Annotated in this window: 89 protein-coding genes (2 of these 89 cut by a window edge); 16 read left to right on the top strand and 73 right to left on the bottom strand. The window is 37.4% G+C overall.

All coding sequences use genetic code 11. The features are described from left to right. Both ACW2QC_RS09495 and ACW2QC_RS09490 read left to right on the top strand, forming a co-directional pair. A protein-coding gene (locus ACW2QC_RS09495; RefSeq protein ID WP_457543727.1) for a DEAD/DEAH box helicase crosses the window boundary here: on the top strand, nt 1–1,046 show its 3' portion. The gene continues 610 nt to the left of window position 1, outside the view; only the last 1,046 of its 1,656 coding nucleotides appear in the window; the start codon falls outside the window, past its left edge; its stop codon occupies nt 1,044–1,046. Beyond that, entirely contained in the window at nt 1,036–1,827 is a 792-nt protein-coding gene (locus tag ACW2QC_RS09490; protein WP_457543726.1) for a YqhG family protein, read from the top strand. Before ACW2QC_RS09495 ends, ACW2QC_RS09490 begins: the two co-directional genes overlap by 11 nt. Before the next feature lie 30 nt (nt 1,828–1,857). Here ACW2QC_RS09490 and ACW2QC_RS09485 read toward each other — a convergent pair whose 3' ends face one another. Then, nucleotides 1,858–2,049, bottom strand: coding sequence for a YqzE family protein (locus tag ACW2QC_RS09485; RefSeq protein ID WP_457543725.1), 192 nt, complete (start codon nt 2,047–2,049; stop codon nt 1,858–1,860). A 194-nt stretch (nt 2,050–2,243) separates the two neighbouring features. Between ACW2QC_RS09485 and ACW2QC_RS09480 the strand changes: the two genes are divergently transcribed. After that, the gene (locus ACW2QC_RS09480; RefSeq protein WP_457543724.1) at nt 2,244–2,696 is read left to right on the top strand and encodes an ATPase, T2SS/T4P/T4SS family; all 453 of its coding nucleotides are present in this window, start codon (nt 2,244–2,246) and stop codon (nt 2,694–2,696) included. 448 nt (nt 2,697–3,144) lie between these two features. On the opposite strand, the gene ACW2QC_RS09475 is transcribed toward ACW2QC_RS09480, so the two are convergent. From ACW2QC_RS09475 to ACW2QC_RS09460, 4 genes are read right to left on the bottom strand one after another with little or no spacing between them, the layout of a single operon-like run. Next, entirely contained in the window at nt 3,145–3,771 is a 627-nt protein-coding gene (locus tag ACW2QC_RS09475) for a hypothetical protein (protein WP_457543723.1), read from the bottom strand. Next, complete coding sequence (locus ACW2QC_RS09470) at nt 3,764–4,942, bottom strand: FtsK/SpoIIIE domain-containing protein (protein ID WP_457543722.1); 1,179 nt, start codon at nt 4,940–4,942, stop codon at nt 3,764–3,766. Before ACW2QC_RS09470 ends, ACW2QC_RS09475 begins: the two co-directional genes overlap by 8 nt. Nucleotides 4,943–4,953: 11 nt before the next feature. Next, nucleotides 4,954–5,139: a hypothetical protein gene (locus ACW2QC_RS09465; RefSeq protein WP_457543721.1), complete on the bottom strand. Its 186-nt coding sequence runs from the start codon at nt 5,137–5,139 to the stop codon at nt 4,954–4,956. Between the two features lie 30 nt (nt 5,140–5,169). After that, a complete protein-coding gene (locus tag ACW2QC_RS09460) occupies nt 5,170–5,433 on the bottom strand; it encodes a hypothetical protein (protein ID WP_457543720.1) in 264 nt (87 codons plus the stop codon). A gap of 497 nt (nt 5,434–5,930) precedes the next feature. On the opposite strand from ACW2QC_RS09460, the gene ACW2QC_RS09455 reads away from it, so the two are divergent. Next, nucleotides 5,931–6,077: a hypothetical protein gene (locus ACW2QC_RS09455; RefSeq protein ID WP_457543719.1), complete on the top strand. Its 147-nt coding sequence runs from the start codon at nt 5,931–5,933 to the stop codon at nt 6,075–6,077. A gap of 19 nt (nt 6,078–6,096) precedes the next feature. Here ACW2QC_RS09455 and ACW2QC_RS09450 read toward each other — a convergent pair whose 3' ends face one another. The 66 genes from ACW2QC_RS09450 to ACW2QC_RS09125 form a co-directional block, all read right to left on the bottom strand. Then, entirely contained in the window at nt 6,097–7,152 is a 1,056-nt protein-coding gene (locus ACW2QC_RS09450) for a GH25 family lysozyme (RefSeq protein ID WP_457543718.1), read from the bottom strand. Further along, nucleotides 7,153–7,350 (bottom strand): holin, encoded by a 198-nt coding sequence (locus ACW2QC_RS09445; protein WP_457543717.1) that lies wholly within the window; start codon nt 7,348–7,350, stop codon nt 7,153–7,155. Between the two features lie 12 nt (nt 7,351–7,362). Then, the gene (locus tag ACW2QC_RS09440) at nt 7,363–7,647 is read right to left on the bottom strand and encodes a hypothetical protein (protein WP_457543716.1); all 285 of its coding nucleotides are present in this window, start codon (nt 7,645–7,647) and stop codon (nt 7,363–7,365) included. Nucleotides 7,648–7,665: 18 nt separating this feature from the next. Further along, a complete protein-coding gene (locus ACW2QC_RS09435) occupies nt 7,666–7,854 on the bottom strand; it encodes a hypothetical protein (protein ID WP_457543715.1) in 189 nt (62 codons plus the stop codon). Further along, nucleotides 7,854–8,060: a hypothetical protein gene (locus tag ACW2QC_RS09430; RefSeq protein ID WP_457543714.1), complete on the bottom strand. Its 207-nt coding sequence runs from the start codon at nt 8,058–8,060 to the stop codon at nt 7,854–7,856. The genes ACW2QC_RS09435 and ACW2QC_RS09430 overlap by 1 nt, the downstream gene beginning before the upstream one ends. Before the next feature lie 10 nt (nt 8,061–8,070). Continuing rightward, nucleotides 8,071–10,524, bottom strand: coding sequence for a phage tail spike protein (locus tag ACW2QC_RS09425; protein WP_457543713.1), 2,454 nt, complete (start codon nt 10,522–10,524; stop codon nt 8,071–8,073). 80 nt (nt 10,525–10,604) lie between these two features. Further along, on the bottom strand, nt 10,605–10,808 hold the full coding sequence (locus tag ACW2QC_RS09420) for a hypothetical protein (RefSeq protein WP_457543712.1): 204 nt from the start codon (nt 10,806–10,808) through the stop codon (nt 10,605–10,607). Beyond that, the gene (locus tag ACW2QC_RS09415) at nt 10,805–11,242 is read right to left on the bottom strand and encodes a hypothetical protein (RefSeq protein WP_457543711.1); all 438 of its coding nucleotides are present in this window, start codon (nt 11,240–11,242) and stop codon (nt 10,805–10,807) included. Before ACW2QC_RS09415 ends, ACW2QC_RS09420 begins: the two co-directional genes overlap by 4 nt. A gap of 64 nt (nt 11,243–11,306) precedes the next feature. Beyond that, nucleotides 11,307–12,563, bottom strand: a complete 1,257-nt coding sequence (locus ACW2QC_RS09410) for a hypothetical protein (RefSeq protein ID WP_457543710.1) — start codon at nt 12,561–12,563, stop codon at nt 11,307–11,309. Continuing rightward, the gene (locus ACW2QC_RS09405) at nt 12,560–13,138 is read right to left on the bottom strand and encodes a hypothetical protein (RefSeq protein ID WP_457543709.1); all 579 of its coding nucleotides are present in this window, start codon (nt 13,136–13,138) and stop codon (nt 12,560–12,562) included. Before ACW2QC_RS09405 ends, ACW2QC_RS09410 begins: the two co-directional genes overlap by 4 nt. A gap of 11 nt (nt 13,139–13,149) precedes the next feature. Then, nucleotides 13,150–13,509: a phage tail fiber protein gene (locus tag ACW2QC_RS09400; protein WP_457543708.1), complete on the bottom strand. Its 360-nt coding sequence runs from the start codon at nt 13,507–13,509 to the stop codon at nt 13,150–13,152. A 13-nt stretch (nt 13,510–13,522) separates the two neighbouring features. Next, on the bottom strand, nt 13,523–14,992 hold the full coding sequence (locus ACW2QC_RS09395) for a distal tail protein Dit (RefSeq protein ID WP_457543773.1): 1,470 nt from the start codon (nt 14,990–14,992) through the stop codon (nt 13,523–13,525). A gap of 2 nt (nt 14,993–14,994) precedes the next feature. Further along, entirely contained in the window at nt 14,995–18,915 is a 3,921-nt protein-coding gene (locus tag ACW2QC_RS09390; protein ID WP_457543707.1) for a phage tail tape measure protein, read from the bottom strand. A gap of 233 nt (nt 18,916–19,148) precedes the next feature. Then, a complete protein-coding gene (gene gpG / locus ACW2QC_RS09385) occupies nt 19,149–19,481 on the bottom strand; it encodes a phage tail assembly chaperone G (RefSeq protein WP_457543706.1) in 333 nt (110 codons plus the stop codon). A 48-nt stretch (nt 19,482–19,529) separates the two neighbouring features. After that, nucleotides 19,530–20,129: a major tail protein gene (locus ACW2QC_RS09380; RefSeq protein WP_457543705.1), complete on the bottom strand. Its 600-nt coding sequence runs from the start codon at nt 20,127–20,129 to the stop codon at nt 19,530–19,532. Between the two features lie 45 nt (nt 20,130–20,174). Next, on the bottom strand, nt 20,175–20,591 hold the full coding sequence (locus ACW2QC_RS09375) for a hypothetical protein (RefSeq protein WP_457543704.1): 417 nt from the start codon (nt 20,589–20,591) through the stop codon (nt 20,175–20,177). Continuing rightward, nucleotides 20,588–20,983 (bottom strand): HK97-gp10 family putative phage morphogenesis protein, encoded by a 396-nt coding sequence (locus tag ACW2QC_RS09370; RefSeq protein WP_457543703.1) that lies wholly within the window; start codon nt 20,981–20,983, stop codon nt 20,588–20,590. Before ACW2QC_RS09370 ends, ACW2QC_RS09375 begins: the two co-directional genes overlap by 4 nt. Beyond that, nucleotides 20,980–21,318, bottom strand: a complete 339-nt coding sequence (locus tag ACW2QC_RS09365; RefSeq protein ID WP_457543702.1) for a phage head closure protein — start codon at nt 21,316–21,318, stop codon at nt 20,980–20,982. The genes ACW2QC_RS09370 and ACW2QC_RS09365 overlap by 4 nt, the downstream gene beginning before the upstream one ends. Next, nucleotides 21,315–21,620 carry a head-tail connector protein gene (locus tag ACW2QC_RS09360; protein WP_457543701.1) on the bottom strand — a complete coding sequence of 102 codons (306 nt, stop codon included), beginning with the start codon at nt 21,618–21,620 and terminating at the stop codon, nt 21,315–21,317. Before ACW2QC_RS09360 ends, ACW2QC_RS09365 begins: the two co-directional genes overlap by 4 nt. Before the next feature lie 11 nt (nt 21,621–21,631). Then, nucleotides 21,632–22,765 carry a phage major capsid protein gene (locus tag ACW2QC_RS09355; protein ID WP_457543700.1) on the bottom strand — a complete coding sequence of 378 codons (1,134 nt, stop codon included), beginning with the start codon at nt 22,763–22,765 and terminating at the stop codon, nt 21,632–21,634. A gap of 16 nt (nt 22,766–22,781) precedes the next feature. Next, entirely contained in the window at nt 22,782–23,372 is a 591-nt protein-coding gene (locus ACW2QC_RS09350; protein WP_457543699.1) for an HK97 family phage prohead protease, read from the bottom strand. Further along, on the bottom strand, nt 23,335–24,582 hold the full coding sequence (locus ACW2QC_RS09345) for a phage portal protein (RefSeq protein ID WP_457543698.1): 1,248 nt from the start codon (nt 24,580–24,582) through the stop codon (nt 23,335–23,337). Before ACW2QC_RS09345 ends, ACW2QC_RS09350 begins: the two co-directional genes overlap by 38 nt. Before the next feature lie 213 nt (nt 24,583–24,795). Continuing rightward, a complete protein-coding gene (locus tag ACW2QC_RS09340; RefSeq protein ID WP_457543697.1) occupies nt 24,796–26,520 on the bottom strand; it encodes a terminase large subunit in 1,725 nt (574 codons plus the stop codon). A 55-nt stretch (nt 26,521–26,575) separates the two neighbouring features. Then, nucleotides 26,576–26,719 carry a hypothetical protein gene (locus ACW2QC_RS09335; RefSeq protein ID WP_457543696.1) on the bottom strand — a complete coding sequence of 48 codons (144 nt, stop codon included), beginning with the start codon at nt 26,717–26,719 and terminating at the stop codon, nt 26,576–26,578. A 4-nt stretch (nt 26,720–26,723) separates the two neighbouring features. Continuing rightward, nucleotides 26,724–27,221 carry a phage terminase small subunit P27 family gene (locus ACW2QC_RS09330; RefSeq protein ID WP_457543695.1) on the bottom strand — a complete coding sequence of 166 codons (498 nt, stop codon included), beginning with the start codon at nt 27,219–27,221 and terminating at the stop codon, nt 26,724–26,726. A 120-nt stretch (nt 27,222–27,341) separates the two neighbouring features. Further along, on the bottom strand, nt 27,342–27,716 hold the full coding sequence (locus ACW2QC_RS09325) for an HNH endonuclease (RefSeq protein ID WP_457543694.1): 375 nt from the start codon (nt 27,714–27,716) through the stop codon (nt 27,342–27,344). Next, nucleotides 27,676–28,014 carry a hypothetical protein gene (locus ACW2QC_RS09320; protein WP_457543693.1) on the bottom strand — a complete coding sequence of 113 codons (339 nt, stop codon included), beginning with the start codon at nt 28,012–28,014 and terminating at the stop codon, nt 27,676–27,678. The genes ACW2QC_RS09325 and ACW2QC_RS09320 overlap by 41 nt, the downstream gene beginning before the upstream one ends. A gap of 171 nt (nt 28,015–28,185) precedes the next feature. Beyond that, nucleotides 28,186–28,380, bottom strand: a complete 195-nt coding sequence (locus ACW2QC_RS09315) for a hypothetical protein (protein ID WP_457543692.1) — start codon at nt 28,378–28,380, stop codon at nt 28,186–28,188. Beyond that, nucleotides 28,371–28,805 carry a transcriptional regulator gene (locus ACW2QC_RS09310; RefSeq protein ID WP_457543691.1) on the bottom strand — a complete coding sequence of 145 codons (435 nt, stop codon included), beginning with the start codon at nt 28,803–28,805 and terminating at the stop codon, nt 28,371–28,373. The genes ACW2QC_RS09315 and ACW2QC_RS09310 overlap by 10 nt, the downstream gene beginning before the upstream one ends. Before the next feature lie 10 nt (nt 28,806–28,815). Then, on the bottom strand, nt 28,816–28,983 hold the full coding sequence (locus tag ACW2QC_RS09305; protein WP_457543690.1) for a hypothetical protein: 168 nt from the start codon (nt 28,981–28,983) through the stop codon (nt 28,816–28,818). A gap of 221 nt (nt 28,984–29,204) precedes the next feature. Continuing rightward, nucleotides 29,205–29,399, bottom strand: a complete 195-nt coding sequence (locus ACW2QC_RS09300) for a hypothetical protein (protein WP_457543689.1) — start codon at nt 29,397–29,399, stop codon at nt 29,205–29,207. Nucleotides 29,400–29,516: 117 nt separating this feature from the next. Then, nucleotides 29,517–29,681, bottom strand: coding sequence for a hypothetical protein (locus tag ACW2QC_RS09295; RefSeq protein ID WP_457543688.1), 165 nt, complete (start codon nt 29,679–29,681; stop codon nt 29,517–29,519). Between the two features lie 60 nt (nt 29,682–29,741). Further along, entirely contained in the window at nt 29,742–29,948 is a 207-nt protein-coding gene (locus ACW2QC_RS09290) for a hypothetical protein (protein ID WP_457543687.1), read from the bottom strand. Then, complete coding sequence (locus ACW2QC_RS09285) at nt 29,938–30,210, bottom strand: hypothetical protein (protein WP_457543686.1); 273 nt, start codon at nt 30,208–30,210, stop codon at nt 29,938–29,940. The genes ACW2QC_RS09290 and ACW2QC_RS09285 overlap by 11 nt, the downstream gene beginning before the upstream one ends. Next, nucleotides 30,204–30,377, bottom strand: a complete 174-nt coding sequence (locus tag ACW2QC_RS09280) for a hypothetical protein (protein WP_457543685.1) — start codon at nt 30,375–30,377, stop codon at nt 30,204–30,206. Before ACW2QC_RS09280 ends, ACW2QC_RS09285 begins: the two co-directional genes overlap by 7 nt. Before the next feature lie 3 nt (nt 30,378–30,380). Next, entirely contained in the window at nt 30,381–30,584 is a 204-nt protein-coding gene (locus ACW2QC_RS09275; RefSeq protein WP_457543684.1) for a hypothetical protein, read from the bottom strand. Further along, entirely contained in the window at nt 30,581–30,949 is a 369-nt protein-coding gene (locus ACW2QC_RS09270; protein ID WP_457543683.1) for a hypothetical protein, read from the bottom strand. The genes ACW2QC_RS09275 and ACW2QC_RS09270 overlap by 4 nt, the downstream gene beginning before the upstream one ends. Then, complete coding sequence (locus ACW2QC_RS09265) at nt 30,946–31,149, bottom strand: hypothetical protein (RefSeq protein ID WP_457543682.1); 204 nt, start codon at nt 31,147–31,149, stop codon at nt 30,946–30,948. The genes ACW2QC_RS09270 and ACW2QC_RS09265 overlap by 4 nt, the downstream gene beginning before the upstream one ends. Then, nucleotides 31,149–31,700 (bottom strand): hypothetical protein, encoded by a 552-nt coding sequence (locus ACW2QC_RS09260; protein WP_457543681.1) that lies wholly within the window; start codon nt 31,698–31,700, stop codon nt 31,149–31,151. Before ACW2QC_RS09260 ends, ACW2QC_RS09265 begins: the two co-directional genes overlap by 1 nt. Continuing rightward, complete coding sequence (locus ACW2QC_RS09255) at nt 31,701–32,015, bottom strand: hypothetical protein (protein WP_457543680.1); 315 nt, start codon at nt 32,013–32,015, stop codon at nt 31,701–31,703. Between the two features lie 31 nt (nt 32,016–32,046). Beyond that, complete coding sequence (locus tag ACW2QC_RS09250; protein ID WP_457543679.1) at nt 32,047–32,220, bottom strand: hypothetical protein; 174 nt, start codon at nt 32,218–32,220, stop codon at nt 32,047–32,049. Next, nucleotides 32,217–32,447 (bottom strand): hypothetical protein, encoded by a 231-nt coding sequence (locus ACW2QC_RS09245; protein ID WP_457543678.1) that lies wholly within the window; start codon nt 32,445–32,447, stop codon nt 32,217–32,219. The genes ACW2QC_RS09250 and ACW2QC_RS09245 overlap by 4 nt, the downstream gene beginning before the upstream one ends. Beyond that, nucleotides 32,444–32,773, bottom strand: a complete 330-nt coding sequence (locus ACW2QC_RS09240) for a hypothetical protein (protein WP_457543677.1) — start codon at nt 32,771–32,773, stop codon at nt 32,444–32,446. Before ACW2QC_RS09240 ends, ACW2QC_RS09245 begins: the two co-directional genes overlap by 4 nt. Next, the gene (locus ACW2QC_RS09235) at nt 32,770–32,955 is read right to left on the bottom strand and encodes a hypothetical protein (protein WP_457543676.1); all 186 of its coding nucleotides are present in this window, start codon (nt 32,953–32,955) and stop codon (nt 32,770–32,772) included. The genes ACW2QC_RS09240 and ACW2QC_RS09235 overlap by 4 nt, the downstream gene beginning before the upstream one ends. Nucleotides 32,956–32,961: 6 nt before the next feature. Further along, entirely contained in the window at nt 32,962–33,237 is a 276-nt protein-coding gene (locus ACW2QC_RS09230) for a hypothetical protein (protein WP_457543675.1), read from the bottom strand. Nucleotides 33,238–33,253: 16 nt separating this feature from the next. Beyond that, nucleotides 33,254–33,379, bottom strand: a complete 126-nt coding sequence (locus ACW2QC_RS09225) for a hypothetical protein (RefSeq protein WP_457543674.1) — start codon at nt 33,377–33,379, stop codon at nt 33,254–33,256. Next, nucleotides 33,373–33,582, bottom strand: coding sequence for a hypothetical protein (locus ACW2QC_RS09220; protein ID WP_457543673.1), 210 nt, complete (start codon nt 33,580–33,582; stop codon nt 33,373–33,375). The genes ACW2QC_RS09225 and ACW2QC_RS09220 overlap by 7 nt, the downstream gene beginning before the upstream one ends. Then, nucleotides 33,572–33,922 (bottom strand): Holliday junction resolvase, encoded by a 351-nt coding sequence (locus ACW2QC_RS09215; RefSeq protein WP_457543672.1) that lies wholly within the window; start codon nt 33,920–33,922, stop codon nt 33,572–33,574. The genes ACW2QC_RS09220 and ACW2QC_RS09215 overlap by 11 nt, the downstream gene beginning before the upstream one ends. Next, entirely contained in the window at nt 33,919–34,182 is a 264-nt protein-coding gene (locus ACW2QC_RS09210; RefSeq protein ID WP_457543671.1) for a hypothetical protein, read from the bottom strand. The genes ACW2QC_RS09215 and ACW2QC_RS09210 overlap by 4 nt, the downstream gene beginning before the upstream one ends. After that, nucleotides 34,179–34,343: a hypothetical protein gene (locus tag ACW2QC_RS09205; RefSeq protein ID WP_457543670.1), complete on the bottom strand. Its 165-nt coding sequence runs from the start codon at nt 34,341–34,343 to the stop codon at nt 34,179–34,181. Before ACW2QC_RS09205 ends, ACW2QC_RS09210 begins: the two co-directional genes overlap by 4 nt. Beyond that, complete coding sequence (locus ACW2QC_RS09200; protein ID WP_457543669.1) at nt 34,344–35,171, bottom strand: AAA family ATPase; 828 nt, start codon at nt 35,169–35,171, stop codon at nt 34,344–34,346. 32 nt (nt 35,172–35,203) lie between these two features. After that, complete coding sequence (locus ACW2QC_RS09195; protein WP_457543668.1) at nt 35,204–35,551, bottom strand: hypothetical protein; 348 nt, start codon at nt 35,549–35,551, stop codon at nt 35,204–35,206. Nucleotides 35,552–35,562: 11 nt separating this feature from the next. Continuing rightward, the gene (locus ACW2QC_RS09190; RefSeq protein WP_457543667.1) at nt 35,563–36,213 is read right to left on the bottom strand and encodes a conserved phage C-terminal domain-containing protein; all 651 of its coding nucleotides are present in this window, start codon (nt 36,211–36,213) and stop codon (nt 35,563–35,565) included. A gap of 106 nt (nt 36,214–36,319) precedes the next feature. Further along, nucleotides 36,320–36,478 (bottom strand): hypothetical protein, encoded by a 159-nt coding sequence (locus tag ACW2QC_RS09185; RefSeq protein WP_457543666.1) that lies wholly within the window; start codon nt 36,476–36,478, stop codon nt 36,320–36,322. A gap of 2 nt (nt 36,479–36,480) precedes the next feature. Then, complete coding sequence (locus ACW2QC_RS09180; protein WP_457543665.1) at nt 36,481–36,897, bottom strand: hypothetical protein; 417 nt, start codon at nt 36,895–36,897, stop codon at nt 36,481–36,483. After that, the gene (locus ACW2QC_RS09175) at nt 36,887–37,219 is read right to left on the bottom strand and encodes an HNH endonuclease (RefSeq protein WP_457543664.1); all 333 of its coding nucleotides are present in this window, start codon (nt 37,217–37,219) and stop codon (nt 36,887–36,889) included. Before ACW2QC_RS09175 ends, ACW2QC_RS09180 begins: the two co-directional genes overlap by 11 nt. Then, nucleotides 37,216–37,821, bottom strand: coding sequence for an ERF family protein (locus ACW2QC_RS09170; protein WP_457543663.1), 606 nt, complete (start codon nt 37,819–37,821; stop codon nt 37,216–37,218). Before ACW2QC_RS09170 ends, ACW2QC_RS09175 begins: the two co-directional genes overlap by 4 nt. Further along, nucleotides 37,818–38,297, bottom strand: a complete 480-nt coding sequence (locus ACW2QC_RS09165; protein WP_457543662.1) for a siphovirus Gp157 family protein — start codon at nt 38,295–38,297, stop codon at nt 37,818–37,820. Before ACW2QC_RS09165 ends, ACW2QC_RS09170 begins: the two co-directional genes overlap by 4 nt. Beyond that, a complete protein-coding gene (locus tag ACW2QC_RS09160; RefSeq protein ID WP_457543661.1) occupies nt 38,294–38,536 on the bottom strand; it encodes a hypothetical protein in 243 nt (80 codons plus the stop codon). Before ACW2QC_RS09160 ends, ACW2QC_RS09165 begins: the two co-directional genes overlap by 4 nt. Beyond that, nucleotides 38,533–38,751 (bottom strand): hypothetical protein, encoded by a 219-nt coding sequence (locus tag ACW2QC_RS09155; protein WP_457543660.1) that lies wholly within the window; start codon nt 38,749–38,751, stop codon nt 38,533–38,535. The genes ACW2QC_RS09160 and ACW2QC_RS09155 overlap by 4 nt, the downstream gene beginning before the upstream one ends. Nucleotides 38,752–38,950: 199 nt before the next feature. Beyond that, nucleotides 38,951–39,328 carry a DUF3797 domain-containing protein gene (locus ACW2QC_RS09150; protein ID WP_457543659.1) on the bottom strand — a complete coding sequence of 126 codons (378 nt, stop codon included), beginning with the start codon at nt 39,326–39,328 and terminating at the stop codon, nt 38,951–38,953. A gap of 107 nt (nt 39,329–39,435) precedes the next feature. After that, the gene (locus ACW2QC_RS09145; RefSeq protein WP_457543658.1) at nt 39,436–39,684 is read right to left on the bottom strand and encodes a hypothetical protein; all 249 of its coding nucleotides are present in this window, start codon (nt 39,682–39,684) and stop codon (nt 39,436–39,438) included. Further along, the gene (locus ACW2QC_RS09140; protein ID WP_457543657.1) at nt 39,684–39,857 is read right to left on the bottom strand and encodes a hypothetical protein; all 174 of its coding nucleotides are present in this window, start codon (nt 39,855–39,857) and stop codon (nt 39,684–39,686) included. The genes ACW2QC_RS09145 and ACW2QC_RS09140 overlap by 1 nt, the downstream gene beginning before the upstream one ends. Nucleotides 39,858–39,957: 100 nt before the next feature. Beyond that, nucleotides 39,958–40,215 (bottom strand): hypothetical protein, encoded by a 258-nt coding sequence (locus ACW2QC_RS09135; RefSeq protein WP_457543656.1) that lies wholly within the window; start codon nt 40,213–40,215, stop codon nt 39,958–39,960. Next, complete coding sequence (locus ACW2QC_RS09130; RefSeq protein ID WP_457543655.1) at nt 40,216–40,971, bottom strand: BRO-N domain-containing protein; 756 nt, start codon at nt 40,969–40,971, stop codon at nt 40,216–40,218. 136 nt (nt 40,972–41,107) lie between these two features. Beyond that, the gene (locus ACW2QC_RS09125) at nt 41,108–41,323 is read right to left on the bottom strand and encodes a helix-turn-helix domain-containing protein (protein WP_457543654.1); all 216 of its coding nucleotides are present in this window, start codon (nt 41,321–41,323) and stop codon (nt 41,108–41,110) included. A 182-nt stretch (nt 41,324–41,505) separates the two neighbouring features. Between ACW2QC_RS09125 and ACW2QC_RS09120 the strand changes: the two genes are divergently transcribed. The 11 genes from ACW2QC_RS09120 (at nt 41,506) to ACW2QC_RS09070 (ending at nt 48,203) form a co-directional block, all read left to right on the top strand. Further along, nucleotides 41,506–42,138, top strand: coding sequence for a helix-turn-helix domain-containing protein (locus ACW2QC_RS09120; protein WP_457543653.1), 633 nt, complete (start codon nt 41,506–41,508; stop codon nt 42,136–42,138). Nucleotides 42,139–42,160: 22 nt separating this feature from the next. Beyond that, entirely contained in the window at nt 42,161–43,570 is a 1,410-nt protein-coding gene (locus ACW2QC_RS09115) for a recombinase family protein (RefSeq protein WP_457543652.1), read from the top strand. A gap of 6 nt (nt 43,571–43,576) precedes the next feature. After that, nucleotides 43,577–44,179, top strand: coding sequence for an ATPase, T2SS/T4P/T4SS family (locus tag ACW2QC_RS09110; RefSeq protein WP_457543772.1), 603 nt, complete (start codon nt 43,577–43,579; stop codon nt 44,177–44,179). Beyond that, the gene (gene comGB, locus ACW2QC_RS09105) at nt 44,142–45,197 is read left to right on the top strand and encodes a competence type IV pilus assembly protein ComGB (protein WP_457543651.1); all 1,056 of its coding nucleotides are present in this window, start codon (nt 44,142–44,144) and stop codon (nt 45,195–45,197) included. Before ACW2QC_RS09110 ends, comGB begins: the two co-directional genes overlap by 38 nt. A 15-nt stretch (nt 45,198–45,212) precedes the next feature. Next, complete coding sequence (gene comGC, locus ACW2QC_RS09100; RefSeq protein ID WP_457543650.1) at nt 45,213–45,521, top strand: competence type IV pilus major pilin ComGC; 309 nt, start codon at nt 45,213–45,215, stop codon at nt 45,519–45,521. A gap of 9 nt (nt 45,522–45,530) precedes the next feature. Next, on the top strand, nt 45,531–45,959 hold the full coding sequence (gene comGD / locus ACW2QC_RS09095; RefSeq protein WP_457543649.1) for a competence type IV pilus minor pilin ComGD: 429 nt from the start codon (nt 45,531–45,533) through the stop codon (nt 45,957–45,959). After that, nucleotides 45,949–46,290: a prepilin-type N-terminal cleavage/methylation domain-containing protein gene (locus tag ACW2QC_RS09090; RefSeq protein ID WP_457543648.1), complete on the top strand. Its 342-nt coding sequence runs from the start codon at nt 45,949–45,951 to the stop codon at nt 46,288–46,290. Before comGD ends, ACW2QC_RS09090 begins: the two co-directional genes overlap by 11 nt. Next, nucleotides 46,238–46,687: a competence type IV pilus minor pilin ComGF gene (locus tag ACW2QC_RS09085; RefSeq protein WP_457543647.1), complete on the top strand. Its 450-nt coding sequence runs from the start codon at nt 46,238–46,240 to the stop codon at nt 46,685–46,687. Before ACW2QC_RS09090 ends, ACW2QC_RS09085 begins: the two co-directional genes overlap by 53 nt. Beyond that, nucleotides 46,659–47,063, top strand: coding sequence for a hypothetical protein (locus ACW2QC_RS09080; RefSeq protein WP_457543646.1), 405 nt, complete (start codon nt 46,659–46,661; stop codon nt 47,061–47,063). The genes ACW2QC_RS09085 and ACW2QC_RS09080 overlap by 29 nt, the downstream gene beginning before the upstream one ends. Nucleotides 47,064–47,189: 126 nt before the next feature. Beyond that, entirely contained in the window at nt 47,190–47,888 is a 699-nt protein-coding gene (locus ACW2QC_RS09075) for a helix-turn-helix transcriptional regulator (RefSeq protein ID WP_457543645.1), read from the top strand. Between the two features lie 75 nt (nt 47,889–47,963). Then, the gene (locus tag ACW2QC_RS09070; protein ID WP_188724582.1) at nt 47,964–48,203 is read left to right on the top strand and encodes a DUF2626 domain-containing protein; all 240 of its coding nucleotides are present in this window, start codon (nt 47,964–47,966) and stop codon (nt 48,201–48,203) included. Between the two features lie 334 nt (nt 48,204–48,537). On the opposite strand, the gene ACW2QC_RS09065 is transcribed toward ACW2QC_RS09070, so the two are convergent. After that, nucleotides 48,538–49,164 carry an MBL fold metallo-hydrolase gene (locus ACW2QC_RS09065; RefSeq protein ID WP_457543644.1) on the bottom strand — a complete coding sequence of 209 codons (627 nt, stop codon included), beginning with the start codon at nt 49,162–49,164 and terminating at the stop codon, nt 48,538–48,540. Between the two features lie 185 nt (nt 49,165–49,349). Between ACW2QC_RS09065 and ACW2QC_RS09060 the strand changes: the two genes are divergently transcribed. Further along, nucleotides 49,350–49,520 (top strand): DUF2759 family protein, encoded by a 171-nt coding sequence (locus ACW2QC_RS09060; RefSeq protein ID WP_106497148.1) that lies wholly within the window; start codon nt 49,350–49,352, stop codon nt 49,518–49,520. Nucleotides 49,521–50,058: 538 nt separating this feature from the next. On the opposite strand, the gene ACW2QC_RS09055 is transcribed toward ACW2QC_RS09060, so the two are convergent. Then, nucleotides 50,059–51,467, bottom strand: the 3' portion of a protein-coding gene (locus ACW2QC_RS09055) for an LTA synthase family protein (protein WP_457543643.1). Its footprint extends 490 nt past the window's final position; the window shows 1,409 of its 1,899 coding nt (coding positions 491–1,899); the start codon falls outside the window, past its right edge; it ends in the stop codon at nt 50,059–50,061.

Below are 51,467 nucleotides of genomic sequence, written 5' to 3'. Positions count from 1 at the left end.
CAGCTACACCAGTGCAAAATCGTCTGATAGAAATTTTTAATTTGGTATCGATACTAAGGCCTGGTCACTTAGGAAATTATGAATCATTCCTGGAACAGTACGGGAAAGATCGAACAAAAATCAAGCAGGATGCATATTTAAAACAGTTAATTCAAAAGGTAATGGTGCGAAATACCCGTGAAGATACTGAATTAAGCAATGCGAAGCGACACATCGAAACCATCTGGGTCGATTTTAATCAGGACGAAAAGGAATTTTATCAAGAACTTGCTACTGTACCGTTTACTTCGTCCTTTTCTCGAATAACACTATTACGGGAAATATGTTCATCACGTGAAGCTTGTTACCTATCCCTTAAAAAAATGGGAAATGATAATGAAAATACAACAAACCTATTCGAGGAACTGGCGGGAAAAATCGAACAACTGCCTCATCACTCAAAAGCGGAAAAGGTAGTAGAATTAATTAAACAACATCCAGATGAAAAAGTGATTATTTTCACGGAGTATCGGGCTACACAGCTTTACTTACAATGGTATTTACAACAAAGCAATATAACGTCTGTCCCGTTTAGAGGTGGTTTTAAACCGAGTAAAAAGGATTGGATGCGTAAACTTTTCCAGGATCATGCACAAGTGTTAATCGCAACAGAAGCTGGTGGCGAAGGAATTAACCTACAATTCTGTAATTATATGATTAACTATGATCTTCCATGGAACCCTATGCGACTTGAGCAGAGAATTGGTCGTATTCATCGGTATGGACAAGAAAAGGATGTGCATATCTATAATTTCGCTATCCAGGAAACGATAGAAGAACATATTATGAATTTATTATATGAAAAAATAAATTTATTCGAATCAGTTATCGGTCAGTTAGATACCATTTTAGCTGAATTGAATATAACGGACATTGAATCAGAAATCCAAACAATCTTCTCTGAATCAGCATCAACAGGAGAAGCAAAAATAAAGCTAAATAATTTATCTTCCGTGATTCAATCAAAAAATGAAGTGACAAGCGAGGAACAACAATATGGCAATTAGAGATTTGAATCATTTTTTAACGCACTATTTTACTGCACATGATTGTCAGATTACCCATAATCAAAATGGTGTGGTAACCGTACAGTTAAATGAGAAAATGGATCGTGCCCTAATGAATAGACCTTTTTATTGGCATTATATTAAAAAAATGGGCCATGATGGTGATCCCATGCGTTTAACTCTCATCACCAACCCTGATAATCAAGGTGAAAAAGGTGAATGGATTCACTTTGGAAGTCCAAGATTGCAGCAAATTTTCACTCATTTGAGAAGCAATGAAAAGTACACTAAATTATTTCAACAAATAAATACAACAACCAAAACACCGCTACACCCTTGGCTCGTTATTAATATGAAGATTAGTTACATTGGTAAACAAAAAAAGGATGAAATCATCTCAATTGGTTTACATTTACTAAGCGGAATGATGAAGCCAAATATGATGGAGCATTTAGAGAAGTTGCCACTCCAGCAAACTATTTCTGACTATTGTTTTACATTGTCTCCTTTAATCAGAATAAAAAGTGGGTTCTTACGGATCGAATCGGTTATCGAGCAACATATTCAAAAACAATCAAACGAATGGGCCGATGAATCCTTGCAAACACTAACAGAGGAAATGAACATGTTAAAACATTTTTACCATGATACAGATGATGAAACACGCGCTAACCAAATGGACAAAGAATTAGAGGAAATTAACAATCGTTATCAACCGACAATTACCTATAATGTGATAAATGGCGGAATTTTTTACCTTACTGAAGGTGCAATTCAATAGAAAAGCAGGCCCCGATTCTGGTGAGCCTGCTTAATCTGCTTTTTTCATAAACATTTTAACCGCAAATGGCAATATACCAAACCAACGATTGGAATAAATTGCAGGTTCCTGTTTCACCTGCTTCCCCTTCCTTGCTTTACGTTGTTCTGGTGACGAATCCATAAACGTTACCACTTTTTGTGTCATGTATTTAACAAAATCATTACCGGAAATTGTAATCACCCCTTATCATGTAGCATTTCCAACGTGTTGAACCTTATACATTTAGGCTATTATCTACAACGATCTCAGCCCCGCAGCCTATATACACATAGACATCTAAAAAAATTTTATATTTTTTAAAATAAAAGAAGGAATTTGTTACGTTATGTCGAATAGGTACTATACAACAAATAAAAAATGGAGGCGATAGGTCATTGAACTCCGCTACAACACTTTCAACCAAGCTCTTAAGATCCGCGATTGAAATGCAAGCATCTGATATTCATTTCTATCCTTTCCCAGACCAAACAGACATTTATTTCCGTGTTCATGGGAAGCGAATTTTCAAGCAATCAGTATTAGCATCACAATATCAAGTGTTACTGACTTATTTCAAGTTCACATCAGGAATGGATATTGGGGAAATTAGAAAGCCCCAAAACGGAACCATAAACTTTGAAACAAAAACACAGCATTATTCACTTCGGTTATCAACCCTCCCTGTCAGTCATATGGAAAGTTTGGCAATTCGTTTACTTCCACAAGAAGAACATCTCACACTTGATCAACTTTTTTTATTTCCAAATCAGTTAAACAGATTAAAAAAATGGATATCGCACCGTTCGGGAATTATTCTGTTCACAGGTCCGACTGATAACGGTATGTAAACACAACTATGCACAACCCTATATTCATCCTGTTTTTATCGCCTTAGTGCAGGCTTTTTTATTTATGCCTTGCTATCCCCTCCACATCTTAATTACACTTTTAGGCACTTCGTCATGCCATTCATAATCGCAATCCGAACACGTAAACTCAAACAAATCTTCTACATCATAATCACAGTGTTCTGGTAGTTCAAATTCACCCGTCTGCATACATACGTAGGTAGAACCCGTTACAAAAACACGACTGATAACCTCGATCGAATTACACTCTGGGCATTTAATAAATTTACTCAATATGATCACTCCTATAATTTAATAATTTACTGGCTCATGCAATCCGTACACATACTTCCATAAAAATTTTCTTTTTCCTTTCCGCAAAACGGGCAAACTCTTCTAGCTCTTATCGTTTTTGGCTCCATACGCATCAACTTCATGTTGATTCCCCCTATCCAATTTTGAATTTAATGTCCTTCGACCTATCCAAAGTCTTTTTTCTCTTTCCGATGTTCCTCATAAACTCGTGGATAGACGTTACCTGGAACACCGTTAAAACATCTGAATCAATTTCATATTGCGTATCACTAATCATGATAATGAATGGGAACTTTTGATCTAGAAATTCACCCGAGTACATTAGCGCTTCATATCGTTTTATTTTTTGATCCATAACCTTCTGAGAATATAAATTACGCTGTATTTCAACGAAGAAAGGCGTTCTCTTAAAAACTGTAAATATATCCGGCTCTGCCAATCCCTTCTTGTATTTTGGTTCAACAATGAACTTTTGAGGTCTAGTGTATTGGTATAATTGTTTGTATGCTTCTACGATTTTTAAGAAATGCGGAATTTTAGTGGAGTTTCTTTTCATAGTGGATCCATAAGGAAAATAAACATACGGGCTAAATGATCTGCTAACTTCAATTTGTTTATCTCTGGCCAGTCGTTTTAATACGGTGTTTGCATTCGTGATCGGGTTCTTTAAATGGGAAAAATACAACTCTGTGACATCATCCCTGCTCATCACCCGAAAGCGTTCTAAGTCGCTTATTATTTGTAAATCACGCTTATTCATTTTTAAACAACTCCATCACTTTTGCGTATTCATTATCAGCTTCATTTATGGGGTCTTGTTTTACGAGGGCTTCTTTTTTATAAGATTCTAGCAGCTTCTTCGCTTTTTTATTTTCTAACAGCGGGCATTGTATTTCCTGCAAATTAGAATTTACTTTTAATATCATTCGACCGGATGTACTAAGTTTTTCTGCCCCGGGGGTACCGATTATTTTTGCGTTTGATTTATCAGCTGTCATAAATCCCATTCTGACAGTTAGATTCACCTTCAATTTTCCGTCTAATAGCTTGCTGTCAGGACGTTGCATAGATAACATGATAAATACTCCTAATGACCTTCCAATGCTTGATATTTCCTCTAATATATCCATTACATCAGTTTCCTTCTTTAACAACGCAACCTCATCAATGCAAACAATAATATAAGGTATTTTTCCCTCTAACTCGTCAATGCTATTGACCCCAGCTTCATCTAGTTTATTTCCCCTTTTAACCATCTCCCGCTTAACTTTCTTCAACTCCGGGCGTAATGTATCAGCAGAATGATAAACACCCTCCACATGCTCTATATGCTTGAATAAATGAAACTCCGAACGCTTTAAATCACCTAATACTAATCGCAATTCATTCGGTTGTTTTGCTTTAATTAGTGTTGTTAAAATGCCCCTTATTCCCGATGATTTACCACTTCCGGTTTCGCCAGATAAAAGGATATGTGGATATTTGATTAAATCAAAACTATAAATATTGCCTTCTAGATTCATTCCGCAAACAACAGGTAATTTTTGTTCCCCGATGGATTCCTTTATATTGTCATAGTCATAATTAAACTTTGTTGGTAAACCAGTAGGATAAATTTTCAACACTCCCCTTTTTTCGTCTACATTCAAATTAATATGCTTTCCAAAATGTTGTTTAAAGACGAATAGTTGCTTTTCAAATTGTTCGGGATTAATCCCTTTCGGAACACTGAAAACGATCGTCACACACTTGTCGTTAGCATCTATTCTTAAGGTTTTAGGAAATATTTCTTTCTTATCCTTTTTCTTGTATAATTCAGCGTTTTCGAATGCCTTCATCAAATTAGTTTTAATTTTCCTTTTGCTTAAATCAGGCATCATTCCAATTATCAACGAACCGCCAATCATAGAAAAACCTAATTCGGCTAACAAATTACCCCTCCTTAGAAAAACGGCACTTGTTTAATTGCGTATACAACTAGAACTAAACAGACTGAACCTAACACCCCTTTGACAAGTAATGAATTAATCATCCCCCTATTATCCAAAAAAGCAAAAACAACCATTACCACACCGAACACCGCCATAAACAAAACCGCATACCAACCTAAAGATACGTCAAAAATCATGTTATAACCTCCTGCTGTAAAATCGTGATGTTAAAACGGAAAAATGTTTATGAACTCATTCACAATACCATTAGCAGCAACGCTCATTCTGTGGGAGACAAATTGGAAAACATTATGCGTTAAATCTGATTGGAAAATAATATTACTACCTAAAACATCCCCACCTCCTTGTGAAACAAAGTGATCTGGAATATCGTAATTTTTCCAATCTAGATCATTCCACCACTCCCCGATTGTTTCGGGTTTTTCTTCTATCCACCAACTAGGCGCTTTGCCATTTATCATCAGCTTCAAAAAACACCCTCCCTTCTCTCACTCATTTCATTCGCTCCTTTGGGAACACTATTTTATTTCCTTCCCATTTGTTGCTTTATAGCTTAATTACTAATGTAGTGATACTTTATCTGCTACTTTTGTAATTGCTTTGGTTATTGTTTTTTTAGCTACTTTGGTAAATCTTATGTAGGTACTGACTTGTACTATTACAAATTTAATTGTGATTTACCCAAAAATATTGTGAAAGGTTTATAAGAGGGAATGTCGAATAAGTATATAGGTGATAAAAATGATAATTAGCTTAATTGGACCATACATAAAGGAATCTCAATACGATAGACCCTACATATGTGAGTATATGGAGATTTCAAATAACACCCTGTCTAATTGGTGTACTTGCAAAACATATCCATCAATCCCGCAATTGTTTAAATTAGCGGACTTATTCGGTGTGCATTATGGGGATTTTTATACAAAGAAATGAAAGAAATGAAAGAAATGAAAGGACTGATTGAATGGAAAATCTCTACAAGGAAGAACAAAAGCTACTCGATAAATTAGTCAATAGCAAATCAAGGGAACAACAGGAAGCGATCAAAAGAACGATCGGAAGGATTAATGAGGAAATGAGAAGTATTGAAGATATTAACCCCTCCACATAGTAGAGGGGCTTTTTGCATGTTATCTCCTACCTAATCTCCCTTTATTAACTTCTTTCCTAGCATCAATCTCATCTTTCCTCAAAAACGACAACATAAGCACGCCTAGCAATTCCGGTACTTTCACATCATGATTTTTTAATCGTTCTTTCCACTCGTCCGGTTTCTTGAGATAATCCTTAATACCATCAAACTGATCCACAATAGCGTCATACATCCAATCAGGCAGATATTCTGATTTATCATCGTAACGCATTAATAACGTTGCGAATTGCTCTTTAGATAAAAATAAGTGTGGATCGTTCCCTTTTGTGATGTCCTGCTCTTTCAACCAGTCGAAACCTTCAACGTGTGAATCCCAAGCATCATCATTCTTCGGGCGTTTGTCTAGTTTGCTTTTATCTAATTTATTGAACATTTTTTCTAAACGGTCAATATCCTTTTTAAGTCTTTCGTTTTCCTGCTTCAAATCTTTATACTGATCCATTGTCAACGCTCCCTTTTTCGTAAAATACGATAACTTTTTATCGCTAATAATGCGATTAAGATCAAGATTACCGCTATATCCGTTTAACTCGCCGTATTGCGTATACTGGTGAAGATCACACCTGTAAGCGGGCTCGTACCCTCCATAACGAGGAATCCAAACCGCATCAAATTCACTCGTATTAATATTAAAGTCTCGGTAATGATGATGCGCAATATAAACACCAATTCGATCATTGCCAACTAGCTGACGTAGTTTTCTAACATAATGCGAGATACCACTACGCATATTCGACATTGATTTTTCTTCTACGTCAAGAAACCAAAAAGTGGGCTTGTGCGCTTTTGTACGGTTGTAAAAGTCAGTCGCTTCTATTTCCATATCATTATTCGATACGCCACGAACCCAAGCGTAGGCAGCAGTAGGTACACCGCGTTTCTGGAATTCTCTATGATGTCTTTCGTATTCACGGTCGATCAACTTCGATCCATATTGTGTGCGAACGATTACAAGATCGACCTGTTTTGCTAATTTGTCATAGGCTGACTTGCTGAATCGTTGGTGGTGTGACACGTCAATGATTGCACCCATTTACTTCACCCTCTTTCTTTTATCCTTAAATCCTTTCGTTTTGCTTGGATTTGAAATAATTCCACCTGCAATTAATATCGTTAATACCGCATCTACATAAGGTTCTGACACGCTAGGCGCTACATTAAATGCATCATTCGCAAGCATGACCACTAATGATCCTAGCGCTACCCATAATCCGTAATTTTTCCACTTCATTTCATCCACTCCCTAAAATATTTTTTCGATCAGTAAATAAATAAAACTACCTCCACCTAATAAAGTGAAAAGTAGTTTCCATCCGTTGTTTAGATTAATTTTCTTTTTGCTGAAAAACTCGTCAACCATACGATTATTTATCGTGTTGAGTAGCTCCTTTTGTTCCTTATTGCTTTCTTTGACTGTGTTTTCCACGTTATCCATTTTTGAGGACAGACCGGACATTGTGACTTCTAAGGTCGTGATCCGTTGTTCGTGATTCTGCCATATCGACATATCTTCCATCTCCTTGTCCATTCTCGACCCCCTAACTGCTTATTTGTCTAACTTCTCTTTATCCTCATATGCCTGCTTTAATTCTTCATACTTTGCGTTTACTTCTTTTAACTTCTGATTTTCTGCTTGCAACGTTTCAATTTGCGACTGTAGTATAGCTTTTTCCTGCGCCATTCTAGCAATATCATCCGTTAGGCTTTTGACACTAATACTTACTTGTTGCTCCATTATTTCAATCCCTCCACAAGACGTTGTTTGGCGATAGCTACCAATTTATCGTTGGTTTCATTGCCTGCGTATTGTTCGGGTGACAGTTCAAATCCACCTGTTAGGTTTCGGAATGCATCACTAATGCAGTTGAATTGCACATCGACTGTGGTTAAATTCCATTCCCTGTCGTGTCTAAAATTTACATTTATTATTTTAATTTCCATTTGAAACCTCCTATTCTATAATTCCATTTGAGTAAAACGTCTTAAACACTCTTCCGTTATAAAGAAAATAAATTGTGCCATTAGGATCAAGGTAAATAGATGCGCCTTCTCCGTCTCGAGATTCTAATTTTAGGCGATACGAGTCATCGTTATCTTGAAATACCCGACTTTTGTACGCTGATGTGTAGTAAAATTCCAATGCTGGATTTTCGGGATGTTTGACCATTTCCACGCTATTTCCGCCATTCCCTTCAATTCGGAAACTATCTCCAGTACATTCAATTCCAAAATCCGTCGCTCGCAATGAAGCCCTGTCGCTAAATGTTATTTTCGATTTTGCGCCATCGTAAAAGTTTCCAAGGTTGATTGTTTTTGTTACTGTCAATTCGTCCCCGACAAAGACTGTATTTTGCGCATAAATCCTAGCACCAATTAATTCGCCTACAAACCTTCCATCCACGCTATCAAGGGTTCCTGTAATCGTTGCATCTTGTATGTTAGCATCAATAATATTCGCTTTATCAATCGTTGCCTGCATAATCGTTAAATTATTGGCTAACAGTGTGCCAGTTACGGTTGCATTGTAAGCCGTTATCGCGTTTTGAACGATTAAATCTTCTGCAATTATAAGACCTTCGATAGAGCCTTTATAGTCCTGTGGATTGGCAATCGTATCATCAATCAATGCCTGTGCATCTTGTAAATCAATCTGCCCTTGCTCGATATCTTTCATAGCTTGTTCTAACTCTGTTTTAGCTTGATCAATCCGTTCCTGCGCTTCCTGTATTGCTTCGTCGACTTTCTGTGCAATCTCGCCTTGTACTTCATCCTTATTAGGCTTGTTGTTCCAATTCCCTTGATTATCATTGACAGTCTCTTGTACATCTCTAACTGCTTCATTGGTGTCAAAATACCGCCTAAAGGAGCCTAACGTAACTTTTGATTGCGTAACGTCATTCAAATTCTGCCGATACTCAATAATCGTTTCTTCTGTTTCAATGGCTGGATAAACGTCACGCACGATGCTATCCACACTGTCGCCTAACCGTACTTTTTCGTGATCATAGCCTGTTAACTGTTCAAGTAAAATCACATCTTGTTCATACGTATAAACAGCATCATTGATCGTTTGCAGGTGATTCCATGTGTTGAGTAAGAGTTCAGCAGGATCTTCTTCTTGCCCATCGTAAGCGCCTTTTCTGTGTCGCCTACCTTGATCATAGCCCCATTTATTTAATGCTTCGGGATCGCCTACCCAAGTTTGCCCTAATGGCTTATCAACTGGATCACCCTTCGCTTTACTCCATTCAACGTCCGCAAACGTTAAACGAGGCCCGTCGTTTTCACCACTAGCACCATAACCGTATAACGCTGTCTTAATGCCTGTTGTGTCCGGTGTTCTTCTCGCTGATACAATGTCCTTTCCTGCTTCAAATCGCTTGCCCGTTCGTTCGCCGCGTTTAGGGAGTATATCAATATAGCGTTTGGTGATCGTGTTGTGATCCGCTTCTACTCTATACCTACGTTCACCGCCAAATATTTCTGTTAGTTTATGGACGGCGGCTTTAGCAGATAATCGTTTTAAATCAACGGGTTTATCGCCGAAATAACCAATTTCACCAACCGACCAACGTGTACCTTGTAATACTGCTGTTAATGCTGTTTCTAAGTCCACAGATGCTTGTGTGTAGCTTGGCACCCATTCGTCTATGAGTTCATAGTCCGCGCCTTCCGCAAATACTATTTTCGTTGACATGTCACCGTAACTATCTTCTGGTTGTCGTATGATAAACTCTACGAAATTACCGTCTTGATCCTGGATAACCGCACGACCATCTGGTTCGATTAGTGCGGTATCTGGCATGGCTGGCACTTCGAATTCAAGCGATACTTTGCCGTTTAGCTGTTCGGTATACCATCCGTTTGTGTATGGTATTGCTTGTTCATCGTTCTCTGTCTGATTACGTGGCAGCAATACCAATTGCAATTGCTCGTCTTTGTCATAAATCCAAATCGGCGTTTGTTCTAGTGATTTGTAATCAATAGGTGGCGCGTAACTGTAAACGTCTGCGCGTGCACTTGATCTCGATTGTGTACTAGATGTCGCACTACCATATAAGCGCATATGCGCCTTTGCGTTTGATTCTGATAGACTAACAGATTTCAACTTAACATGCTTTTGGATAAGATATGTTAGATTTGAAGATGACTGTGATTGTGACTTAATCATTTGGCGCATGATCCGTTTAACATTTACAGTTGATTGACTGTTAGATTCAGATGCAACAGATGTGTGATGTTCTAATTTAAATGTAATACTTGTTTGTGATGTTGTTCTTGATATGATTCCGTTTTGAACAGATGCGCTTGCGGTTGATGTAGATTGTGTGCGTGACGTTACGGATATATTTATTTCATTTATGCCGTTTGAGTTGTACTGGATGTTGTACTGTTTATTAAACAAGCGGGCACCTCCTTTCTAGACATAAAAAATACACCTTGTTAGGGTGTTTGGTTTACTGAATATAATGATCCTTATGCGCATTAAGCATTTGTCGGCGGTTCATAGTCACCTGCCAAAAATTCGACCCCGCTGTCTTTCAAATGCTCGTACACGCCCGGCTGTAACGTGCTTGGCACTTCCTCAAACGCTGTTTTCCCTAAAATCACTCGTTGTGCAAAAAACATTGCCATCATTTCATCATCTCCTAATTTTAATAGTATAAATGTTATAAAACGCTTGATCATTGATATACCTGCATTGCCATTTCTGCGATGACATCATCAATAAAGTCAGCGCGGTCTGACATTGCTTGCGACTGTACTTTGATTAGCTTGTTTTCAATTCGTAAAGATTCATTTTCCTTTTTCAATCTAATCACTTGAAACGGGTGATTTGTCGGCAATTCTATGTCGTCTGAAGCGCTTCCAGTCAATATATAATCAACATACATATCCATAAAATCTTCGGGCATGTCCTTGATTTGTTCAAATCTAGCAATCTGCTCATCGGATAATTCGACTTCTGTAAATCCTTCGACTGTCGTATGATCCCATTTTTCCGCAAAATCTATCCACCATTCTTTACCCTCGACCGCCCACTGCTCAATCGTTTCGCCATGTTGCGTATATTCCACGCGGATAGGATAGAGTCGCCACTTCCCACCTTTTCGTTGTAGCATATTATCACCTTCCTTTTATACTTGCCTGCGTTCGGGCTTTCGCCCTAAAAGCAGAGAGTAGAAATTAGAGAAGTTCAAGAACCGGTCGCCATCCATAAGCAATAGAATAAAAGTCGTGAGTCCCTGACTGAATGTGCTCTGCCCCTTTCGACACTATTCCACCGCCCCGGGCAACACGTCTAGTTGTTGTTGTATCGTTAACTTCTTGACACCAAGATGTATATCCGTTCCCGTAATCACTAGATGTTAGTAAATCCTCGTCTGTAAACCCAATACCCCAATCGTCAACATCACCAACATACTGCGGATAAGACCATTCACCACTTGAAGCACGCGCATGAATCGGAAGCATTAAATTATTCCATTCACTTCCAATAGCATCCTTATCAGCATCATTAAATGAATTTGCAGGGTTATTTTCAGCACCACGCATTAATCTGACTTTATACTGTCTACCACCAATCGTTATCGTTTTACCAAACACCGCATCAGCAGCATCTATCTGATCCCACGACAAACTATATCTAAATGTCTTTTTAGCAACGAATTGAATATTTCCCTCATAAGCAAATTTTAAGTACGGTTCATTTGTATGTTGAGCAGTTCCCGCTGATAGCCCGATAGCACTTGCTAGTTGCGTTCCGTTCATCAATTCACTTGCGGGAACTTCCCCAAAAAAGCCAGCCTGCATATCGCCTGCAATTAAATTCTTAGGACCTGGACTACCTGTTGTATCATCAATTTCACTCGCTGTCGTAAAGCTATTCCCACTACTAATATCACTTGCGTAATGCGTACTCGTTTCTTTATAACGAGCATAAGCGGTATATTGTGTTTCTTCGGTTAGTCCTGTAAATGTATGTGGGCTATCATACCAAGCACCATTATCAAGTCTTACTTCTGTGCCAGTTCCGCCATTAACGGTTGCTCGGTCAAAGTCAATATCGGACACTGATGGCGAACTTGGTGCTGATTGCGTGCCTTTATCAACCGTTTTCGTTTGTGACGTTGCATAACTACTTCCGCTATGCTCTGTTGTGCGTCTTACCCTTACTTCGAAATAGACATTATCGCCCACACTAAAATTAGAGCTGTTAATGGTAACTGATGTGCTTAACGTATCTTCCTCAAGCGCCACATTTCCATTAACAAATAACCTATAACGATAACCAATTAACGCATCATTTGACAAGCCCCACGATATAGTCGCATTGTCACCATGCGTTAAATCACTTAATAACAAATTACTAGGAGGGTTAACTTCACTTTGACCCCCTCGGCCCATCAGACCGTGTGCTGTCAGCACGTGGTCTATGTTCATGTAATCACCTTGCTTTCAATTTTTCCGTCTTGGTCGTAGGATAATGACCATGTTTTAGTTACATCTAAATTGCCACTTTCATCATAAAAATCCCAAGTCACTGTTCGATAATTACCGTTAGCATCAGTATTAGACAACGTGCTTTTTAAATACAATGTACCATCGGGTCGTTCAAAATCTGTTACAGTGTATATTCCATCGCTATCTTTACCACTTAAATATTGATTTAATTCGCTATCATGTGGCATATAATCAGCCTTATGTTCATTAAGATTCGTCTGTAAACTTTGTACTTCCGCCTTATCCGCTAATTCTTTATGCGTTCCGGCTGTATAATTATTCTCTACTTTTGTACCGCTTTTGTGTGATGTAGCTGTGGTGTTTTCCAGCCCACGTTCAACCGTAAATGTATTACCACTGACTGCTGATACCTCCATGATTTCATCATCAATCGTTAATCGAAAAGGAACAGCCGGAAACTCACTAGCATCCACAACATCAATCGTTGTCTGCGTACTATCAATAGCACTAGAAAGCGTACTATTTGCATTGTTTGCTGCATTTAACCGTGGCATTTAACCGCCTCCTAATCTAAACTGATTGTATAACCACTTGTATCAACAACAAATTGGTCATTTTCTTGTACTTCTCGTGCTGAATCTAGCACTGTGTAATCTACTAAATTATCAGTATCATCATAAACCCCAACGTGTGTTATTGTTCCATAGCTAGCTGTGGCAATTGGAAAACGTACTTCCGCACTATTCGTAATTTGACCACCACTAGGTGCACCAAAATTAATTACTTGTCGTTTATATCCACCACCACTTACTTCTGTGCCTGTTCCATCTTCACCCGGATCACTTGTAAATAATGCTAAATAGACTGTACCGTTAACAAAATTATCGTCTAATACCTTTGCTTCTAAATAATTTGTAAATGACATGTTCCCACTCCTTTTATAAAAATCTGTGTCTATACTCAATATTGCCTGTCACATTATCTGACAAGCTGATTCTGTTTCTGCCTTCTAACAAACTGAAAAAGTCTGTTTTTACATACAGTAAATCTGTTCTTGGCTCACCATTTAACAATGTCAATCCAGTTGCGTTGTTAATGTGTAATTTATCTCCCGCTTTAAACTCCATTGGCACTTCTGTTTCATAATCGAATTCACCTAATGCATCCCAAACTTTAATTTCTTTAATGCGTTGATACATGCGAACAGCTCCGTACCATTTACGCATAGCAACTTGTATACTTGTAATGTCGTTAGAACCGATTCCGGGGCCCGGAATAATAGTACCCATCTTTACTATCCCTGTGTGCTGACCATTGATGATTTGTGCAATATATGGATAATAATAACCGCTGTCACGTACAATTCGTATTAATCCATCAAAATTATTCCATCCACCCGGGCGATCATGACGCGCTTTATATCGTTTACCTGCTGTGACAAAAGCACCGCCGTTTTGTTGTGCGTTGTCCCACGAATCACCAAAACTAATTTTGCATACCATTTGATCGTTTGCATCACGTAAGTATACTTCGATAATGCCTACGGATGTTGGGTTTACAGGAATGCCATTTAAGTTAGTTTCGTTCATGTTTTTGATGTAAATATCTGATTGAAAACTATGCAAAGGCTTAGGCAATGCACGTTGCAATGATGGGCCTATCCAGTCACTTTTTATCCCTTCACCATTTTCATCGCCCCACTGTTCTACGTAAAAGCCGTTTTCATCCACACCAAACGAACCACTAACATATCCACTGTCTACGTCACTAGCACCTTGCCAACCGGATGTGGATTGCATGGAATCGTGTAATACTAATGTCTTGCGCTCTTTCGGTGTTTGGTCTATTTGCTTGATCTGCCCTAGAATGATAGATCGTGGTGTTCCTTGCGGTGTAAGGTTGCTATTATTTGCTATTTCTACTCGTGTGCTATCCTGTGTGACTGTCAAATCGAATGTAGGATATGTTTCCGCTGTGCCTTCATTTAGTACAGTTGCAGGTAGTGTTTCTTTGCGTTTGATTGCTTCGTATGCGTGGGGATCGGGGCAGATAAATGTGAGTGTGCCTTGCCCCATCCTTCCTGCCAATCGCTCGATGTCTGTATTACCGGATAAAACAGCAAAATAAAATTTATTCGGCTCATTATCTAAAATTAATACTTGCGGGACATCGGGGCGCAACCAATCAGCCAATTCTCGCAATCTTACATGATAGTCTCTAAGATCATCTGCAACAAACCCAACTTCCAATTCAATTGTTAACATATCAAATCCTGATCCATTAAAATGCGCCCCCGGTAAATTAGGGACGCTTTGTGTTTTCAGATTGATAGGTGGTAGGATGTTGGGCTTGGTTTGTACTGCTAAATTAAATTTGCTACTGTGTATATTTTTATACGTAAATCCGATTGTTATCGCCCCTTTGCGCGCATGTTTTGGATTTCGTTGCGTTGTTGTACTTCGGTTATTGGTTTGGCAAGAACCTTGGCTAGTTGCATGTTATCAACGTAAAAGTTGTTGTCTTTCGCTAGTATTTTAACAAGCAATGTTATAACTTCTTTCGTTTCGTTTACTTGTTCCGATAATTTATCTACTATCTTTTCAAGGTGTTTATTATCGACGACGCCACTGGAACCTCGTTTGCTTGTTTTGCGATTGCTACTCTTGCTGACTAAAGCTAACAACTTCATAAACTCATTATTTCTTAACCTTTCAAAGTCGAATAAACCTTGCCAGTCATTTGTTCCCGTTGCATATTTGGGTGTTGACTTTAGTATTTGTTCGGTTTCACGATTAGGTATAACATGAGTTCCTCTCGGCAGATTAACCATTGTATCTTTACCAGGCGATAAGAATGTTGCGCCGCTTGGTGTCTTAATTAACTCTCTACCTTTTTCACCAACAATTGCCGCGCCGCCCGGGGCTCCTTGTGGTGGTGTCCCTTTCGCAAAACCGAATGTATTGCTTAAAAAGTTAACCCCAACATCTATTACATTAGGAATGAGACTTCCTATGCTTCTAAGTGGATTCCAAGAAACATCGACAGTTTTATCTTTCTTCTTGGATACTTCCTTATTTAGCCTGTCCACATCGCCATTATCATCAACATCTATTTCCTTCTTTACATCTTTTCCGGCTTCTTTTGTTCGTTTCTTTTCAATGCCTACGCCTTTTTGCGACTTCTTGTTGTTAGCATCTATTTGATCGCCTTGTTTTCTGGTCTTACTTGTTCCTTGATCGATTTTTCTGTTTTTCTCGCTAATTTCATCAGACCCACGATGAATGGAATCTTTTACATCATCCCAAACGCCTAATTCCTTAAGCATTTGTTCAAGCACACTGTCGTTCAACAAGATTTTCTGATCAATGGCGGATATTTGTTCATCAATTTTTTTCTTGTTAGCACCACGTTTTTTGCGGTTTGCTTCTAATCTTCTTCTTTCTTCAAGAAGTTCATCGTTCTTTTGTTGTATTTTCTTAACGATGTTTCCTTCTTCTGTTTTAATTTCTATTGTCTTGCCTAGATTCTCTATCTTTTTCTGCTTTTCTTTTGATAGTTTCTTCAACTTTAGATTTGCTAAAGAGTTTATGTCTTTGTAAAGACCTAGTTCATCGTTTAAATACTGTTTGGCTTCTATTTGTTTTTGGTTTGTTTTCTTTAATTTATCTAGTCGTTTTTGTTCTTCTACGGTAAGTTCGCTATTTTTTATCCGCTTTTGTTCTAATTGGGCTATTTCTTGCGTGTTTTTTGCAATCGATTTATCAAGTTGAGCAAGTCCTTTTTCACCTTCTGCATTAATACCCGCTTGTTTTAATACAAGGTTAGCCATTTGATTATTCAAAGCATTTATTTTGTCTAATTCCTCTTGAGATTTATTAACAGATTCGCGTTTTTTATCAATTTGACTTTGAATATCATTGATAGCTTCGGCATATTTCCCGCTTTGAATATCCATTAATGCCGTCTGCTCGCGCATCAACTGTTCTTTTTTCTTATTGCTTATATTACCATCGCGATAAAGCCCGTTGATTTCTTTAATTCGTGCAGCCACTTGTTCTTCACTTAACTTGTGCGCGTTGGTATAAACGGTTAACCGTTGTTTGAGTGCGTTTATATCTTTCTGGTCGTCTTTAATAGATTTTGTGATTTCTTTTTCTCTTTCAAGCGCAGCTGTTCTTTGGCCTTCTAATTCAATCAAAGTAGCTTCGTGCAACGAATCGATATACTCACGCACAGTATCAGTATTCTTAGCAAACGCATTTCCTTGATCTGATACGGACTTTTTAACTTTCGGTGTCTGATCAATGATATTTTTGTTTGCGTCAAATAATCTTTTTATTTCATCTTTAGACAAACCGGATTTTTGGGCTAAATAATCATATTGTTTTTGCAGTTCATTGATCTCGCCAGGATTACTCGATTCAGAAATTCTAATATTCAAATCGTTTAACCTAGCCAACTCATCATTACTGATTTTTGCCTTTTTAGACAGTTTTTCGAATGTATCTGCACTTTTATCGAGTTCTTCGGCTTGATCACTTAATGACTTTGCTACATCGAGATTGACTTCTTCTGCTTCTTTAGAGTGCTTAACTAACTTATAAACTCCCACACTTAATGCGGCCACTCCTGCAATCGCCAGACCAACTACTCCTGTTTTTGTTAATCCCGCTGTCATCGCTCCAACCAAACCTTTTTTGCCCACACCTATTGATTTAGTTAGCGTTCCTGTAGCTTGCATTACGCTGCCGATACCGAATGATAGTTTTCCCATAATACTTATAACAGGGCCTGCTGTAGCTGCAAGTAATCCAAATTTAACGATGTTTTCTTGTGTTTTCGGGCTTAAATCGCCGAACCATTGAGTTAAATCTTTGGCTTTCTCGATGATTGATTCTAAGGCGGGTTTAAGATTCTGATATGCTTCAATAAATAAATCCTCTAGCATAGATTTTAACTCTTTAACGCTGCCTGCGAGGTTATCTTGCATTGTGTCAGCCATTTCGCTTGCGGCGCCGTCAGAATTTTTAATTGCGTCAGTCAGATTTTCATAATCTGATTCAGATGCATTAATGACCGCCAGGGCGCCGGACATAGCTTCCTTGCCGAATATGGTGGCTGCGGCAGATGCTTGTTGTTCTTTGGTAAGACCACCCATGCTTTTTCGTAAATCACCCATAATATCATCAAATGACTTCATGTTTCCTTCGCTGTCAGTCAATGATATTCCAAGTTTTTTCATTTCCTTTTTCATTGCAGCGGTAGGCTTAGAAAGGTTTGTCATCATAGTCCTTAATGCAGTTCCCGCTTTTTCTCCTTTGATGCCCGCGTTGGCCATTAGCCCTATTGCTTTCGACACATCTTCCATAGTGTAACCTAATGCGCCCGCCACTGGAGCAACGTATTCAAACGCTTTTCCAAGTCCGGCTACATCCGTGTTTGCATTAGCTGAAGCGGCGGCTAGTATGTCAGCCATTCGTCCGCTGTCTTTCGCTTCCTTGCCGAACGCTGTGAGTCCGTCTGTCACAATATCAGACACACTAGCCAAATCCTCGCCGGATGCAGCTGCTAAATCCATAACACCAGAAATGCCGTCTATTGATTCAGACGCATCCCAACCAGCTAGAGACATATAGTAAAACGCATCACTGGCTTCTTTCGCGCTGAATACAGAAGTTTTACCCATTTCACGCGCTTTATCTTCTAGTTTTTTCATTTCATCAGCACTTGCACCAGAAACAGCTTCTACTTTTGACATACCCGCTTCAAAATCGGCGCCTGTTTTAATAGCAAGTCCACCAACAATACCCAAGGGCAAGCTAACATTACGCGTTAATGATTGACCTGTTTCATCCATCCTGCGACCGGTTGCTTTTAACTTTCCGCCGAATTTATCCATACCATCCGCGACTTTATACCAACCTTTGGATTGGGTTTCCTGTACGCGTTGAAATTCTTTAAATTCAGCGGTCACGTTGTCTAACTCTCTGCTCGTTTCTTGATAACGTGCAATTTGTTCATTTAGACTTTGTGCCGCTTTTTGAGCCTTAACACTGTTTTTACCGTACTGTTTAGACATGCTTTGATATTTTGATCTGGCTTCTTCTACCATTCGTGCTTGAATGCGGTGCCTGTTGGTTAGTCCTTTAATTAGCACACCATATTTTTTGGCTGATTTTTCGCCACGATTAAATGCAGAAAGTTGAGCGCCCATCGCTTTATTGGATGATTTTAATTGACGTTGTAAACCTGTCATAGACTTTTCTACACCCGTGCTATCTAAATCTACTTTAATGACCATATTTCCTACTGGTGTGCCGTTTGTTGCCATGTATATACCTCCCTTCTTCGTTTATTTCCCGAACGCTGCGAAAAGAGAATCCGTTTTCTTAGATTCTTTTTTCTTGTTCACTTGTCGATTGGTTAATCTCAATAATTCCAATACATCCATTTCATAAATTTCTGTTAGAGTATATTGTTTTAAAAGGCCGGCAAAGAGTTCGTCTATCCATTCTTTTTGTTTAATGAAGCTGAAATCTTCTTCATTCAGTTCCTCTTCACCGTCTACTCGTTTTTTGAATCGCCTTGCAAAACACCCATCAAAATAGAAATATATGTCTCTATAATTTTCCCTGCATCAATTCCGTTTGTTAGTTCATCTGACGTGAATTGTTTGTTATATAACTCCACGATGAAGCTAGTGATCCGATCAAATAAATCACCAGGTACAACAAATTCATTTTCTTCAAGTTCAGCACCTAAATCAATCGCCTTTTTAGTAAATACACCTTTAACAAAAAACGGATATTGGAATGTTTTTGTTTCTAAATCATCTTTTTTTACATCAGTCACAAGTGTTATGCTTTTGCTTTTATTGTCATAATATTTAACAGTCATTTATTTTCCCTCCTAATAGAAAAAGAGAGTGAGAATAAACTCACTCGATTATGCGGCTCCGCCGTCAGTAGTAGTTGTATTAAACACCTTATCCATGAATGATTGACGCTTTGCTTCATCACCTTTCCCGATATGAGCAAATACTTGGGAAACGTCATCGAATATACGACTTGAAAACTCACCGCTAATTGTGTCGCTTCCAAATTCAAGCGAATCTTCTTGTGTCTGCGCTTCTGTTGGCGGTAATGTAAACATACCCTTTGTTAATCCAACCAGTTCCGCGGAACCGTCAGCTTTTGTTTTTTCGAGCACAATTGCAACATATGGCGGGTTAACTTGTGATTTTTGTAAAATCAATCCATCTTCATCCTCTAGTCCTAAGAGCGCAACTCGATCCTCTAGGGGTAGGCTGTGGAATTGGAACTCAACCGTAGAAACACCGGTCGATACTGCCATTTCAGCAACTTTATTATCACCGAATGCCTTTGCGATTTCTTGTTCTGTTTCAATGTTAATGTTTTGCAAAAATGGGAGCCTTACTTTTTCGTTATACGTAACTCCTGTTTCTGTATCATCTTGCAAAATTGCATAATATAGTTTGTCTACTCCGACAGTTGCGCTTAAATTCTTTTTCTTTGGTTCTGCCATTTTCATTCTCCTTTATTAATTTATTGCATTAAAAAAAGACCTACATCAGTAAGTCTTTAAATCTGCTAGTATTTTTCCTCGATAACGTCTGCCGTCACGCATTAAGTACGTATCTGGATCGAATTCAAACGTTGGTGTTGATTGTTGGAAGTTGATTGTTTTCATCAATTTATTAATCTCTAATGCTATTTTTCTGGCATCCGAATAATCCCACACATCAATTTGTACAATACAATCCCAAGCAAGTTGTTGATTGTCAGCGTATTCTGTCGGTAATTCAGAAATAGGGCTAATTCTAATAATAGGCGGTTGATTCCTAAATTCTTCTGGTACGTGGTATTTAAAAATTTTACTTTTATCACCCACAAGAGAGATCAACCCGCTATCACTCGTCAGCAACCGATAGGTAATATCCAACGAATTTATTTCATATAAATCTAACCCTTTTATTAGATCATTCATCCTAACACCTTCTTAATCGCATCGGCCATTTCTTTAGCGACTTCTCTCTCTGTGGATTGAACAGTTTTTGTCATATAACCTTGCGGGCTTTGTGATATAGAACCGAACTCTTGAAAATGAGCCCGGAAATTTGCGCTTTTATTAAACCCAACCGTAACATAGGATTCTCCTGTACCTTTATCTGCGCGATTGCCACTCATGGTAACAGCATCAACTAGCTTAGCCTGTGCATTAGGGCCGTCATATTCGCTTTGTGGCACGTTACGCTTCAATTCATCCATAACAACCTTACCGCCCGCTAGATTACCTGACCTCGCAGCACGTTTAACGTCCTCTTCTTTTTTGGAAAGGCTAGATATCAATTCACGCATACCTTCAATTTTTACACTCATGATCTGCCCACTTCCTCTGCGACCAGTACACTAAATCCGCTTTGACGATAATCATACAAAACCTGTTTAATGTTGTATTCTTGTTCGTTATATTTTATCGTCATCTTGTTTGTGATACCAGGATAGTTACGGATAAACACTTTGATATTGTACTGCGTGCCTAACTGTACGCTGTTTGAATAGTCTTTAAGACTAACAGACTCAACATGTGCAAAGCACTTTAAAAATAGCACCGGTTTCGGTTTTTGCGGCACTCCGTTCTCGACTACTGATTTCACCTCATAAATACCTACGGGCTGATCCAACTTAGAAAAATCAAATCGCATTTTATTCATAGGTATCTATCCCTGTGCGCCCGTAATGTTTGAATGGCATGAGTAACCGAAAACGGTGCTTCTTTAATGTTAGGTTCCGACATTGTTAGTCTGTTTTCATAATAGTAGGACGTTAGCATAGTCACAGCTTTTTTATAAGACGGATCGTTTTCAAGAGATTTTTTATCGAGTTTCGGATCATGACTATCAAACACGGCTTCCGCAACATCATGATCCGCCCATTCAATATATTCCTGTATTACCTCATCTTCGAGATTGTGTGGGATTCGCAAATGTCCTTTTATTCTTTCTAAGCTAAGCATCTAACCACTCCTTATGCTACGCCGCCGTCCCCAGTTGATTCTGCTTCTGGTTCAGTTGGGATGTTGACCGTTACTTTATAGATGTTAACCTTTGTCTTTTCATCTTCAACTTTCCCTGTATCGTTTCGTACAGCAACCCCTAAGCATTCCCCGAAGTGAAGATAGCTTGTCCATTGCACGCGAACTTGTGAACGATCGAAATAGACAATTTCTTTCAGGTCGCCAACAAACATTGTTGTTTTATTTGGGAAATATTCATCGTCAAGCACCTCAACATCTTTACCAAGTAATTTGTATCCAGTTGAAGATGTAATTGATTCTTGCAACAGATAACGACCGTTTTTATCCTTGATACGATCTAAATTATCGAATACAGATTGACTTACCAAGAATTTGATACGATTCTTCTTGCCTGCGCTGAATCCCGTGTTAACTAATGTTTTTAACTCATCTACTGATTTTACCGTTTTACTGCGAACAGTGGATAATTCAGCAAGAATATCATCATTTTCAGTATTTACAACCACTTCACCGATAAATTGTTTTAAGTCACCCGCTAAATTGATCCCATCCTGTTTATATTCTTCTGAATATGGAATATAACCGCGTTTTGTTTCGACTTTGTAATCGACTTCCGTAAAAGGCGTCACCCCGATAGCTGGACTTTCGGCTAGTTCTTGAGTGGTTTTTAATGTCGCTTTAGCTGTTGTTCTGACTGGTTGTGTACCACTCGGGGTAGAAACCGGCTTCACTGTTACAAATTTCTTTAAACTAACGATGTCGTCCGCAAGTTCAATAATTTTTTTACTTTCTTCTTCTGGAACAACAACATACCCCTCATCAGTTTTTAAACCATCAGTCGTAATATCACGCGTTTCAAGATAAGTCTCGAAAGCATCTCGTTGTTCATCATTCGGCTCGATTGGTTCCTGCGGCATATAGTCGCTGCCGCGTTGTTCTTTCGGATTTTCGACCGGATCATCATCCAACATACGCTGGCGCGCTTCAATTTCTGCCTTTTCTTCTTTTAACTCACGAACTTCTTTTTCTAAATCTGAAAACTTAGCATCACCGCGTTTTTCATCATTTTCTAGCATTTCGCGGATTTCCGCTAAACGTGCTTCAATTTCTTTTAGTCTATCCATATTTATCGTTCTCCTTCTATAAATCAATTAATGTTTTAATTTTTGATACTTGTTCTTCTTTATAAGCCTTCAATTCATTGTCGTGTTGTTTCATGGGATCATAACCCCTAGCACTTACTTCGCTATCTGGATATGCGGGAAAGGCAACCGCTGAAACCTCCATCAATTTAGCTTTCTTGACAGTACGTAACGGCAAATCATCATCCGGTTCATCAACCTCATCATCTTCTGCCCTAAACCCAAACGAAACTCCATCAACATCGCCGCGCTTGATAGATTCATAGGTATCGTTACCAAGTGTGGTAGAAGGTAAATCCAATTCAAACCGCAAACCCACATCATCTTCTTTTAACCGTAATGTGCTGTTTTTGGTACGACCTAGCACTTTGGATAAATCATGAGACCATAAAAAGCGCTGGTCATCGTCATTCAACGATTCAAGAAAAGCGCCCTTTTTAAACTGTTCACGAAACTTATAGAACAATCCTAAGACTTGTGATTTCTTCTCCCATTTAACAGCGTACCCGGATAATGTACGGTTGCCGTCATCATCTTCACGAATTTCGATTTTATTCGTTACCAGTTCCCTCGTCTCCGTCTTGTCCACTATTGTCACCCCCTTTCATGCCGCCTTTTGCTTTAGTCATCTGATATTCTTCTAATTGGTCTAAAGTCGTGTAGTTTAAACTGAAAAAGTGTTTACTACCAAATTCATCACCTCGTGGAATTTCGCCTAATCGTTTTCTGGCTTCATCTAAACTAATGATCCCTTTGTCAAACTTTTCTAATGTTAATTTGGTGTGCGTTTCTACATCAGCTGTCTTAAAAGGTGCTGTATCAAATTTAAAATTACCGTTCAATTTGTTATTCAATTCATTCGTAATAACCTTTAAATAACTGTTTAAAGTTGATGTAAGGTAATCCAAGTTAGCCTGTGCCAAAGACATATTAGAAGTCTCTAAACCTAATTTGTGACGTGGTATGCGGTACACCTTCCCTATTGTTTCTGTGGAGAATGTGCTGGCATTGATCAATTTCAATATTTCTGTATCAACTTCTATAGGTTCATACTCGAATGTGTCATCAATAACTAATACCTTGTGGGCATTATTAACCCCCGCATTAGCTTCTTGCCATTCTTCTCTTATCTTTTCCCTGGCTTCTTTCGATAGCTTACCGTGCTTCATTTTCAGCAGGCCACCTGTTTGTGTATCGTTCTTAAAGAAGTTGGCCAAGAACCGTTTACTGTCTTTTTGCATAGATAAATCATCTGTTAGTGCTTTCAACGGACTTACACCATGAATGCCGTCTAAAGTAAAGAACTTAAAATGAAGTATATCCGTTGTTTGCAAACGTCTTTTAATGTCTTTTTTATCATTTTCATAAACATCATAGACAAGTCGAAAATTTGTTTCTGCATCACATTTAATTACGACTTGTGAATTTTTCAAATGACGCAAGGCGATGACGTTATTATTTTTACCTCTGACGATTTCACAGAATGATTCACCATTTAACAGAGCATTAGCTGTAATAATAAATTTAAGTGTTCCACCAGAATATAATCCGTTGGGTTTAATGTTTAGAAATTCCATTATTTTATTGGGTTCAACTACACCATTTTTAAATGAATTAATATCTAATGAAGCGACATCACTAGCCAACAAATTAATAACTGTGAATACATCACTGTTTTCTATCGCTTTGGCAGATGCAAAAGACGTTGCTGTTCCAGTAAAACCGGGCAACATACTAATTAATGTTTCCGCTTCTTCTTCTGTAAAGCTACGGGTTTCGTGATTAAAGAATATTCCCATTTAGTCACCCCCTTTCCCTAGCTAACACAAGAGAGATGAGAATGAACGCTGCTCCCATCGAAAACGTGCCTATTGTTGTGCTGATCCGGTAAAAACCGTAGACAATTACACCTATACCAATTAAAAATATGATTCCAACATAAAAAGACAATAAAAAAAGACCTATCTTTTTAATAAGTCCATTCAACTTCTGCATATTCAATTTTCACCACCCTAAAAACCAAAATCATCACTTAATATATAGGCTTCGATCTGTTTAATATCCATACCTTGATATTCATAATTTCTCGCTTCCGAAAATCCTGTTATTGTTGCAACAATCGGGTCAATTTTTTCCCTATTCTTTTGCTTATCTAACATGATATTAGCGTTGTTATCATATTTCATTACAGCGTTATTTACCGCTATATTCAATAACGGATTGTTGGTGTGAAGTATTTTTCTTTCATAAACCCCAAACCTAAACTGTTTAATTGGCTCCGATAAATATTTATAGTTTTGTGGCACTTCAATAAACGGAATATCTAAGTCTGGATAGTATTTTTCCCATTCACCCAAGAAATTCGCTATGTGCCAACTGTCATAGCAAAACGCTTGTACGTTTAAATTGTTTTCGGTGATTAACCTCGCCGCGTAATCTACAACTTGATTGATGTTGATAAACCCACTTTTTAAATTTGTTTGTGTGGCATATCCTCTTTCAATAAGCATTTCATAATCTATCTTATCTCGCCTGGATTTCGCTTCTAATCCACCGGCAGTAGCGATAAATGAATGACCATCAATATAAAATTTATCGTTTTCTAGCGGGATAACATAATATAATGCTGTAATATCGTCTATTCTTGATAAATCCAAACCTAAAAATATATCTCGGCCATAAATATTAATTGGATCAGTTTCACACGCTTGCCATTCTTTAACGGGTAAGAATGAATTTTCGGCACCTTGCTTCCACATGTTGAAGTTCTTCACAATTAAGCCAAGTAGATCGTTTTTAGCAATTGATTCACTTACTCGCTTTCTTAAATTACGAATAAGCGTTTCTTTAATTGCTTCAACTTCCAACAACGGATTACTCTTGATCCACTTTTCTTCATTGTAAATTTCTTCTTCATCATCCTGTTCGTACACTAAGATAAAATAATTTTCATTTTCAGTATCGCCGTTTAATATTTTTTCGCCATACTTATACTCCTGCGTATACATCGGACTATTTAGATCAAAATAAGCTGTGGAAATGATCAATGTAAGCATATTAGGTTGCAACATAGAACCAGATTCCAATACTTCCATCATGCTGTTGTCCTTACTTGCTCCGTATTCGTCTAATATAGAAAGTGTGGGAGCTAAGCCATTAATGCCACCCGTTTCCTTCGACAATGGTTTTAACACACTATATGAAGGGTTGTGATTTATCTCGTTCCGTACTTTGCGGACAGAATTACGTATTTGTTCTGATTGTGCCAACAACCCATCTAACCGCTGCACAACCATATTAAATACAATGGATGCTTGCTCCCTTGATTGTGCTGTGCAATATATTTGCCTGTTTTGGATTGGGTGTTTACCGGCTAGGAATTCGAATATGGCGATACCAGATATTAAAGCTGACTTACCATTTTTTCTAGCCATACTGATAAGTGCTTTGTTAAACCTGCGTAGATCATTATTATCTTTCCTATACCAGCCGAACAATGAATAAACAATAAACTTTTGAAACTGTGCTAGTTTGACAGGTTTTCCAGTAGATATATCCGGCAATATTTCCATAAATTTAACAGCTATTTCGGCGCGTTCAGGCAGGTAAACATAGTTTAGATTTTCATTTTCTAGGTCGTTTAGGTGACGTTTGCAGGCTTTCATGACTTTCTTTCCTGCTAAAATCTCGCCATTGACTACTTTTCTTGCATATTGTGTACCCGGATCATTAAACATATGTTACCCCCTTCCCGCATAACAAAAAGACACCCACAACAGCGAGTGCCTTTTATTAATTATCGAATGTAAAATTAATGCTAACTCCATAAACCCGTTCATCCGATAGTAGTTTTTCTGTGCGATATTCGTCAATTCCGTACTCTTTAAGAACCTTGCCGATTTCATTAATCATTTCGTCGAGTTCCTTCTTGATCAAGATGTCACCCCTTTAACAACTTCAATATTTCATCTTCTTCTTTATCATCATCCGGAACAGCCAAATCAAGTCTACTATTCATTGTCATTCCTAGTTGATTAGCAATCATCCGTAATTCCTTTACAGTAGACAGTAGCAAATCGTATGAGGGGTTTTTCTTGATACTTTCCAAATTTCCGTTCTCATCATAAAATTCTGTTGTTTCACCATTCTTTTGAATATCCTTTTCCAATCGCCTTCTGGATCCATGCAGCATGCAATATGTTTCAATCAACTCTCTATCCAATTCCGCGATAGGTAATTGCTTCAACAATGGTATAATTCGTTTCCATTCTTTCTTACCGTAGTAGCAAAGGTGGCTAGGTATGCGGTCTGCCTGTAGTTGTTCATGTTCATTAAGCGTTTCTTGTTCAGCTAACTTCTTGGCCACATAATCTTTACCTTTTTTATGCTTTTTTAGTTCATCTTCTGAATAAAAACCGCGTGTAGGCTTGCCCCTCATACCATTTCACCACCTTTTAACCTATTTTGACTTTCATAATCGCAAAATTCAAAGAGAAGAGTGCGCCCCGTCCTTCTGTAATTTTGAAACCAAAGGGTAATTTTAAGCCGGGGGTATTTTTCAGAAAGTTTGTTCGCTGTATTCCTGCTCGTCCTTTGCAGTTTTAATATTGTGGCACTCAAAGCAAAGTGACTGAATGTTATCCATGTCAAGACGTAAATCCCATCTAACCTTAGTTGGTATGATATGGTCTCCTATCCTCGCTTCACGTCCGCACATGACACAACAAAAGCCATCACGCAGCATGGCTTGATAACGTAATGACTTCCATTCCTTTGTATCATAGAATCTCTTATATGTTTTCCCATCATCAGTCGATGTTCTTATCTGTTCATATTGTTTGTAATTATGATTGGTGTGTTGGTCACAATATGTTTGTGCTGTTGGTATCAGTTCATTGCATCCTACCTTGTTGCAACGTTTCTTTATGTTCATTAGTCAGACCCCTTTTATTACTTGCTATAACCTCTAACAAAGAGTGAATCTTTCCTAATGTAATCAGTACGGTTCCAATCGCCAAATTAACAATAAGAGTGCCGATTCCAATAACCCAGTTATTGAAGTGCTCGTCTTTTATCGTCTGTACTTCGTAATCCTCATAAAGAGATGGATAATCCGTCACCTCTTTGTACGCATCATAGTCAAACGACGCAATGATAACGACAAATCCAATAATACCAATGACAATAAAAAGCACACCCATGAACTCCGATAATTTCCAATCCTTTTGCATATCAATCTCCCCCTCACAATCAATTATGATTGATATGGAAAGTTTATGCAATATTCATTTTAAAAAGGCGCCTACAAAAATGTTAGCGCCTTTCCTTAAGGGAGAATAAAGTTTCTATGATACTATATTATCTGATTTTAGAACGTTAAAAACGACATCATAGTGACATGGTCAATCTATAATTTTGATCAATACGGATTTGTTAAATGTTTCCTTTGGATAATTGGTGTAGTACCAATACTCACTCGGGTATAAATGCGCATCCAGTTTAATATATCCACCATATAATTGTGTTAAAGTTTGTAAATCGTCCGTATCTTTCACTGGTTTTACTTTGAAACAATGTATATATCCATTCACCGCCACCCTAACACCTCCACAGTTGCTTGTATAATATCATCACGCCACCGTTGCGCTTGACGTTTGCTTACGTTTAATTCTAAAGCAATACCATCCCATGTCAATTGGTTATTCCGGTTCCAATACTTTACTCTGACTAGCTCTTTATAGTTATCCGGCAAAGCATTATACACCTGTTCAATTGCTTCAATGATATTAGCTAAGTAAGTTAATTGTTTGCTGGTTGTTAGTCGTGTCGCCATTCGTTCAGTCGGATCACCTGGCATTCTAACTGAATTACTACCGCCACCCACGTTATCATCCGGCTCTTCATCAAACGGATTCATGATTTCTTCACGTAACCTAGCTATTTCTTTTAATGTATTGTGATAATTGTACCATTCAGCTTCTGCTTTCTTAAACGCTAGCTTTGTTGGTTTTATTGCCTGCATGTAATACCTCCTATTTATTAACAACCTCATATGCCATATAAAACGATGTAACAGCTAACGCTACATTCATCCCCATAAAAGCTAATTCAACCTTAGCTAACTCTGACAACGTTATTGTGATAAATGCTAGTATAATAAACAGCACCATGCTAGATAAAAATGTTTGTATTGCTTTCATGTCATTCTCCTTTCGATGTAATTTAATTACCGTTCAATTTCAATAAAATTTCATTAACCATGTAGTATTCTGTGTTAAATAAAGCAGTGACTGCATCCCATAAACAAATTGGTATAGCGATTAATCCAATAACAGTGATAACTGCGCCGACAAAAATCAGTATAATCTGTCTTGGCTCATCCCAATCGAAGTCATTAGTCCATTCGTTCTTTTGTTCCGCTTCATTCTTTTTTCTTATTCACTAGTCTCACCAATACAATAAACATAGCGATACCTATCAAAAGAAGTAACGCCCAAAAAATGTTCATCGCCGCATCGATCATGGCTTGTTTGTATAAAACTGGGTATAATTTATCCACCGCAATCCCTAATCCATCTGCTAACTGATCAATCGCTTTGTTTATATCTATTTCCATGTGCCTTGTCCTCCTTTTATAAGCCACATGAGAGGATTTATTCATGGTGTATGTATTTGGTCTAGTTAGTTTGTGAATCCTCTGTGTGTGGCTGTATTTAATTGTGTGGATTGGTTCCTAATTCATTTGTTCATCATACCTACCTTGTCTATAACCGTCATAATAAGCTTGTTCCTTTTCTTTTCTAAGTTGTTCAATCATTTCTTTACGTTGTTTTAAGTCTTTGCGCGCTTGGTCAAAGTCAGCTTTTAATAACTGGTATTTAGTTGAACCTTTAGGCATTTACATCCCCTCACTATGTCGCATTTTAGGTCAAACAACCATCTCTTAATTTCCTGATAATTACTCCACCTGCTTATAAACAGCTTCATAATACGTTTCATAATCCGTATCAATATATTCTTGCTTGCCAAACTGACCACGTTTGAAATGCTTGCGTTCTGATGTTTTCTTTTGGATCGGCACAATGCATTCAAAGCCACGTTGTTCTTTATCCATGCATAGCTTTAGTAGCTTGTTAATGTCTTTGTCTCGTACTTTACTGATCATTTTCCTTCACCTGTTCTGCGATAGCTGTGGCGACCGCTGCAACTTGCACCAATTCATCATATAAATTATCCGCATCTGATACCTTTTCACTTACCATACCCACTTGCATAGCCTGTGCTACTTCTCCGACTTCCTCAACTAGGATTTTTAGCCAGGTTCCGTAATCATGGCGCTGCATTCCCCATTTGTAATCTTGTCTGTCCCGTTCATGGCTTATGTCGTTTAATACATCAGTTCTTATTTCGTACGCTGGTCTCACCACTCAAAATACCCCCTATTAGCAATTTCCGACCATGCCGATAACGATTCAATTACTTCGTATCGTCTTAATACTCCGTTCTGCGCCAGTGTTACATCAACCATTACCAATTCCTCGTTATGTTCAGCTGGATACGGATTGACGTTGTGGATTTCGTGTATGATGTGCATTAGTTATCCCTCCTTGAACAGCACGTTTGCTAGCTTAACTTCTTTAAATTTCCCACCAATCCTAACTACCGCTAGAGGATAAGCGATTACTCCACCAGGATGACCACCAACCATTGGAGATGCACCTATGACATCGGAATATTGATATACTCCTATAAATTCAGCTTCAACCCAATCAGATTTTACTTTTATATAGCAATCTTTCATTGGTTAACCTCCGCATCCTTAATTTCCGGCATCTCACCCAAAAGATTAAATGCTGTTTGTTTCATATCAGCAATCATTGCATCGAAATCATCCTGCTTCTCGATAATTCGTTCTATTGATTTTCCTACCTGATAGAAAAAATCTATAGCACCCTCTTTTGTTTCAGTCATTAAGTCGATGGTAAAGTTCACGGGAATGTTATAAACTTTTGCGCCGGATGTTACCTCGGTGACATTTACTTGTTTTCCTAAAGGAATAGCACAGAATCGGTATTTTCCAACTTTAATCTCGTGACCAACGACCATAACCCATTTTTTCGCCGCTAGATAAAATTGTTGTGGTTGTTCATTTACTATAATGTTCAATTATCCCTACCTCCGATCAGCACTCTATCTGTCATATCTCCTATAACGATAGCTTGTACTTCATATGTCTTTGTCGTGGTGTGAACAAATTCTGTTTCTTTCTCCGCTAGTTTCTGAATCAATTGAGATAACAAGTTTTCTGGAATAGTTGTGTGATCAAAACCATTTTTATGAACTAAGCCTACTCTTAGGTTTTTCATTATTGATCACCATCCAATCTGTTTTCGTTGAAGCAAACGATCCGGCACTTATTTCTGATATATACGGATGAAATTGTCTCTGTTTTAGTTGGTAAATTACTTTTTATTAAAATCGTTACATCCTCTTTTGGTAGATGCACATCTTCTGCTATTGAAAATAAATCTCCATCTTCTTCAATCAATAAATCGCCTTCGCGTAACTCCCAAACTCCCCTGTTGTGGCTTGCCCACCATCTACGTTCTTTTTCTTCTGCTATTTCTGTTTTGGTTGCATGGCGTAATTCATTTATTTTATAAGTGTAATAACGACAATCTAATTCAACTTGCTGTTTATCTTCATAAATTTCAACAACTGTTCCGACAGTCTTGTTATCGTATTCAACGGTTAACCAATCACCAACTTCAAACTCTGACATAATCTCATACCCATGATTTAAAGCATCCCTTAGTGTTTTGTTCGTCATTGAAGTTGCTTTATTTTCCACAAAAGTCTTTTTAAAATAATCAACCGCTTCCGCTTGTTCTTTCGTTAACATAACTTTCTCCATCATTTAATCACTCCTATATTTATGTTTCTTTAAAATATTCAATATCGATAAACCATCTTCACCATGAATGCTATAACCGTCCAAGAATTGAACGTACGATTCTCTGGTTTGCCCATGACCACAACAAGCATTCATAACCCCTGGTAGTGTTCCTAAGCAACCGTCATGACCTTCCGGTGTACACTCTTTCCCGCAATGCCCACATGACCTTTCTTGATATTGACCATTAATAACAGTAGGTTCTTTCGTGTCACTATAAACCCATTCGTTATTTAAAAACTCTATTCCGTGTCCTCTTAATTGACCTTTAGCGACCATCGATTATACACCGCCTCATCTGCGTTTTTACTCAAAACCACGCCTCATTGCTGTTCTCCACATCCACAGCTTTATACTGTTCAACAACCAATTTCACCTTCAACTCTCGATACGTCAGATCATCTACGTCTGTGATGCCTAACTCTGCTAGTTGTTTAATGATCGACGCACGCTTTAATGGTTCGAGTGCGTCTGCTGTTTTCATGTGTTATCACCTTCAATCGGATTGCCTGTCAATGGATCTACCTCCCAAGCATCATCGATTTCTGATTCGTAAACTTCCCCTTCGACAAATTCCCAATCAATATGATCTTTCAATATCTTTTGACGTTGTGGTGCTGGTAAATCCATTAGTTCTTCATCGCTCATGGATAATTCCGTTTCAAAGCCATACTTAACGTAAATGACTCCTTTAACCTTTGTGCTTGTCATGTGTTATCACCTGCCAATACCTTCACTAGATTTCTTTCCAATATCAGCGCTTTATCCGGTTCATGTCTGGAAAACCGTACAAAATATAGCGCGTATTCCAAAGCCTGTTTGTAGTCATACAACATTGCTTTTGCCGTATTTATGCCCTCGTTTAAATTTTCATTTTCCTTTTCTAAATCATCCACACGTTTTGCCTGCTTGATCAAAAACTCCACATACTCATCAACCAATGCATATGCTATGTGGTTTTTGCTGTTCCAATCTTCTTCATGATCAAACTCACCTAACCACTTTATTGCTTTTTCCAACCGTTCCTTATCCGTCATCCTTTCAACCTCGCAATCTTTTTCCTTAGTTTTTTATTCTGCATCCGTAAATTACTAGCGCCTTTAATAGCGTTTATATCCATTTCAAGCGCTGTGAGTAGCTTTTTGAGTTTGCTAATAGTAATAGTCTTGTTATTCCTCAAGCACTTCTCCAACTCGCTGTATGCTTGTTTTTCGGTCATATCTACTCACCTCTTTAATATTCTTTCAATCTCCTTCAACTTATCCTCTGCCCGCCAATCACGCTTTAACTGATTAATCTCGATCCGTAATCTGCCATTCTCAATTTCTAACTTTTCAATCTCACTTGGGTTAACAGGTCTTTCTGATTCCTGCACCCGCTTAACTTTCTTCTGTTCGCCATAGAACTTATCGCGCCACTTTTTATTGTCTGCACGTAGTTCTTTGACTTTGTTTTCTAGGTTTTCAATCTTTAGTTGGATTTTTTGTAATGCATCCGGCATACGATCACCTCCAATGTTAATCCTTAATTTTCCTCTCATAATCGTTCATTAATTCAAGAACATCGTACCAATCAACTTTCCGCTCATTTATACCTAACTTATCAGCGATGGCTTTTTTGATAGATTCTTCTGTCACTACCATTTTTTAAATAACCCGTAGTAAACTGACCGCCAATAACTTGATAGACTCGCATCAAAATCATTGTTTATTGCTTGTTTGCGGTATTTGCTGATTGTGAATTTAATCTGTAATTGCCTACATGCCTTGTATTTATCTTCTAACGGGCAATCTTCATTTAGCGCCACTTGTAGCAATTGTTCTTTCGTTGCTGTTTCATAGTTCATGTATGATCACTTCGATTCTTGGGTTTTTCTTGTCCACTTCAAAATGATGTATTATGTCGCCAACTTCATCCCAACCGTCATTATCCATGACTTCTGCTTTAATTAATCCATCAAAAATAAACTTTTGACCTGCGATTATATTGTCTTTATCTTTGCGTTTGTTTTTGCAATACCAAGTGATCTCGAAATCTGCTTTTTTGATTTTTGATAGTTTGTTAGCGCGCATCATCACCAATGCTGTGTAATCTTTTTTCATATTGGCGTATACCATGTGATGCTTTTTGCTTGCGGCAATAATCTCATTCATTGTTGGGAGACTTCCCGGAATAACGAATTTCACGATTTAACCTTCTTTCTAAACGCAATCGGGCGCATCTTATATCCGTGTTTCACTTGATGTATGATCGCAAGTAATACTTCGTAGTAATTGCGCTTTACTTGCTCTGCTATGTCCTCTAATCGCACGCCTTTGTTGTGTAGTTCTGTGATGCGCTTTAATTGTTCTTTCGGCATAGCAAATTCTAATTCTTCTAGCAAAATCACATTGTCGCGGTAATTTTCTGTGCTTAAATAAGGGTCTTGATTCGTTAATGTGTTCATGATTCATACTTCCTTAGATATGCTCTTGTCTGTTCAGCATTCGGAACCGCCTTGTCGCCAACTACGCTATTATCACGCATCCAGTCGGCAAATTTAGTTGCTGTTTGCTCGTCTGTATCTTTCGGATCAAATACCATTACTGATTTCATTCCTTGCCACATTCATTCCAACCCCTTCATTCGATGATCCGGCCCATCTACTTTTAATATTTTCGCTCCGGCTGACATACGACTTAAAATCCGCTTTCCGTGTGTTTCACCGTATTTTTTCTTCACTTCTGCACTTGAATAATTCAGATTGTATAGATTCGATTTACCCTGCCTGTGATCCAATATTTGATAAAGAATGTCGCCACTCCATGTTTCAAATCCGCCCGAATCTTTTGAACGTTCTCCTGCGATCTCGTCCAATATCAACACATCCGCTTGATTGATAGTTTCTAAGATTATGTCCTCGCTCAATGATGAACGGTTGTTATATGTGCTTTGAATTAGTTTCATTAGTTCCGGTACTTTGGCAAAGAGAACATTTTTTCTAACTTGATATGTTTGTCCGTTTTCTTGCCAGCTAATCTTTTGCTTCGCCAATTCTCTAGCAGCACACCGGAATAAATGGCTTTTTCCCGTTCCTGGATCACCTTGGAATAGCAATGATGTATATTCTCCGTTAACCACATCAAGTGCTAATTGCTTGGCTTGCTGTTGTGATTCTGTTTTTGGAATATAGCTTTCGAATGTGACGTTTTCTAACTCCGGCGGTATATAACTTATCAATCTAGCTTTCTTTGTCATCTCTCGCCGTTTAGGTGGCTCGTATCCTTCTGTTTGTTGCTTTGATAGGTTATTGGTCTTGCACTTCAAACAAACGCTGTGTTCCTCTCCATTTCGCTTGTAAATGGGTACTGTGTTTCCGCACGTTTCACAAGTCCGTTCTCCCATATATTCAATACCTGCACTTTTTAGGATGTTCATGTCTTTTATGGATTGCATGGCTACCCTCCTTGTTTCGGATTTTGATCGGGCTATGAATCAAATTTGTTTCGATTGTCAATCATGTCAACGGTGAGTTGTTCTAAAATTGCTAAGTCATTTTTTATCATTTGTACAATTCTCCATATTTCTTCTGGTCGACAAAACAAATTGAATTTTGTGTTTGAGTCATCCATAGCAACATCGGTGAATGGGTATTTCTTCGTGGACTCCCGTATGCGTTTTAGAACTTCATAGGACTCGTTTTCCCACCCCCGCTGCTTTTGTCTTAATCTATCTTCCTTCACTCTATTTTCTACATAACTTTCAACTGCCGATTTACCTTCAATAGCAATTTCGTAAGGTATATCCATGTTTTCACCACTCTCCATATTTCGCATTTTCTGTCTACTTAGAACAAATTGTCATACGGATCATCATACTGTTTTCCGCATTGATTTAAGTAACCCTCAAACTTAGTACCGAACAATGTATCTGGCCGTAAGAATTTCTGCATCTTGTTATCATGCATCCATTCTGCTGTCTTGGTGTCGATCACCTTTTTAAAATCATCTGTTCCAAATCCTTCGTTCCATCTAGCCTTGATAAGTGTTTTGGTTTTGTTGGTGGATGATCGGTATTTTTTACCAGTCGCATCGTTGAGATAATTTATTATCTCGACATAAGGTATATCTAATGTATTATTAGATGTAGTATTAAGAGATGTATTATTATCTATTGCATTTTTGCCTATAGGGGTAGTTGCATTTTTGCCTATAGGGTCATTGCAAATTCGCATATACCTACTCTTAATTTCGCGACTACCTTCTTTATAAATAACTTCACGTGTAATGTATCTTTTTTCTTCTAATTGTTTAATCCATCTCGCTATTGTGCTTTTATCCCTGTTGTATAAATCAGCAAAGTAGCTATTACCTGCCCAACAGTAACCTTCCTGGTTGCATAAAGCTGTTATTTCACCGTAAAGCAATTTAGCGTTTGCTGGTATATCGTTGTCATACCGGACGTTTGCAGGTATGATAGCGTAATAGCTTTTTTGCATATGTTCACCTTCTTTGAAAATAGTTAGCATATCTCGTCCAAAAACTGATATACTGTATTAATAGGTTTTAGAGGAAAGAGCCTATAAGGTGCTGTAACACCTAGGCTCAACCTCGTTCACAAATCGCGTAATACTTCCCGATCTCAATTACTTTATAACCTGGATAGCGTGTCATGTAGCTAGATACAAGTTGCTTGAAATGTTCCTTATCCTCTGCTATATCCCATATCCAACGCGGCAGTATAACTCTAGTGCGTTCAAGCATGATTAACCCTGCCTATCATTTATCGTTTTCAGTTCATCTTCTAGCTTGTTCCGTTTCTGCCGTAAATCTATAAGCCTATGATTAATCGCATCGTATCTGTGCTTATATTTGCTGTGCATTGAATTTGCATCGCGTTCAGCCTTTCGTAATTCATATACGGATAACTCCGCTTTTGCTTCACGTGATGCTACTGTTCCAGTACCGTTGTTGACTGTTTCTGCATGGATGTGTTTGCGCTGTAAATAGGCATCATCTTTGACATATAACGCTTCACTGACAAGATCACCCACAATAAACAATGCTTCATTATGCAGACTGACTAATTCATACAGGTGCGATAATTCGTTTTGGTCAAGCTGCTTTATTTTGTTATTTATGCTAGCAAGCTGTTCCATGCGTTTTTTAATGTTATCGTTCATAATATCGCTTCAATTCTTCACGTTTGTTCTTGCGCCATTCTTTACCCTCTTTGGTATAATCGGCGAAATGGTGGCACGTACCAGAATTAACACTTGGGCCGCATAAAAGACATAGGTTGCTAGGATCGCTACCACTTCCGCCTTGACTAGCCTGTTGTAAATGGCTGATTTCAAAGGCATAGGCACGACTTCTGCCGCATCGTTCACATTTACCTTCTGATCTTCGTAAAACCTCGTCACGTGCTTTCTTTGTTATTTTGGTGATACTTCCACGTTTAGGTTTGCCCCTCTTGTGGTTAGGGTTTATTTTTGGAACCATCATGATTGATCACCTTTTTTAACTTCTTTGATAAACGCTGATGCTTGTTGACTTGTCCAATTTTCCATATCAACTTCAATGCCTAAGCGTTTTTTGACACCTTCGTACAATTGTTGATCAGCCATATCGTATTTTTTGGCAGTTGATTTGATTAGACTGTTCACTAGATTTAATTGCTTATCACTCGCTTTGTTAGATTGAGTGTTATTCTGTTCTTGGTATTCATTCGTGTCAGCATCTTTCGTGTCATCAATTAGATACAACCCGTTAAGAGCATATTTTCTTGCATAAGATGATGCTGTTCCGGTGACTTGCGAATGATCCATGCCTTTTTTATTTTCTGATTCCCTTGCATAAGCGGTGACTGTGTGTGTTTGTTCTCCGTCTGTAATTTCTGCTACCGCTTTTATATAATGCCAGTTGCCAATAAACACTGGTTCATCTGTTAATGTGAGTAATAACCCTTGTTCAGCGTTTAACGGTTTAACCGATTCGAGAATGTCCTCTGCTGACCTGTATTTGTATTTACCGAAAGAATTATATTGACCTTTTGGCGATTTCAATTCTTTTTGGACGTGGATTAATTTTTCAGTTAAACTTGTCACTTAAACCTCAACCCCTCCCCTTGAACTAACTCAACACCAGGAACAGTTTCGCCACTTTTCAATAAATCTTTAATAGTAGCCTTATCAAGTTTCGGATCAACTTCCACATAGAATCGTTCCGGTATTAATTCTTGATTGGTTATATTGACTGATGGTGGGTTTTTCTGAATTGAATAAGTAAATAACCCTGTTTTTAATTTCCGTTCACCAGTAGCCTTTAATGCCTGTTCAGCGTACAGTTTTAAATTCTTGATATTGTTTTCAATCGTTTTCCGCTTATCTGCAAGCCGTTTTTCTTCATCCTTAAATGCAGCAGCTTCGCCTTCCAAATTGCGGATAACTTTCCCGATGTTTTCTAATTTATCCTCTATCGCAAGATTAATAGATTCTAATGTATCTACTAGACCATCGTTACCTTCTTCAATCATGGATTGTACTTGCTGGAAATCTGTTGTTAGATCGTATAGTGTTGTCATTCTCCATCGCCCTCCAATTCTTTTAAATTTTCTTCCGCTTCCTCTAGTTCTTCTAATCTGTCAGGTTCAATAAGCACCTGATTAGACAAGTCAATTGACAAATAGACTCGTCTGGCAAGACTTTCTTCTTCAATTTCAAAACTTCCCCATTCGGTGTTATTGTTTAAGTTGAGTTCTACCTCTATTTCCGTTTCCATATCGTAATCTAGTAAGCTTCCGATTAACTCTCTTACAGTCATTCTTCGCCCTCCTTTAAATACTCATTCAATTTATCTTGCATATGTTCTAAATGAGTGATTGTTTGATTTTTCGTTCCGCTTGTAATGCAAATATCAACGGTGTGAATTTTGTCGTTTTCATCACGACCCCAAATAGCGATAACTTCATGCCCGATGTCTAATACAACACCGTTGATAAAACATTTCCAAGCAATATTTTTAATTAATTCCTGCATAAGTCACCTCAAATCTGGTATACTATGTATACGAGATTATTTAAGAAAACTTCGCCTACTTCCCGGTAGGCTCTTTTTATAGCCACATAGCGAACAAGATTGCTAGTAATAGCGGTATTGCTAGATTCATGAGAAAATCTTTTGCTGTGTACAATGGTGTTCACCTGCCTTTAAAGTGTGTGGTTAGTTGGAAAACAATTTAAAAAGCGCTTGGTTCTCTGACAGTTAAGGCCCATTCTCTACCTTCTAATGTATTTAACCAACCTTCGATTTTTTTAGTTTGATTCACTCGAGTGGCGCCTGATTTTTCTTTTAGTTCATTTAAAGGCAAGTATTTATGACGGCCATTTATTTTTACTTCATAAATACCTGTTGTCTTGCCTTTATTTTTGGTAGTCATATAGGCAACACACTTAATTCGCTTGTCTTCAATCACTGACCATCCACATTTACAGGTTCGTTCAAAAACGTTATCTTCAATGACCATTGTTCCTTCTCCGTTTCCAATCTTGTCGTTACCACACTTGGGACACTTCCCGTACTTCTTAATCAAAGCCAATGAGTCCGATATAATCATTTTCCTATCCCTCCTAAATTAATAGTTACTCAACAACCAAACCCACCAAGCAGCCATACCAGCAAACCCGATCGTATATGCCCAATCCGATTCGACTATTTTGTTGATCAAAAGTAATTCCTCCTAACGTATTCATTGGCATAAGCAAGACTGTTATGTTCGTCATGCTTTAACTTCTTGCGATTCAGTGCCGCTAAAACCCCGAATGATCTTTCAATCTGATCAAGATATTGCTTAACGTGGATAAAATCTGCATCGTTCGCACTTGTGATAGCATTTATGAATGTTTGGTGCAGGTTGTGTAATTCTGTTTCACGCATGTCGCTATCCTCTTGTAGATAGTGATCTTCTAACATTACTTCACCTCCCACTTAAGAATAGAAATTACTGTATCAATCCCTATGTCCGTTCTGCCAATATCGATACAACGCTCGATGCGATAGAATAAGTGCCATAAAATTAAATCTCTTTCACGTTGACTAAGGTTTTGTACTTGTTCATAGAGCGCTTGTCTTTCTTCGCTGGTCATGTTAGTTCGCCTTCTTTCTTTTCTGCCGCTAAAATCCGCGGGACAGACGTTTTCGCAAAAAATAACAGGATCTTTTCTTTGATGTGATCGGGTGCTGTATTCATGATGCTTCAACTTCCGCATCTATCTCGGTGTTCATCCGAACTTCCTCTTTACCTAAATATTTAATGTGGACAATATCCTTTATCAAAATGCCTTCTTCATCGCCTATCGGATTCAGCCATTTAACACCTAACATTTCGTTTTCGATTCGATTATTAAAAACAGCGAATTGCTTCACCTGTTCCAGATCTTCCTTTTGAAATTCATCTGACGTAATGATGTGGTATTTGTAAATGTGAATAATTTTAACGTTCATTTAGATCAACTCCTTTATTTTTTGTTTTCCTGTTTCGTTATACCGGAATGAAGGTACTTGTTTATTGCTGTGACGTGATTTGTCTAAAACTTTAATCCCATGTTCCTCTGTTTTTAGCCCATTAGCGTTTGCAATTCGTCCTACCTTGTTTGGCGTAATCCCTAATTCTTTAGCGATTTCTGATGCTGTGTAGGTTTTTTCAACCTCCGGTCTATAATTAGAGTTGTTATTCGTGAGTGTTTCTAATGCGTTTATTTGCAATAACTCAACCGCTACTGGTGATAGCGTGTTATTCTTCTGCATATCAAGAATTAATTTTGCTTGACGTGTCCTTGCATTCATTAGTCTTGATTCGGCTTTCATTTTTTCTATTTGCAATTTGTCGTAATCTGATTGTGGTTGAACAACTTGCGTTTCGCCTTTTCTTAATGATTTAAGTAATTTCCTAACAAATGCCCTGAATTCTTTCGCTTTCGGCTTTTTAGATAACATCGTCACTTCATAAATACCATCTTCATTAAAAATCCTAGTGTCGTATTTTTTCCCATCAGTTGAGGACAATTTGTCCGCTACTGAAAACTCGCTCGAATCAAGGTAAGGATTACGCTGAATGATTTTGTCCACCCCGCTCCTATCCGAATACTCAAGAGACTTCGCTAATTGCTGAATCGTCATCACCGGTTCATTTTGTTCGTTCCAGTAAATATCAACTTCATTACCTTCAAACATTTCTTTAACTGCTAAATCCAAATTCATTCTTTTTCCTCCTTCTTTTTCGCATCCAAAATCCGTGGGACAGATGTTTTCATGAAGAACGCTGCCATTTCTTTCATGGTTTGTTCGCTTATTTTCGGGGTTATTACTTTTTCCACTCCTTTCACCTTCCTTGTTTCTATCTAGAAACTTTTTGGTTAAAAAAATATTTGTCTGCACTAATATTTAGGTGCTTGCAAATTTTATTCACTTCGTTAACTTTAAAATCCTTTCCTTGTTGACCATTTAAAATCAAGTTAAATCTTGTTCGATCCATACCAAGAAAATCAGCGATTTCTTTTTGCCTAATTCCTTTTTCAACTAGCCATCCTTTAAATTTGCTGTATCCTGCCAACACCCTCACCTTCTCTCTTGTTTCTATATCGAAACTTTATTGTAACTTCATATTAAAACAGCATAGTTTCTTTGTCAATAACTTTTATATTAAATTTAACAACTTTTGTTGCTTTATAGAAACATTTCCTATATAATGTGTTTAAGAAAAAATAATAGATTCGATAGAGAGGAACTAGGAATATGAGTGAATTTAGTAAAAATCTAAAGCGATTAAGAGTCTCAAAAAAACTAACGCTTCAAGAACTTGCGGATGATATTAATAAGAAATTAGGAACTAAAATTAGCAAAGGAATGATCTCGAAATGGGAAAATGGGAAAGAAGCAACCAACGCATCTGCTAGCGCTTTAGCTACCTATTTCGGGGTTGATCTAGATGAAATTCTTGGACTAAACATAAGCGATGAAGATGTACATATCCCAAATGACTTGATCCCTATCGTTGGAACAATTGCGGCAGGCACTCCAATATTTGCAGAACAAAACATTTTAGGTTATGCTCCCGGCCCGCCTATGATGAAATTAATTGATAGAAGCGTTTTCTATTTAAAAATAAAAGGTGAAAGCATGAACCGTGAATTTGAAAACGGTAGCTTCGTCTTAATCGATAGAGATATACAAGTCGAAAACGGCGAGATTGCGGCGGTTATGGTTAATGGCGATGAAGCAACAGTTAAGAAGGTTTATTGCAAGGATAATATTTTAACCTTGATCCCTATGAGTAATGACGAAACATTTTTCCCAGAAACTATTAACTTAGAAAAAGAAGAAGCAACTATCATCGGAAAAGTAATTGGGGCCTTTAAACAATACTAAAAGACAGAGGGGTGAGTGGATAATGACCATCGCAATTTATATACGTGTGAGTACGTTTGAACAGGCGAAAGAAGGTTACTCTATAGCCGCACAAAAAGAACGATTAACAGCTTATTGCACTGCTCAAGGGTGGGACAATTATAAATTCTACGTGGATGAAGGAGTGTCTGCGAAAGATACTAAGCGACCGGAATTGCAAAAACTATTTAAGGATATGCATCAAGGTAAAATTAACATGATCCTTGTCTATCGTTTGGATCGTTTCACAAGAAAAGTGATAGATTTACATAAAATGCTAGAGGAAATGGATAATTACAACTGTGCTTTTAAATCTGCCACAGAACCTTATGACACTTCGACTGCTATGGGTAGGATGTTTATTACCATTGTAGCCGCTTTGGCTCAATGGGAAGCCGAGAACCTTTCTGAACGTGTCAAAATGGCATTAGAGGAAAAAGTATCGAGTGGAGAACGTGTGGGCGGTATCCCCTTCCCTTATGATCTCGGTGACGATGAAACACTGGTTGTTAACGAAAGGCGAACGAAAATAACTCTTGATATAATTGATAAAATAAAATCCGGCATGTCATCCGAATCTGTTGCTGCCTTTTTGAATAAAACGAATAACGATAAGCCCACTTGGAGAGCACAAACTGTATTACGTATTTTACGAAATCCGGCACTTTATGGCGCTACAAGATGGAACGACAAAATTTATGATGACACTCACAAAGGTATTATGACAAAAGAAGAATTTAATAAGTTGCAACTAATATTAAGCGACCGCACCCAGCACCGCCGCCGGGAAGTGAAGAACAATTATATATTTCAAGGGGTGATAAGTTGCCCGAATTGTGGTAGGACATTATCTGTTAATCGTTATATCCGTAAACGTGCGGATGGATCGGAGCATCAATTTGCTATGTATCGGTGTCAGCCCTGCGAAAAAGCAAAAAAGTTTAACAAAAACATTAGCGAAAGGAAAATACTTGAAGCGCTTTATGATTATATGAAAGACGTTAATATAACCAATATTGAACACGTTGAACAAAATGACGAGTCTGTTTATGCGGATCAGTTGAAGCAAGTTGAACGGAAAAGGGAAAAATATCAAAGAGGATGGGCAGCTGATCTTGTTTCAGATGATGAATTTAAAAAGTTGATGGATGATACACGTGAAATTTATGACGATTTGAAAGAAAAAGTCAAACAACATGAATCCCCTGTCATTATTGATAAACAAGCATTACAAGAAATCGTATTTACATTTAATAGTAATTTTAAAATGTTGACTCAAGATGAAAAACGCGCTTTTGTCTCGACCTTCATACGAAAAATCGAATTTCAAATTATACCCCAACCACCTGTAAGACCTGACAAATCCAAACGTGGATACGACTTGGTTAAAATAACAAACGTGGTTTTTTACTAGGGGTAAATTAGTTGTGTTTACATCACTCGCCCAACCGGGAGTGGAAAAACAACCACATTATATTCCCTGCTTCAAACCATCTTAAAAGAAAATTCCTATCAAACCATTACATTAGAGGATCCAATTGAAAAAGACATTACAAATATTTTACAGGTTCAGGTTAACGAAAAAGCTGGTATCACTTACCAAGCTGGATTAAAGGCTGCACTCCGACATGATCCTGACATTATTATGGTTGGCGAAATACGTGACGAACAAACAGCCAAATTTGCATTCGATGCATCACTGACTGGTCACCTCGTATTAAGTACCTTACATGCCAAAAACGCGGTTGGAACCATTCACAGGCTGTTGGAATTAGGCATGACCTTACCGGATTTACAGCAATCGCTAATTTCAGTTGCAGCACTCGAATTGTTGCCGCTTGAAATCAACCAAACGATTACACGACGTGCTGCCGTGTTGGAACTTTTAGATGGTAACCTATTGGAAAACGCATTAAAGGGAGTTGATGTTCAATCAATGGACGAATTTCAATCGTTTAATCACTTAAGAAAGAAGGCATATGCATATGGCTTTGTATCTGAAAAAATATTTCACGAAAATTAGACAGAAAAACTTTAAAAAAGAGCAACAGCTTCTGTTCTTAAATCGCTTATCAAGGTTATTACAAAATGGATATACCTTAATTGAATCACTTGAGGTGATAAAATGGAACAAAACAATGAAAGAACCAGCATCCGTCATTATGTTGGCATTAAAAAGTGGTAGTACACTCGATCAAGCTTTTGAGAAGGCAAAATTTAATTCGATCATAACATCTTACCTTTACTTTGTTCGAGCAAATGGTGACATCGAAGCAAGCATTCGAAAATGCCTTAATATGTACGAACAACGCCTGCACTACCACAGGAAATTTCAACAAGTTGCAAGGTACCCCGCTATATTGCTGCTAATCTTTTCAGTTCTACTGTATTTTATCAAACAATCCGTTCTTCCTTCTTTTTTGGATCTGTTTCAAACAAGTACAGAAGCATCCTCCATGTTGTTCATATCGATCATGATCATTGACTTTTTAAGTAATTTTGCTTATCTATTACTTATTCTTGTGATCGTGTTTTGCCTGCTTTGGCAAATCAACAAACGAAAAATCCGGATTGAAAAGCAAATTAAACTTTATAGCAGTTTGCCTATTTACCGTAAATACAAGCAAATACAAACAACATTTTTATTTGCAACCCACTTTGGATCCCTATTAAAAACCGGGATTCCCATCAAAGAAATTTTAAACACCATGGCACAACAGACGAAGTTGCCGATTCTAGCTTACTATTCCACCCTTATGATCCAGGAATTGAATCAAGGAAGACACATTACTAGCCTTTTATCCCAATTAAAATTACTTGATAAACAAATACCGATTATTTTCCAAAAAAACGCAGATGTTACGGCACTAGAAAAAGATTTATCCATTTATGCCGAATTGCTAACAGAAGAATTACACCGCAAGATTTTAAAAGCAATCACTTATATCCAACCTGTATTTTTTCTCATATTGGCCGGATTTATTGTGTTTATCTACATTACATTGATGTGGCCAATGTTTCAATTAATCAAAACAATTTAAAGGAGAATGTTAATCATGTTCAAAAATCAAAAAGGGTTTACACTAATCGAAATGTTGATTGTCTTAATGATAATCTCCGTGTTGATCATCCTAATCGTCCCAAATCTAGGAAAGAAAGGACAAGAAGTCAATTCCAAGGGATGTGAGGCACTTGTATCTGTTGTTCAAGCTCAAGTTGACGCACATTATTTGGAAAAAAATAAATATCCTACCAGTTTACAAAATATGGTTGATGAATATATAACCAAGGAACAAATAACTTGTCCAAGTAACAAAAAACTTAATTATAACAGTTCAACAGGGAAAGTAACTGCTCCTGAGTAAGGATAAAACATGAAAAAGAATGGATTTACATTACTCGAAGTTATCTTCATCCTTGGCATTTGGTCCCTACTTATTCTGCTTAGTTTGCCAATCCAATTCTCATTACTTGATAAACAGGAAGCTGAACAATTTTTCCGTACATTTGAATCAGACTTGTTATATATGCAAAATATGTCCTTTGCATCAAAAGATAATATTCGATTAAGTATTGATGCTGAAAACAATCGGTACACCATTTTCAGACATACAAATGAAAAATTAATTGAACGTAACATCCCAAAAGAATGGCAAATTGATAAACGAACACTACAGAAGCCGATTTCTTTTAATGAGTTTGGAACAATTCGGAATCCTGGAAGGCTAAAAATCATCACAAAGAAACAGGAATATGAAATTATTTTTCCATTAGGTAAGGGGCGTTATTATATTGCGGAATGATTATGGATTTTCACTTATTGAAGTATTGGTAGCTTTTAGTATTGTGTTGATGATCACAACAACGATCATTCCGTTAACATCTTTGTTAAATAAGGAAGAGGCTGTTTTAAGTGAACGAAGGAAGGTTACGAATCATTTACACGATGAACTGCAGCTCTATTTAAGGAAAGACAATAAAAAAGTACCTGCATCCTATACAAAAACACAGGAATTAAACACCGTAACCTATCAATTTAGTGTTGAAAAAGAATTAATCAAAGGATGTGTTGAATGGCAGAATGTCAAAAAACGAGAAGAAAAGGTCTGCTTATATGGGTATCGCCCGAACTGAACATGGGTTTACTTTTTTAACCTTACTGTTAACCGTTACAATTCTGTTTATGACCTTGCCTTTTATTTCTTATCTAATAAAATCAGCTACCTATTCAACTAATTATCAAGAGGAATCAATACAACAATTTTTGTATTTCCTACGTGATGATGTGATAAAAGCAACCGATTATGCAGTTACACCAGAAGCAATAAAGCTGAGAATAAACGATGAACAAACAGTAACAATCGAGCAGTATGGGACTTTAATTCGTCGTCAAGTTAATGGGCAAGGTCACGAAATTTATCTGCGTGATGTTGAAGAAGTATTATTCACATCGCTTCCATATGGTATACATGCAAAAATCACATCTATCCAAGGTGAGACATATGAAAAACAAATCATCCTATATCAATAGACAAGGCGGATTTATTCTGCCTTATGTCTTATTCATCGTGGCAATCGTTTTACTCGTATTAACAACCAAAGTAAATATGTACCAAAACGATATTCATATAGCAAACAACCACATTGAACAATTAGAAATTGAAACGTTATTACAGATGGGCAGAGCGAAATTTGTAGACGAGTTCTCAATAGAAACAATTAAGGAAACTGGAAATAAAACGTATACCTTCCCTCCTGGCATTGTTAAGATTACCTATACAAGAATCAATGAAATGGAATATCAACTGTTATTCCAAATTTCCACGAAAGGAAAATCATACACTAATGTAAATACACTTCTACTTCCCAAGAAAAATAAAACAGACACCGAATCGATCAGAGAATAAGTTTTACATTACGAGACAAACTAAAACCATACATTTGTGGATAATTTTCAACAAATATAACCTAGCCCCACTTTCTAAACTATATCGATTATAATAAAGGTATTCATGTTAGTGGGGTGATTTACGATGGAAAAGACATTAAAAATAACCAATGTTTTAAGTGATCCAACCAGGTTTAATATTTATCAATACATTATCAAACATCATCATGAAGTGAGCGTCACAGATATTGCACAAGCGTTTAAAATACATCCTAATGTGGCACGATTGCATTTATCGAAGCTGGAAAACGTAAAATTGATCTATTCATTTTCTAAAAAAACCGGTAAAGGCGGAAGACCAAGTCGCATGTACCAACTTTCTGATGAAGTGGTCGAATTGAACTTCCCACATCGTGACTATAAATTGCTTTCATCCATTGCAATCGAATCCTTTGTCGAGTTAGGAGAACCTGGGAGAAAGGCTTTATATCAAACAGACAAAAAATATGGAGCAAAGGTTATGGATCATTATCAGACAACACAATTAGCTACAAATCTGACAATGGAACAGAAACTAGACATTTTGAAAGATGCGGGAGCAATGCTAGGAATGTATCCCGATTTTACGTACAGTGCAGAAAATAATAGCATTTCATTTTGTATTAATAATTGCCCATTTAAAGAAGTAGCAACAGAAAACCACACAATGGTATGTACGATGCACAACTCATTCTTAAAAGGAATATTTGAAGCGCTTTTTACAGATGTCGACTTAATTGAAACGGAAAACATGTTTCAAGGCTGTGAAAATTGCACATATGTAGCAAAACTTTCAATTGTTTAGTATGATTTATTTACATTATGCAGATCCTAGTTTATAATAACAATGATTAGCATACTTTTAAAGGAGGGGGAAAACATGGATCGGATGTTTCGCGTCCTTGCTTTTTGGACAGGAATCTTTACAGTAATGTTTTATATAGGTGATATGCAAAAAACAGCACTATTATTTCTAGTTCAAACTGCTTTTTTCCTAACAGTAAGTTATTTAAAATTATCTGAACGCATGTATATGTACTTATTCGGAGCTTATTGTACAGTATTTATGGTTGGATTCACTTGGTATTCAAATTTCATACTTGTACCAGGTTTCGAATAAAACTGCAAATGTAACACCCTATATGACAGATGAACAAAAAACCCTGCTTACATACGAATTCTATGCAGGGTTTTTTATTTTTTTCGTTAACACTATTGACATGTTGTTAAGCTACCTTTATAGTTATAATAGTAGCTTAACTTTTATCCCTAACCAACAAAAGAGCAGAGCACATCCCCCCTAAAAACCCTTCTTTGTTAAAAAGAAGGGTTTTTTATATTAAAAAAGTATGCCATTTTGACCATTAGAATTACCTTTTATAGCAACAGACATATCCAGTTCGAGCCCCAGCAACTACAGACTTCCAGATTGTTCACTTGCACTTTTCTAACGTCTATTCCGAACGAACAAACGGGTTGTTTCTTTTTTCTTCACCAATTGTAGTAGCTGGACCATGACCTGGATAGACAACATAAGAATCCTTTAAATGATAAAGCTTTTCCCGTATGCTATTGATCAACTGTTCAATATTGCCTCCAGGTAAATCAGTTCGACCAATTCCATGTTGGAACAGTGCATCTCCACCAAAAACAATGGATTTATCCTGACACACAATACTAACACTTCCAGGTGAATGACCAGGTGTATGTAAAATATCAAACGTAAATGTAGCAATTTGTAACTTACCAGGCGTCAGCAATTTCTCCGCTTTTTTTGTCTTTATTTCTTCCCCCATGAATAAAGACGAGCCATTTAATTTTGGATCCTCTAGCCACTCCCCCTCCTCTTGATGAAGATAAACATCAATTTCATAATGGAAACGTAACGCTTCAACAGCCCCAATATGATCAAAATGGGCGTGGGTTAAAACGATTGCCTTAGGTTCAACTTTTTCTTGTTCAATAAATGATATGACCTTTTCTGCATCTCCACCTGGATCAACAATAATTGCATGTTGCCCATTATACACAATATAACAATTTGTTCCTAACGGGCCTAAAGACATTCCCTTAATTTTCATAATCATGATTCCCCCTTCTATTAACAATGCCTGAAATTATTCTTAAAATACTACCCATAAACCTCGACAAAAACAGTAATTTACTATAAAATAAATAAGTAGAACTGTTTAGTTACATAATAATATAAACGTAATTCCCATATCAAATTTAATAACGTGGAATTTTGTAAGGAGGAAATGTAACAATGAGAATTGTATTGGCAAGCCTATTATTAATCGTAGCAATCTTAGCTGTCATTTCAGTAATTCGTCAGCTAAAATACAAAAACCTTTTTGCTTTAGCTTTTTCTGCAGTTGCTGCAGTAGCATTTGGCTTTTTCTCCATTGCGACTATTATTGAAGAAATTACTGGTTGATAACATTAAATATCTTGAGCAAAGCTAACTTTTAAAAGTTAGCTTTTTTAGTTAGAAAAAAGAAGTAATTGATCAAGTCTAAGACGTTCTTTTTAGAGCTGCGAACAGAAAAAAATCATAGCTGATCGTATGGAAATTAGCAGAAGTATTCACAATATGATAATGAACACTTGAATCCGCTTCGTCAGAGTACTTCGCTTTCCGTAGGCACGATCTCAGTCTCCACAGATGTGAATGTAGAACCGGAAAACGTTATGAAAGAGAATTTTCATTATGTCACATGTTAGATAAACGCGAGTATAAAAAGGAACAAACATTAATAAAAATAATATACAGTTTAGCATCACAAATAACAGATTGGGAATTTTTTATTCTCAATCTGTTATTTGATGTGCGATTTGCACTAAGATCTATCTTGTTTAAAATAGCGAAACCTCGCGAGGCAACATTTATCAGATTTTCCGAACGAAATATATTGTTATGGTAAAGGGTATATTTTGCACCATAAAAAACCACTTACCTCTTTTCCTTTAACAATTTATTCATTTTCTGCAAAATCAACAAATCGGAATAAATCACCGTAAATAATATCATCTGAATAATCCAGCTCTTTTGCCACCTTATCTTCTATCGGTTTACATGGGTTATTCGAAGTTGTTGCAACAACAGATGTATTATTATCAACCGGCTCACCAGTCGCGCGATTGTAACAAATACCCCCCGTTGAAACATAGTCATCACTAATGAAATCACCATTTCGTTGTGCAATATATCCTTTTCGATCATCACTAAATAAATCGTTGCCAAAATAAATGTCATTATCGGTGGCTATGCCAAGTAAGTGTAAGATTGTCGGTTTAATATCAATTTGACCGGATACTTCTGACATGACGTTCCCATTTCCATCACCAGGAATATGGATAAAAAACGGCACACGCTGTAATTGAATGTGATCAAATGGCGTGATTTCTTCTTTTCCTAAATACTGACTCATTGCCTTATTGTGAGTTTCACTAATCCCATAATGATCACCCATGATGATAATGACAGAATCCTCATAGAGTCCTGCATCTTTTAGCTGATTAAAGAATTGCTCGATCGATTCATCCATATATCGTACCGTTGGAAAATAGTTATTTAGTGTATTGGAATTAGAATCATACGGCTCAATTGACCTGTCTTCTTCATCAAGATCGAACGGAAAATGATTCGTCAATGTAATGAACTTTGTATAAAATGGCTGTTCCAATGTTTGTAAATATTTAATGGACTGTTCGAAAAACGGTTTATCTTTAAGACCCCAACCAATTGAATTATCTGACGTTGTTTCATATGCCTCATCACCATAAAAATGATCGAAACCTATACTGCCATACATTTGATCACGGTTCCAAAAACTTTTGTTGTTGGCATGAAATGATGCTGTGTAATATCCTTCATTATTTAGCAATTCTGGAAGTGCATGATATTCATTCTGCCCATGAGTAAAGAAAACCGCGCCCCTGGACAATGGATAAAGCGAATTCGCAGTTAAAAACTCTGAATCTGATGTTTTACCTTGCATTGTTTGATGGTAAAAGTTTTCAAAGTAATACGTATCCTTATCTCCAACCAAACTATTTAAAAATGGAGTTATCTCTTGCCCGTTAACATCTTCATTGATAACGAAGCTTTGCAGGGATTCAGCAGAAATAAAAATCACATTTTTATCTTTCGCGACACCAGATAAAACTGACTTTTCATCACTTCGCAATTCATCAACATAGTCCTTGATTTCCGGTAGTTCCGTTCCATCGGCAAAGACCCGTTGTGTTTTTACCTTTGAATGAACGGCCAGATCGTAAACATGATAATTAAATAATCCGATATTTTTGACAAGGTATTCACGATCAAAAGCACGCGTGAATAATTGCGGTCTTTCCATTTCGGCTAAGAAAAAATTACCCG

The sequence above is a fragment of the Virgibacillus sp. FSP13 genome, assembly GCF_054048505.1.
This window is presented reverse-complemented; position numbering and strand designations above follow the sequence as displayed.

What these genes read in the sequence shown, in the direction of transcription:
- ACW2QC_RS09155 (WP_457543660.1), bottom strand. Translation starts at nt 38,751, where the DNA reads ATGCAGGAATTAATTAAAAATATTGCTTGGAAATGTTTTATCAACGGT.
- ACW2QC_RS09380 (WP_457543705.1), bottom strand. Translation starts at nt 20,129, where the DNA reads ATGGCAGAACCAAAGAAAAAGAATTTAAGCGCAACTGTCGGAGTAGAC.
- ACW2QC_RS09235 (WP_457543676.1), bottom strand. Translation starts at nt 32,955, where the DNA reads ATGACCGAAAAACAAGCATACAGCGAGTTGGAGAAGTGCTTGAGGAAT.
- ACW2QC_RS09140 (WP_457543657.1), bottom strand. Translation starts at nt 39,857, where the DNA reads ATGACCAGCGAAGAAAGACAAGCGCTCTATGAACAAGTACAAAACCTT.
- ACW2QC_RS09475 (WP_457543723.1), bottom strand. Translation starts at nt 3,771, where the DNA reads ATGAATAAGCGTGATTTACAAATAATAAGCGACTTAGAACGCTTTCGG.
- ACW2QC_RS09085 (WP_457543647.1), top strand. Translation starts at nt 46,238, where the DNA reads ATGTCAAAAAACGAGAAGAAAAGGTCTGCTTATATGGGTATCGCCCGA.
- ACW2QC_RS09130 (WP_457543655.1), bottom strand. Translation starts at nt 40,971, where the DNA reads ATGAATTTGGATTTAGCAGTTAAAGAAATGTTTGAAGGTAATGAAGTT.
- ACW2QC_RS09360 (WP_457543701.1), bottom strand. Translation starts at nt 21,620, where the DNA reads ATGCTTAGCTTAGAAAGAATAAAAGGACATTTGCGAATCCCACACAAT.
- ACW2QC_RS09390 (WP_457543707.1), bottom strand. Translation starts at nt 18,915, where the DNA reads ATGGCAACAAACGGCACACCAGTAGGAAATATGGTCATTAAAGTAGAT.
- ACW2QC_RS09230 (WP_457543675.1), bottom strand. Translation starts at nt 33,237, where the DNA reads ATGCCGGATGCATTACAAAAAATCCAACTAAAGATTGAAAACCTAGAA.
- ACW2QC_RS09210 (WP_457543671.1), bottom strand. Translation starts at nt 34,182, where the DNA reads ATGAACACATTAACGAATCAAGACCCTTATTTAAGCACAGAAAATTAC.
- comGD (WP_457543649.1), top strand. Translation starts at nt 45,531, where the DNA reads ATGAAAAAGAATGGATTTACATTACTCGAAGTTATCTTCATCCTTGGC.
- ACW2QC_RS09160 (WP_457543661.1), bottom strand. Translation starts at nt 38,536, where the DNA reads ATGACTGTAAGAGAGTTAATCGGAAGCTTACTAGATTACGATATGGAA.
- ACW2QC_RS09465 (WP_457543721.1), bottom strand. Translation starts at nt 5,139, where the DNA reads ATGATTTTTGACGTATCTTTAGGTTGGTATGCGGTTTTGTTTATGGCG.
- ACW2QC_RS09420 (WP_457543712.1), bottom strand. Translation starts at nt 10,808, where the DNA reads ATGATCAAGCGTTTTATAACATTTATACTATTAAAATTAGGAGATGAT.
- ACW2QC_RS09300 (WP_457543689.1), bottom strand. Translation starts at nt 29,399, where the DNA reads ATGGAAATAGATATAAACAAAGCGATTGATCAGTTAGCAGATGGATTA.
- ACW2QC_RS09150 (WP_457543659.1), bottom strand. Translation starts at nt 39,328, where the DNA reads ATGATTATATCGGACTCATTGGCTTTGATTAAGAAGTACGGGAAGTGT.
- ACW2QC_RS09320 (WP_457543693.1), bottom strand. Translation starts at nt 28,014, where the DNA reads ATGCAAAAGGATTGGAAATTATCGGAGTTCATGGGTGTGCTTTTTATT.
- ACW2QC_RS09185 (WP_457543666.1), bottom strand. Translation starts at nt 36,478, where the DNA reads ATGCTTGAACGCACTAGAGTTATACTGCCGCGTTGGATATGGGATATA.
- ACW2QC_RS09115 (WP_457543652.1), top strand. Translation starts at nt 42,161, where the DNA reads ATGACCATCGCAATTTATATACGTGTGAGTACGTTTGAACAGGCGAAA.
- ACW2QC_RS09375 (WP_457543704.1), bottom strand. Translation starts at nt 20,591, where the DNA reads ATGAATGATCTAATAAAAGGGTTAGATTTATATGAAATAAATTCGTTG.
- ACW2QC_RS09240 (WP_457543677.1), bottom strand. Translation starts at nt 32,773, where the DNA reads ATGACGGATAAGGAACGGTTGGAAAAAGCAATAAAGTGGTTAGGTGAG.
- ACW2QC_RS09405 (WP_457543709.1), bottom strand. Translation starts at nt 13,138, where the DNA reads ATGCCACGGTTAAATGCAGCAAACAATGCAAATAGTACGCTTTCTAGT.
- ACW2QC_RS09435 (WP_457543715.1), bottom strand. Translation starts at nt 7,854, where the DNA reads ATGGAGCAACAAGTAAGTATTAGTGTCAAAAGCCTAACGGATGATATT.
- ACW2QC_RS09145 (WP_457543658.1), bottom strand. Translation starts at nt 39,684, where the DNA reads ATGTTAGAAGATCACTATCTACAAGAGGATAGCGACATGCGTGAAACA.
- comGB (WP_457543651.1), top strand. Translation starts at nt 44,142, where the DNA reads ATGGCTTTGTATCTGAAAAAATATTTCACGAAAATTAGACAGAAAAAC.
- ACW2QC_RS09250 (WP_457543679.1), bottom strand. Translation starts at nt 32,220, where the DNA reads ATGAAAACAGCAGACGCACTCGAACCATTAAAGCGTGCGTCGATCATT.
- ACW2QC_RS09120 (WP_457543653.1), top strand. Translation starts at nt 41,506, where the DNA reads ATGAGTGAATTTAGTAAAAATCTAAAGCGATTAAGAGTCTCAAAAAAA.
- ACW2QC_RS09445 (WP_457543717.1), bottom strand. Translation starts at nt 7,350, where the DNA reads ATGAAGTGGAAAAATTACGGATTATGGGTAGCGCTAGGATCATTAGTG.
- ACW2QC_RS09295 (WP_457543688.1), bottom strand. Translation starts at nt 29,681, where the DNA reads ATGCCTAAAGGTTCAACTAAATACCAGTTATTAAAAGCTGACTTTGAC.
- ACW2QC_RS09410 (WP_457543710.1), bottom strand. Translation starts at nt 12,563, where the DNA reads ATGAACATAGACCACGTGCTGACAGCACACGGTCTGATGGGCCGAGGG.
- ACW2QC_RS09490 (WP_457543726.1), top strand. Translation starts at nt 1,036, where the DNA reads ATGGCAATTAGAGATTTGAATCATTTTTTAACGCACTATTTTACTGCA.
- ACW2QC_RS09355 (WP_457543700.1), bottom strand. Translation starts at nt 22,765, where the DNA reads ATGGATAGACTAAAAGAAATTGAAGCACGTTTAGCGGAAATCCGCGAA.
- ACW2QC_RS09245 (WP_457543678.1), bottom strand. Translation starts at nt 32,447, where the DNA reads ATGACAAGCACAAAGGTTAAAGGAGTCATTTACGTTAAGTATGGCTTT.
- ACW2QC_RS09205 (WP_457543670.1), bottom strand. Translation starts at nt 34,343, where the DNA reads ATGTGGCAAGGAATGAAATCAGTAATGGTATTTGATCCGAAAGATACA.
- ACW2QC_RS09260 (WP_457543681.1), bottom strand. Translation starts at nt 31,700, where the DNA reads ATGATGGAGAAAGTTATGTTAACGAAAGAACAAGCGGAAGCGGTTGAT.
- ACW2QC_RS09450 (WP_457543718.1), bottom strand. Translation starts at nt 7,152, where the DNA reads ATGGGTGCAATCATTGACGTGTCACACCACCAACGATTCAGCAAGTCA.
- ACW2QC_RS09430 (WP_457543714.1), bottom strand. Translation starts at nt 8,060, where the DNA reads ATGGAAATTAAAATAATAAATGTAAATTTTAGACACGACAGGGAATGG.
- ACW2QC_RS09455 (WP_457543719.1), top strand. Translation starts at nt 5,931, where the DNA reads ATGGAAAATCTCTACAAGGAAGAACAAAAGCTACTCGATAAATTAGTC.
- ACW2QC_RS09065 (WP_457543644.1), bottom strand. Translation starts at nt 49,164, where the DNA reads ATGAAAATTAAGGGAATGTCTTTAGGCCCGTTAGGAACAAATTGTTAT.
- ACW2QC_RS09280 (WP_457543685.1), bottom strand. Translation starts at nt 30,377, where the DNA reads ATGCACATCATACACGAAATCCACAACGTCAATCCGTATCCAGCTGAA.
- ACW2QC_RS09370 (WP_457543703.1), bottom strand. Translation starts at nt 20,983, where the DNA reads ATGAGTGTAAAAATTGAAGGTATGCGTGAATTGATATCTAGCCTTTCC.
- ACW2QC_RS09340 (WP_457543697.1), bottom strand. Translation starts at nt 26,520, where the DNA reads ATGTTTAATGATCCGGGTACACAATATGCAAGAAAAGTAGTCAATGGC.
- ACW2QC_RS09310 (WP_457543691.1), bottom strand. Translation starts at nt 28,805, where the DNA reads ATGCAGGCAATAAAACCAACAAAGCTAGCGTTTAAGAAAGCAGAAGCT.
- ACW2QC_RS09075 (WP_457543645.1), top strand. Translation starts at nt 47,190, where the DNA reads ATGGAAAAGACATTAAAAATAACCAATGTTTTAAGTGATCCAACCAGG.
- ACW2QC_RS09365 (WP_457543702.1), bottom strand. Translation starts at nt 21,318, where the DNA reads ATGAATAAAATGCGATTTGATTTTTCTAAGTTGGATCAGCCCGTAGGT.
- ACW2QC_RS09255 (WP_457543680.1), bottom strand. Translation starts at nt 32,015, where the DNA reads ATGGTCGCTAAAGGTCAATTAAGAGGACACGGAATAGAGTTTTTAAAT.
- ACW2QC_RS09290 (WP_457543687.1), bottom strand. Translation starts at nt 29,948, where the DNA reads ATGATCAGTAAAGTACGAGACAAAGACATTAACAAGCTACTAAAGCTA.
- ACW2QC_RS09440 (WP_457543716.1), bottom strand. Translation starts at nt 7,647, where the DNA reads ATGGACAAGGAGATGGAAGATATGTCGATATGGCAGAATCACGAACAA.
- ACW2QC_RS09175 (WP_457543664.1), bottom strand. Translation starts at nt 37,219, where the DNA reads ATGATGGTTCCAAAAATAAACCCTAACCACAAGAGGGGCAAACCTAAA.
- ACW2QC_RS09080 (WP_457543646.1), top strand. Translation starts at nt 46,659, where the DNA reads ATGAAAAACAAATCATCCTATATCAATAGACAAGGCGGATTTATTCTG.
- ACW2QC_RS09325 (WP_457543694.1), bottom strand. Translation starts at nt 27,716, where the DNA reads ATGAACATAAAGAAACGTTGCAACAAGGTAGGATGCAATGAACTGATA.
- ACW2QC_RS09415 (WP_457543711.1), bottom strand. Translation starts at nt 11,242, where the DNA reads ATGCTACAACGAAAAGGTGGGAAGTGGCGACTCTATCCTATCCGCGTG.
- ACW2QC_RS09275 (WP_457543684.1), bottom strand. Translation starts at nt 30,584, where the DNA reads ATGAAAGATTGCTATATAAAAGTAAAATCTGATTGGGTTGAAGCTGAA.
- ACW2QC_RS09165 (WP_457543662.1), bottom strand. Translation starts at nt 38,297, where the DNA reads ATGACAACACTATACGATCTAACAACAGATTTCCAGCAAGTACAATCC.
- ACW2QC_RS09220 (WP_457543673.1), bottom strand. Translation starts at nt 33,582, where the DNA reads ATGAACTATGAAACAGCAACGAAAGAACAATTGCTACAAGTGGCGCTA.
- ACW2QC_RS09305 (WP_457543690.1), bottom strand. Translation starts at nt 28,983, where the DNA reads ATGAAAGCAATACAAACATTTTTATCTAGCATGGTGCTGTTTATTATA.
- ACW2QC_RS09225 (WP_457543674.1), bottom strand. Translation starts at nt 33,379, where the DNA reads ATGGTAGTGACAGAAGAATCTATCAAAAAAGCCATCGCTGATAAGTTA.
- ACW2QC_RS09400 (WP_457543708.1), bottom strand. Translation starts at nt 13,509, where the DNA reads ATGTCATTTACAAATTATTTAGAAGCAAAGGTATTAGACGATAATTTT.
- ACW2QC_RS09190 (WP_457543667.1), bottom strand. Translation starts at nt 36,213, where the DNA reads ATGCAAAAAAGCTATTACGCTATCATACCTGCAAACGTCCGGTATGAC.
- ACW2QC_RS09345 (WP_457543698.1), bottom strand. Translation starts at nt 24,582, where the DNA reads ATGGGAATATTCTTTAATCACGAAACCCGTAGCTTTACAGAAGAAGAA.
- ACW2QC_RS09060 (WP_106497148.1), top strand. Translation starts at nt 49,350, where the DNA reads ATGAGAATTGTATTGGCAAGCCTATTATTAATCGTAGCAATCTTAGCT.
- ACW2QC_RS09195 (WP_457543668.1), bottom strand. Translation starts at nt 35,551, where the DNA reads ATGCGAAATATGGAGAGTGGTGAAAACATGGATATACCTTACGAAATT.
- ACW2QC_RS09330 (WP_457543695.1), bottom strand. Translation starts at nt 27,221, where the DNA reads ATGAGGGGCAAGCCTACACGCGGTTTTTATTCAGAAGATGAACTAAAA.
- ACW2QC_RS09070 (WP_188724582.1), top strand. Translation starts at nt 47,964, where the DNA reads ATGGATCGGATGTTTCGCGTCCTTGCTTTTTGGACAGGAATCTTTACA.
- comGC (WP_457543650.1), top strand. Translation starts at nt 45,213, where the DNA reads ATGTTCAAAAATCAAAAAGGGTTTACACTAATCGAAATGTTGATTGTC.
- ACW2QC_RS09135 (WP_457543656.1), bottom strand. Translation starts at nt 40,215, where the DNA reads ATGAACGTTAAAATTATTCACATTTACAAATACCACATCATTACGTCA.
- ACW2QC_RS09180 (WP_457543665.1), bottom strand. Translation starts at nt 36,897, where the DNA reads ATGAACGATAACATTAAAAAACGCATGGAACAGCTTGCTAGCATAAAT.
- ACW2QC_RS09265 (WP_457543682.1), bottom strand. Translation starts at nt 31,149, where the DNA reads ATGAAAAACCTAAGAGTAGGCTTAGTTCATAAAAATGGTTTTGATCAC.
- gpG (WP_457543706.1), bottom strand. Translation starts at nt 19,481, where the DNA reads ATGACTGTTAAATATTATGACAATAAAAGCAAAAGCATAACACTTGTG.
- ACW2QC_RS09200 (WP_457543669.1), bottom strand. Translation starts at nt 35,171, where the DNA reads ATGCAATCCATAAAAGACATGAACATCCTAAAAAGTGCAGGTATTGAA.